The 54,668-nt window shown below is 67.3% G+C and carries 40 protein-coding genes; 17 read left to right on the forward strand and 23 right to left on the reverse strand.

Annotated elements, in window-relative coordinates; genetic code table 11:
- Window positions 1-535: 535 nt before the first annotated feature.
- From AC5RWT_RS15335 to AC5RWT_RS15345, 3 genes are all read right to left on the reverse strand, one after another.
- Window positions 536-1,636 carry an alkaline phosphatase family protein gene (locus AC5RWT_RS15335; RefSeq protein ID WP_494080941.1) on the reverse strand — a complete coding sequence of 367 codons (1,101 nt, stop codon included), beginning with the start codon at window positions 1,634-1,636 and terminating at the stop codon, window positions 536-538.
- Window positions 1,637-1,721: 85 nt separating this feature from the next.
- A complete protein-coding gene (locus AC5RWT_RS15340; RefSeq protein WP_494044071.1) occupies window positions 1,722-2,387 on the reverse strand; it encodes a DUF5998 family protein in 666 nt (221 codons plus the stop codon).
- 45 nt (window positions 2,388-2,432) lie between these two features.
- Window positions 2,433-5,159: a bifunctional acetate--CoA ligase family protein/GNAT family N-acetyltransferase gene (locus AC5RWT_RS15345; protein WP_494080915.1), complete on the reverse strand. Its 2,727-nt coding sequence runs from the start codon at window positions 5,157-5,159 to the stop codon at window positions 2,433-2,435.
- Window positions 5,160-5,206: 47 nt separating this feature from the next.
- Between AC5RWT_RS15345 and AC5RWT_RS15350 the strand changes: the two genes are divergently transcribed.
- Complete coding sequence (locus tag AC5RWT_RS15350; protein WP_494080916.1) at window positions 5,207-7,738, forward strand: DNA gyrase/topoisomerase IV subunit A; 2,532 nt, start codon at window positions 5,207-5,209, stop codon at window positions 7,736-7,738.
- Between the two features lie 9 nt (window positions 7,739-7,747).
- On the forward strand, window positions 7,748-8,266 hold the full coding sequence (locus AC5RWT_RS15355) for a DinB family protein (protein WP_494080917.1): 519 nt from the start codon (window positions 7,748-7,750) through the stop codon (window positions 8,264-8,266).
- Between the two features lie 63 nt (window positions 8,267-8,329).
- Here the strand turns inward: AC5RWT_RS15355 and AC5RWT_RS15360 are convergent, their stop codons facing one another.
- The 4 genes from AC5RWT_RS15360 to AC5RWT_RS15375 are packed head-to-tail and all read right to left on the reverse strand — an operon-like array spanning window position 8,330 to window position 15,415.
- Complete coding sequence (locus tag AC5RWT_RS15360) at window positions 8,330-9,313, reverse strand: GNAT family N-acetyltransferase (RefSeq protein WP_494080918.1); 984 nt, start codon at window positions 9,311-9,313, stop codon at window positions 8,330-8,332.
- Between the two features lie 4 nt (window positions 9,314-9,317).
- Window positions 9,318-12,701, reverse strand: a complete 3,384-nt coding sequence (cydD, locus tag AC5RWT_RS15365) for a thiol reductant ABC exporter subunit CydD (protein WP_494080942.1) — start codon at window positions 12,699-12,701, stop codon at window positions 9,318-9,320.
- A gap of 33 nt (window positions 12,702-12,734) precedes the next feature.
- A complete protein-coding gene (cydB, locus tag AC5RWT_RS15370; RefSeq protein ID WP_494080919.1) occupies window positions 12,735-13,754 on the reverse strand; it encodes a cytochrome d ubiquinol oxidase subunit II in 1,020 nt (339 codons plus the stop codon).
- A gap of 32 nt (window positions 13,755-13,786) precedes the next feature.
- Window positions 13,787-15,415: a cytochrome ubiquinol oxidase subunit I gene (locus AC5RWT_RS15375; protein ID WP_494080920.1), complete on the reverse strand. Its 1,629-nt coding sequence runs from the start codon at window positions 15,413-15,415 to the stop codon at window positions 13,787-13,789.
- 184 nt (window positions 15,416-15,599) lie between these two features.
- On the opposite strand from AC5RWT_RS15375, the gene AC5RWT_RS15380 reads away from it, so the two are divergent.
- Window positions 15,600-15,989 (forward strand): BlaI/MecI/CopY family transcriptional regulator, encoded by a 390-nt coding sequence (locus AC5RWT_RS15380; RefSeq protein WP_494044078.1) that lies wholly within the window; start codon window positions 15,600-15,602, stop codon window positions 15,987-15,989.
- A gap of 6 nt (window positions 15,990-15,995) precedes the next feature.
- Window positions 15,996-16,973, forward strand: a complete 978-nt coding sequence (locus AC5RWT_RS15385) for a M56 family metallopeptidase (RefSeq protein WP_494080921.1) — start codon at window positions 15,996-15,998, stop codon at window positions 16,971-16,973.
- Here the strand turns inward: AC5RWT_RS15385 and AC5RWT_RS15390 are convergent.
- A complete protein-coding gene (locus AC5RWT_RS15390; protein ID WP_494080922.1) occupies window positions 16,970-19,081 on the reverse strand; it encodes a DNA gyrase/topoisomerase IV subunit B in 2,112 nt (703 codons plus the stop codon). The two genes, AC5RWT_RS15385 and AC5RWT_RS15390, sit on opposite strands and share 4 nt — an antisense overlap.
- A gap of 251 nt (window positions 19,082-19,332) precedes the next feature.
- Between AC5RWT_RS15390 and AC5RWT_RS15395 the strand changes: the two genes are divergently transcribed.
- A complete protein-coding gene (locus tag AC5RWT_RS15395) occupies window positions 19,333-19,554 on the forward strand; it encodes a DUF7455 domain-containing protein (RefSeq protein WP_353917930.1) in 222 nt (73 codons plus the stop codon).
- Between the two features lie 235 nt (window positions 19,555-19,789).
- On the opposite strand, the gene AC5RWT_RS15400 is transcribed toward AC5RWT_RS15395, so the two are convergent.
- The 4 genes from AC5RWT_RS15400 to AC5RWT_RS15415 form a co-directional block, all read right to left on the reverse strand.
- The gene (locus AC5RWT_RS15400) at window positions 19,790-21,061 is read right to left on the reverse strand and encodes an RNA polymerase sigma factor (RefSeq protein WP_494044081.1); all 1,272 of its coding nucleotides are present in this window, start codon (window positions 21,059-21,061) and stop codon (window positions 19,790-19,792) included.
- Between the two features lie 250 nt (window positions 21,062-21,311).
- On the reverse strand, window positions 21,312-22,559 hold the full coding sequence (locus tag AC5RWT_RS15405) for a DUF4192 family protein (protein ID WP_494080923.1): 1,248 nt from the start codon (window positions 22,557-22,559) through the stop codon (window positions 21,312-21,314).
- Between the two features lie 96 nt (window positions 22,560-22,655).
- A complete protein-coding gene (locus AC5RWT_RS15410; RefSeq protein ID WP_494080924.1) occupies window positions 22,656-24,011 on the reverse strand; it encodes an MFS transporter in 1,356 nt (451 codons plus the stop codon).
- A 34-nt stretch (window positions 24,012-24,045) separates the two neighbouring features.
- A complete protein-coding gene (locus tag AC5RWT_RS15415; RefSeq protein WP_494080925.1) occupies window positions 24,046-24,984 on the reverse strand; it encodes a proteasome assembly chaperone family protein in 939 nt (312 codons plus the stop codon).
- A gap of 309 nt (window positions 24,985-25,293) precedes the next feature.
- On the opposite strand from AC5RWT_RS15415, the gene AC5RWT_RS15420 reads away from it, so the two are divergent.
- The 5 genes from AC5RWT_RS15420 to AC5RWT_RS15440 all read left to right on the forward strand — a co-directional run bounded on the left by AC5RWT_RS15420 (window position 25,294) and on the right by AC5RWT_RS15440 (window position 31,384).
- The gene (locus AC5RWT_RS15420) at window positions 25,294-26,817 is read left to right on the forward strand and encodes a leucyl aminopeptidase (protein WP_494080926.1); all 1,524 of its coding nucleotides are present in this window, start codon (window positions 25,294-25,296) and stop codon (window positions 26,815-26,817) included.
- 182 nt (window positions 26,818-26,999) lie between these two features.
- Entirely contained in the window at window positions 27,000-28,382 is a 1,383-nt protein-coding gene (gene lpdA / locus AC5RWT_RS15425) for a dihydrolipoyl dehydrogenase (protein WP_494080927.1), read from the forward strand.
- Window positions 28,383-28,493: 111 nt separating this feature from the next.
- A complete protein-coding gene (gene sucB, locus AC5RWT_RS15430) occupies window positions 28,494-30,251 on the forward strand; it encodes a 2-oxoglutarate dehydrogenase, E2 component, dihydrolipoamide succinyltransferase (RefSeq protein WP_494080928.1) in 1,758 nt (585 codons plus the stop codon).
- 169 nt (window positions 30,252-30,420) lie between these two features.
- Entirely contained in the window at window positions 30,421-30,771 is a 351-nt protein-coding gene (locus AC5RWT_RS15435) for a hypothetical protein (protein WP_494080929.1), read from the forward strand.
- Window positions 30,772-30,946: 175 nt separating this feature from the next.
- On the forward strand, window positions 30,947-31,384 hold the full coding sequence (locus tag AC5RWT_RS15440) for an OsmC family peroxiredoxin (protein WP_494044089.1): 438 nt from the start codon (window positions 30,947-30,949) through the stop codon (window positions 31,382-31,384).
- Window positions 31,385-31,471: 87 nt separating this feature from the next.
- Here AC5RWT_RS15440 and AC5RWT_RS15445 read toward each other — a convergent pair whose 3' ends face one another.
- Entirely contained in the window at window positions 31,472-34,966 is a 3,495-nt protein-coding gene (locus tag AC5RWT_RS15445) for a S41 family peptidase (protein WP_494080930.1), read from the reverse strand.
- Between the two features lie 37 nt (window positions 34,967-35,003).
- Window positions 35,004-36,803, reverse strand: coding sequence for a serine/threonine-protein kinase (locus tag AC5RWT_RS15450; RefSeq protein ID WP_494080931.1), 1,800 nt, complete (start codon window positions 36,801-36,803; stop codon window positions 35,004-35,006).
- 101 nt (window positions 36,804-36,904) lie between these two features.
- On the opposite strand from AC5RWT_RS15450, the gene lipB reads away from it, so the two are divergent.
- The 3 genes from lipB to AC5RWT_RS15465 all read left to right on the forward strand — a co-directional run bounded on the left by lipB (window position 36,905) and on the right by AC5RWT_RS15465 (window position 39,483).
- Entirely contained in the window at window positions 36,905-37,621 is a 717-nt protein-coding gene (lipB, locus tag AC5RWT_RS15455; protein ID WP_494080932.1) for a lipoyl(octanoyl) transferase LipB, read from the forward strand.
- On the forward strand, window positions 37,618-38,622 hold the full coding sequence (lipA, locus tag AC5RWT_RS15460) for a lipoyl synthase (RefSeq protein ID WP_452035965.1): 1,005 nt from the start codon (window positions 37,618-37,620) through the stop codon (window positions 38,620-38,622). The genes lipB and lipA overlap by 4 nt, the downstream gene beginning before the upstream one ends.
- A gap of 105 nt (window positions 38,623-38,727) precedes the next feature.
- Window positions 38,728-39,483, forward strand: coding sequence for a DUF4191 domain-containing protein (locus AC5RWT_RS15465; RefSeq protein WP_494044094.1), 756 nt, complete (start codon window positions 38,728-38,730; stop codon window positions 39,481-39,483).
- 113 nt (window positions 39,484-39,596) lie between these two features.
- Here the strand turns inward: AC5RWT_RS15465 and AC5RWT_RS15470 are convergent, their stop codons facing one another.
- Window positions 39,597-40,034 carry an RDD family protein gene (locus AC5RWT_RS15470; protein ID WP_494044095.1) on the reverse strand — a complete coding sequence of 146 codons (438 nt, stop codon included), beginning with the start codon at window positions 40,032-40,034 and terminating at the stop codon, window positions 39,597-39,599.
- A gap of 234 nt (window positions 40,035-40,268) precedes the next feature.
- Here AC5RWT_RS15470 and glnA point away from each other — a divergent pair, with 234 nt between their 5' ends.
- The gene (glnA, locus tag AC5RWT_RS15475; protein ID WP_494080933.1) at window positions 40,269-41,693 is read left to right on the forward strand and encodes a type I glutamate--ammonia ligase; all 1,425 of its coding nucleotides are present in this window, start codon (window positions 40,269-40,271) and stop codon (window positions 41,691-41,693) included.
- Window positions 41,694-41,809: 116 nt separating this feature from the next.
- Here the strand turns inward: glnA and AC5RWT_RS15480 are convergent, their stop codons facing one another.
- The 4 genes from AC5RWT_RS15480 to AC5RWT_RS15495 form a co-directional block, all read right to left on the reverse strand.
- A complete protein-coding gene (locus AC5RWT_RS15480; RefSeq protein WP_494080934.1) occupies window positions 41,810-42,007 on the reverse strand; it encodes a hypothetical protein in 198 nt (65 codons plus the stop codon).
- A 130-nt stretch (window positions 42,008-42,137) separates the two neighbouring features.
- Window positions 42,138-42,464: a cupin domain-containing protein gene (locus tag AC5RWT_RS15485; RefSeq protein ID WP_494044098.1), complete on the reverse strand. Its 327-nt coding sequence runs from the start codon at window positions 42,462-42,464 to the stop codon at window positions 42,138-42,140.
- Window positions 42,465-42,611: 147 nt separating this feature from the next.
- Window positions 42,612-45,629, reverse strand: a complete 3,018-nt coding sequence (locus AC5RWT_RS15490; protein WP_494080935.1) for a bifunctional [glutamine synthetase] adenylyltransferase/[glutamine synthetase]-adenylyl-L-tyrosine phosphorylase — start codon at window positions 45,627-45,629, stop codon at window positions 42,612-42,614.
- Window positions 45,630-45,640: 11 nt separating this feature from the next.
- Window positions 45,641-46,981, reverse strand: a complete 1,341-nt coding sequence (locus AC5RWT_RS15495; RefSeq protein WP_494044100.1) for a glutamine synthetase family protein — start codon at window positions 46,979-46,981, stop codon at window positions 45,641-45,643.
- A gap of 161 nt (window positions 46,982-47,142) precedes the next feature.
- Here AC5RWT_RS15495 and panB point away from each other — a divergent pair, with 161 nt between their 5' ends.
- Window positions 47,143-48,015 carry a 3-methyl-2-oxobutanoate hydroxymethyltransferase gene (gene panB / locus AC5RWT_RS15500; protein ID WP_494080936.1) on the forward strand — a complete coding sequence of 291 codons (873 nt, stop codon included), beginning with the start codon at window positions 47,143-47,145 and terminating at the stop codon, window positions 48,013-48,015.
- A 47-nt stretch (window positions 48,016-48,062) separates the two neighbouring features.
- Here the strand turns inward: panB and AC5RWT_RS15505 are convergent, their stop codons facing one another.
- Window positions 48,063-48,227 carry an SPOR domain-containing protein gene (locus AC5RWT_RS15505; protein WP_494044102.1) on the reverse strand — a complete coding sequence of 55 codons (165 nt, stop codon included), beginning with the start codon at window positions 48,225-48,227 and terminating at the stop codon, window positions 48,063-48,065.
- A 96-nt stretch (window positions 48,228-48,323) separates the two neighbouring features.
- Between AC5RWT_RS15505 and map the strand changes: the two genes are divergently transcribed.
- Both map and ppgK read left to right on the forward strand, forming a co-directional pair.
- Complete coding sequence (gene map, locus AC5RWT_RS15510) at window positions 48,324-49,202, forward strand: type I methionyl aminopeptidase (RefSeq protein ID WP_494080937.1); 879 nt, start codon at window positions 48,324-48,326, stop codon at window positions 49,200-49,202.
- 79 nt (window positions 49,203-49,281) lie between these two features.
- Window positions 49,282-50,109, forward strand: coding sequence for a polyphosphate--glucose phosphotransferase (ppgK, locus tag AC5RWT_RS15515; RefSeq protein WP_494080938.1), 828 nt, complete (start codon window positions 49,282-49,284; stop codon window positions 50,107-50,109).
- Window positions 50,110-50,172: 63 nt separating this feature from the next.
- Here ppgK and nrdR read toward each other — a convergent pair whose 3' ends face one another.
- From nrdR to dnaE, 3 genes are all read right to left on the reverse strand, one after another.
- Window positions 50,173-50,673 (reverse strand): transcriptional regulator NrdR, encoded by a 501-nt coding sequence (gene nrdR / locus AC5RWT_RS15520; RefSeq protein WP_494044105.1) that lies wholly within the window; start codon window positions 50,671-50,673, stop codon window positions 50,173-50,175.
- 98 nt (window positions 50,674-50,771) lie between these two features.
- Window positions 50,772-52,115, reverse strand: coding sequence for a histidinol dehydrogenase (gene hisD, locus AC5RWT_RS15525; RefSeq protein ID WP_494080939.1), 1,344 nt, complete (start codon window positions 52,113-52,115; stop codon window positions 50,772-50,774).
- Between the two features lie 34 nt (window positions 52,116-52,149).
- Window positions 52,150-54,668, reverse strand: a 2,519-nt coding sequence (gene dnaE / locus AC5RWT_RS15530; protein WP_494080940.1) for a DNA polymerase III subunit alpha, incomplete at its 5' end; no start/stop codon positions are given.

Raw genomic sequence — 54,668 nt, forward strand, 5'->3', positions numbered from 1 at the left:
CCTGCGTAGGCAACCGCCGGCCCTCCCCAGCGACCGGCTCCCGCTCCGCCATCCCATCCATAACCCCACTCAACCAGCCGGGTACGACAATTTGGGCACCGCCAATGCCGAAGTCAGAGTTTGGCGGTGATAGCAGTGTCGGGAGATGTGGAGGCGGTGGAGAGCCGAGACCGCGGTGGAAAAGCAGTGGTGGGAGATCCGGAAGATCCGGGCGGGAGTCGAAAGCAGGGGTGAGGTACCTGGAGGTCGGGGAGACGGGCGGAGGCCGAAAGCAGAGCTGAGGGGAACCTGAAGGGCAGGGGGTAGATCCAGGGTGACAGTCTAAAGCGTTGCTGGGACCGCTGACGCAGTGTCCTGAGCTATAGCGGCGGTGCGGTACGCCCGCAGTGGCGCGACAGGAAGCCCGCGGCGGCGCGGCGGGAAGCCGGCGGCGGCGCGGCGGGAAGCCGGCGCGACGGAAGCCCGCGGCGGCGCGACGGAAGCTGGCGCGACAGGAGGCCCGCCGTGACGCGCCGGAATTGCGCCGGGCGGGTTTTTAACGGCGTTTGGTCGGTGCGGCCAAGGTCAGCAGGGGTACTTCGCGCTCGGCCTTGGTGAGCGAGCCGTGCTGGCCGACCACCGACATCGCGGTTTCCGGAACCCGGCGGGTGTCGTAGAAGGCGACGGGTTCTCGGGCGGCCACCATCAGGTCGCCGATGCGCGGCAGCACTCGGGGATCGACTTGGCCGAAGAAGCCGCGGTTGATGGCTTCTTCGCGGGTGATGATCCAGGCCTGGTTCCCGTAGGTCGCCCGCCAGGCTGCGGCCGTCTGTTCGCGGTGCGCGGCAGTGGCATCCGGCTCAAAGTAGAGGTGTACCAGCCGGGGCTCCCCCGCCGTGTGCCGGACGCCGGCCACCAGCGCCGGATCTGCCGAGTAATCGAACCGGAACTCTTCGGCCACGTCCAACATGCCGTGGTCTGCGGTCAGCAGCAGCAGCGTATCAGCCGGTAGCTGACGGGCCAGCCGGCGCATGTCCGAATCCAGTTCTTCCAGTTCGCTGCCCCACTGGGCCGAGGCGGCGCCAAACCGGTGGCCGGCCTTGTCCAGTTCGTTGAAGTACAGGTACACCAGGGCGCGATCGGTGGCCGCCAGTGCTTCGGCCGCCGCGAGGGTGCGGGCATGGCTGGTTGCACCGGCCCTAAACGAACTGCCGCGCAGCGCCGCCCGGGTCATCCCGGAATCCGCGAACCGTGGCAGGCTGACCGTGGTGACCGGCAGGTGTTCCGCCACCTGTTCGAACACCGTGGGGTGCGGCTGCCACACGTGCGGATCAACTCCGGAGTCCCAGCCGCCGAGCTGGTTGACCACCTTGTCCTGTTCCGGGTCCAGCACGTCATAGCCGACCATGCCGTGCAGGCCGGGCGCCAAGCCGGTCCCCAGGCTGGCGAGGGACGCCGCCGTCGTCGATGGAAAGGCACTGCCGAGGGTGCGGGAGTTCTCCATGGCCTGGCGCAGGAACGGCGCGTGGCCGCCGCGCTGCTTCAGCAGCGCCTTGCCGAGCCCGTCCACCATGACCACGCAGACGCGCCTGGCCTGTGGAAGTTGCAGGACATTGTTGAAGCCGTTGGCGCCCACGGCCGCGGCGGCACTGGTCATCACCTCGGCGAGGGAGTTGCGGCCATAGCCCGGGGCGGCGGGAAGCGGTTCGTGTGTCAGGGTCACGCAGCGTCAGTCCCGCAGATCAGCGGCCGTGGTGGCCGCGGACCAAACGGTTGCCGATGCGCGGGCGCGGCTGCACCGGTCCCGGCACCGCAGCGGGCTCGGGGTGGCTGGTGCTGACCTTGCGCAGGGCCCGGGCAAAATCCTTGGCGTTCTGCACGGCCTGCAGCCCGTCCGCCTCCGCGCTGACGCGGAGCACGATGTCCTCCTGGACGATGTTGCCGGTGTAGCCGTGGTCGGCATCGCACTGCGGATCCCCGCAGCCGGCCGGGCCCATGTCCAGGCGCTGGCCGCCGGACCAGGCGATGGCCAGGGTCAGCTCGCGGGCCTGGTCGGCGGAGGTGTAGTTCTGCGGCTGGGCGTAGACGTAGCTGAGCACTACCGAACGGATCTGGCTGACCGGAACGGACTCGGTGGAAATCTGCGCCACCATCTGCTCGCCCTCGTCGTCCAGCTGCTGGTCGTCCACGTGGGTAATCACCAGCATGTCCTCGGTGAGGACCAGCACGGTGATGTGCCGGTGCACCTCGTTGCGGTCGAAGTGGGTCTCCAAGTGGACCAGATGGGACAGCGGTTCGCGCTGGTCCAGGGCGTCGTGGACCACGTCGGAAACCAGCAGCGGGTAAAAGCCTGCCCGGTTGAGGGCGTCGTCGAGACTGCGGCGTTCTGCCGTCGAAAGGTGGCTCATATCTTCCATATTCCCCTACCCTGCCGCCAGATGGCCAACCCGGGGTCAGTCGCGCATGGCGCGCCGCGCGCTATCCGTTCGGTGCGCGTGGTTGCCGAGCCTGACTTCGGCGTTCAGCACGGCCAGGCCGCGGTCGGAAAGCTGGACCGGATTGAGCTCCAGCAGCGCCACCTCAGGATGCTCGTCCTTCAGTTGCGCGACCCGGGCAATCAGGTCCTCCAGCGCCGGAACATCCACGGCCGGCAGGCCTTGGTAGCCGAAGAGCTTGCCTGCGGCGCGCGGCCCTCGGACCAGGTCCGCCACGTCCACCGTGGTCAGCGGCGGGATCCGGTGCGACCAGTCCCCCAGCAGGTTTACGGCGTCGCCGGCCAGCCCGAAAGACACCACCGGGCCAAGCAGCGGATCTTCGATCGCGCGGATGGTGCAGGCCTGGCCCGCGGGCACCATCGACTGGACCTCCAGCGGAATGTCGCCGAACTGGGCGAGGCTGGCCCGCATGTGCGCGATGTTGGCGCGCAGCGTGGATTCGTCGGTGATGTTCAGCCGGACGCCGCCCAAGTCCAGCCGCTGCCGCAGCCGTGCATCGGTGGTCTTCAACGCCACGGGCCAGCCGAGCCGTTCGGCAGCGGCCACCGCCTCGTCGTCGTTGGTGAATCCGGCGGACTCCTGCACGGTGATGCCGTAACAGCCCAGCAGCCGGGCGGTCTGCGCGCGGGTGGGTGTGAGCAGATCGGTGCCGGTCACCCCGGCGAGCAGGGCGTCGATCTGCTGCTGGGACGCGGCGGGGTCGGTGCCGGCCGCTTCGGTGTACTCGCCCTTGTCGCGGGCCTTCCATTCGGCGTAGCGGACCACGGCTGCAAGCGCGTTCACGGCGCTTCCGGGGCTGGCAAAACACGGCAGTGCCCGCTGAAGTCCGCCCGCCGCGGGTTCCGCACCGGCTACGGAGTCATCGCCCGTTGCCAGCAGGCCGTCGGTCCGTTCCGCCAGATCGAGCACACCGGTAAAGGAGGCAACCACCGGTTTGCCCGCTTCTTCCGCGCACTCACGCAGCACTTCCGCCAGCACTGAGGTCTCGATTCCCGTAGCAGGCAGGAGGGTGACGACGGCGGCGTGCACCTCGGGTGCCGACAGCGCCTGCCGCACCCGCTGGCGCAGCACCGGCAGCGCTTTGGACTGTCCGGTGTTCAGGTCCATCCCGGTTTCCAGCCGGACCACGTCCAACTGGTGGGCCATGGCGGCGTCGGCCACCACGTTGCCCAGTGCCAAGGAGTTGCTGAAGACGGCCAGATTGGCTCCGGCCGGGAGCGGCTGGCTGACCAGGATCTGCGCCACGTCCATCAGCTCTTCGTTGGTTTCCACGCGGATCACGCCGGACTGGCGGAACATCGCGTCCAGCGCGCCGCGCGGCGCCTGGGTGGTCCGCACCGCGTGGCCCGGCGGCAACTGCAGCCCCATCACGTCGGACTTGGCCACGATCACGGGCTTGCTGAGCGAGAGCCGGCGGGCGATCCGGGAAAATTTACGCGGGTTGCCGATGGATTCCAGGTACAGCCCCACCGCCTTGGTGGCCGCGTCATCTTCCCAGTACTGCATCACGTCGTTGCCGGAAACGTCGGCCCGGTTGCCGCCGGAGACCATGGAAGACAGGCCGAGCCCGCGCCGGCTGGCGGCGGTGTAGAGCAGCACCCCGATCGCCGCCGACTGGCTGAACAGCCCCAGCGGTCCACGGGGCGGCATCGCGGGCGCCATGGACGCGTTCAGAGACACCGCCGGATCGGTATTCAGGAGTCCCAGCGAACCGGGGCCGATCACGCGCATGCCGTGGGCGCGGGCATGGCGGACCAGCTCGCGCTGCCGCTGCAGTCCTTCGTTGCCGGCTTGGGAGAAACCATCGCTGGCCACCAAAATCCCCTTGACCCCGGCGGCAGCACATTCGCGTGCCACCTTGGTCACTTCTTCGTAGGGGACGGCAACGACGGCGAGTTCCACCGGCTCCGGGACCTCGGCGATGGTCCCGTAGGAGATCATGCCGTTGAGTTCAAAGGCCTGCGGGTTGATGGCATAGACAGGGCCGGTAAAGCCGGATTCGATGATGTTCTCCAGCAGCGAGTAGCCCACGCTGCCCCAGTCCCGGCTGGCGCCGATCACCGCCACGGATCCGGGCGCGAGCAAGGAAGCAACGCTCTTGGCCTCGGCCCGGTGCTCGCGGGAGGCCATGACGGCACGCGACCGTTCGGTCGGATCGAGGTCGAATTGCAAGGCGACCACACCGTCGTCGAAATGGCGCCGCACTTCATACCCCGCGTCGTTGAAGACGGTGATCATCTTCCGGTTCTCCGGCAGCACCTCGGCGGAAAACTTGCTGATGCCGTTTTCCCGGGCCGCCGCCGCCAGGTGCTCCAGCAGAATGGATCCCAGCCCGCGCCCCTGGTGGGCGTCCGAAATGTTGAAGGCAACCTCCGCCTCGGCCGGATCGTCGAGCCGGTCATAGCGGCCGATCCCGATAATCTCATCGCCGACGGTGGTCACAAAGGCCACGCGGTTGACATAGTCGACGTTGGTGAAGCGGGCCAGTTCGCGCGCGCTGAGCTTGGCCTTGAAGGTGAAAAAGCGCAGGTAGATGGAGCTCTCCGATTGCCCCACGTGGAAGGCCTGCAGCGCCTCGGCGTCGGCCGGGACTATGGGTCGCAGGTGCGCCGTCCCGCCGTCGCGCAGCACGACATCCGCTTCCCAATAATCCGGATAATCCGGGGAATCAGCCTCTTGCGCCATAAACTCACTGTATCCGCAACATTTAACTAAGGACCGAAGCACTACCCATGCCCCGTCGCCAGACTCCAGCCCCCGAAGAGGACTTCACGGAGAACATCGTCGATATTGACGTGACCTCCGAGATGGAAGGCTCCTTCCTCGAATACGCCTACTCGGTCATCTACTCGCGCGCCCTGCCCGATGCCCGCGACGGGTTGAAGCCGGTGCAGCGCCGCATTCTGTACATGATGTCCCAGATGGGGCTGCGGCCGGACCGGGGGCACGTGAAGTCCGCCCGCGTGGTCGGCGAAGTGATGGGCAAGCTCCACCCGCACGGCGACGCCGCCATTTACGACGCGATGGTGCGCATGGCGCAGTCGTTCTCGCTGCGGATGCCGCTGATCGACGGGCACGGCAACTTCGGATCGCTCGACGACGGTCCGGCGGCTCCGCGGTACACCGAGGCGCGGCTGGCGGCCCCGGCTCTGGCGCTGACGGACCACCTGGACGAAGACGTCGTGGACTTCGTTCCCAACTACGACAACCAGCTGATGCAGCCGGAGGTGCTCCCGGCCGCGTTCCCCAACCTCTTGGTCAACGGGTCCTCCGGCATCGCGGTGGGCATGGCCACCAACATGGCTCCACACAACCTGGGCGAAGTGATCGCCGCGGCCCAGCACCTGATCGCCAATCCGGAGGCCACGCTCGAGGACATCATCCGGTTCGTCCCGGGCCCGGACCTGCCTTCGGGCGGCAAGATCGTGGGGCTGGACGGCATCCGGGACGCGTACGCCACCGGCCGCGGCTCGTTCAAGACCCGCGCCAAGGTGGAGGTTGAAAAGCTCACCGCCCGCCGCACCGGCCTGGTGGTCACCGAGCTGCCCTACGGCGTCGGGCCGGAGAAGGTGATCGAGAAGATCAAGGACGCGGTCACGTCCAAGAAGCTGCAGGGCATCAGCGACATAGTTGACCTGACCGACCGGCAGCACGGCCTGCGCCTGGTCATTGAACTGAAAAACGGCTTCAACCCGAACGCCGTGCTCGCCCAGCTGTACCGCTATTCGCCGATGGAAGATTCCTTCGGCATCAACAACGTCACGCTGGTGGACGGGCAGCCGCGCACGCTGGGCCTGCTGGAACTGCTCCAGGTCTACGTGGACCACCGCATCGGCGTGGTCCGCCGGCGCACGGCGTTCCGGCTGGGCAAGAAGAAGGACCGGCTGCATCTGGTCGAAGGCCTGTTGATTGCCATCGTGGACATCGACGAGGTCATCCAGATCATCCGGTCCTCGGACGAACCCGCCGCCGCCCGCGAACGGCTGATGGCTATCTACGACCTGTCCGAGATCCAGGCCAACTACATCCTTGAACTGCGGCTCCGCCAGCTGACGAAGTACTCGCGGATCGAGCTGGAGAAGGAACAGGACGAACTGCGCCGCGAGATTGCGGAGTTGGAGGAGATCCTCGCCAACGAGTCAAGGCTGCGCCAGCTGGTCTCCACCGAACTGGGCGAAGTATCCGCGCTCTACGCCACGCCGCGGCGGACCGTGCTGCTCGAATCCGAGGCCGCCGCCCCACTTCGCGGCACCGCGCTCCCGGCCCCCGCCGCCGCGGGCAAGAACGCCAAGGCGGCCCTGCCGCTGCAGATTGCCGACGACCCGTGCTGGGTGCTGCTCTCCGCGTCCGGCCAGCTGGCCCGCACGGTGGACCAGGAGCCCTTGGCGGACGGCCAGCGGCTCCGGCACGACGCGCTGCTGTCCGTGGTGAAGACCACGGCGCGGGCGGAGATCGGAGCCGTCACCTCGCTGGGCCGGATGCTGCGGCTACCGGTGCTGGACATGCCGGTGCTCGCCGGGGCGGCCGGATCCCCGAACCTGGCCGGCGGCGTTCCGGTCAAGGAGTTCATCACGCTGGCGAAGGGCGAGTCCCTGGTGGCGTTGGCGCCGCTGGACAAGGTGCTGGCCATCGGCACCGCGCAGGGCGTGGCCAAACGCATCACCCCGGACTACCCGCTGAACCGGGAGGCCTGGGAGATCATCGCGCTGAAGCCCAAGGACTACATTGTGGGCCTGTGCGTGCCGGCCGACGACGACGAACTGGTCTTCATCACGCGCCAGGCACAGCTGCTGCACTTCCCGGCCTCCACGGTGCGCGCCCAGGGTCGTACCGCCGGCGGTGTGGCGGGGATCAAGCTCGCCCCCGAGGACTCGGTAGCGTTCTTCGGCTCGGTCGCCGCCGGCGATGAGGCCGCCGTCGTGGTTACCGTTGCTTCCACCCAGGATGCCCTGCCGGGCACCTCCCCCGGATCCGTCAAGGTCACCCCGTTCGCCGAGTACCCGGCGAAGGGCCGGGCCACCGGCGGCGTCCGCGCGCACCGCTTCCTCAAGGGCGAAGGCGTGCTCACGTTGGCGTGGGCCGGGCACGGTCCCGCGAAGGGCAGTTCGTCCAACGGGGCCTCGCGGGCATTGCCCACCGAACATGGCCGCCGCGATGGTTCCGGCATTCCGCTGTCCCAGTCCGTGGACGCCGTCGGCCCGTCCTTGTCAGGTCTGTTCCTGTCTGGACCGTCCTCGTCGCAGCAGGAACCGGAAGACTCGTAGGCTGGCAGCATGCCGATCACTCCCGACACCAAAGACTGGACCTGGGTCACCGAACGGCCCTGTCCCGAATGCGGCTTCGATCCGGCCGGCATCACGCCGGATCGGATCGGCCCGGCGGTGCTGGCCTCCGTGCCGCGCTGGCAGGCCGCCCTGGCGGAGCCCGAGGTGGGCATCCGCCCGGACAGCAGCACCTGGTCCGTCCTGGAGTACGCGGCCCACGTGCGCGACGTCTGCCGGGTGTTCGAATCCCGGCTCCAGCTGATGCTGGATCAGGACAATCCGGACTTCGCGGACTGGGACCAGGATGCCGCGGCGCTGGAGGGACAGTACGCCAGCCTGGACCCGCGCGCCGTGGCCGAGGAGTTGGCCGCGGCAGCAGCCGATGCGGCGGCCGCCTTCAACGCGGTGACCCCGGCCGAGTGGGACCGGGGCGGCACGCGCAGCAACGGCTCGGTTTTCACGGTCACCACCCTGGGCAGCTATTTCCTGCACGATGTCACGCACCACCTGCACGACGTCGGCGCGTAGCGGCCTCACGAAACCAACGCACCAACGCGCCACGCCCGACGTCGGCGCGTAGCCGCCTCCAGGTCAGGTCAGCGGCAGTTCGTAGTCCAGGTAGCGCTTGGTCGGCACGTAGCCCATCCGGGTGTAGAGGGCCAGCGCCCCGCTGGGGTTCTCGGTGTCCACGCCCAGCCCGGCATGTGCCATCCCGCCGGCCCGGAACCGGCGCATGGCTTCGGCCAGCAGCGACTGGGCGAGCCCGCGGCCGCGCCACGGCCTGCGGACGCCCAGCAGGTTGGTGAAGCCTTCGTCGTACCCTGACTGGATTTTGTACTCCGGATCAAAGCTGGCCACCTGATACGCCACCGTCTCGCCGGACGCGGCCTCCACCACCGACATGCTCCATTCCGGCTTGGTCTCCGGGTGCTGCACCAGGGTCTTCCACCGGCGCTCGTCCCTGGGCTCGCTGCCCCAGTGGTCCGCGAACGCCTCGTTGTGGGCCAGCCGCACGGCGTCGCTGTCGCCCGGGTTCAGGTCCACAAACACGAAGCCCGGCGGCAGCGGCGCGTCCGGAATCTCCTGAAGCGGCCGGGTCATTTCGGTGAAGTAGCGCACCACGTTGGCGCCCACCGCGGCCATCAGCGCGTTGTGCGCCGGATCGTGTTCCTCCGTGCTGCTCCGCAGGACGCCGCCGGTGATGCCGGCCGCTTGGAATCGGCGGCGCTGGCGGTCGGCCTGCCACGCGTAGAGCGCCTTGCCGACGCCGCGCCGGCGCCAGTCCGGATCCACCCCGCCCCAGGTGTGGGCCGCCGGTGAGCCGGCGTTCGCATAGACCCGGCCCACGGCGCGCACCGTCCCGTCGGCATCCAGCCCGATGGCGGTGCACTCCGCCGGGTCGTTGGCGGGGTCGTCGAAGGCCTCCGCCAAATCCGCCGTCGTCTCGATCCACACGGGCTTGTCCACCGCGGCCATCCGATGGATCAACCGGTGCCAGCCGTCGATGTCCGCTTCCGTCATGGCCCGCCACTGCAGGGCACCGCCGGGGTCGGCCGGGAGATCGGGATTCGTCATTGCCTCAGCCTAAGGCAGCAGCGTACCTGCCGGTAGACATCCGCAGCCGGTGCTCGCACCACTCCGCCTGACGCTCGTCGTGGGTCACCATCACCACCGCTTTCCCGGCGAGCGCCCGCCGCAGATCCAGCAGCAGGGCGTCCGCCGCCTCGCGGTCCAAATGGGCGGTCGGTTCATCCAGCAGCACCACGTCCGAGTCGGCCAGCAGTGCCCTGGCCACGGCCAACCGCTGCCGCTGGCCGCCGGAGAGGAAGTGCCCGCCCGGGCCGATCCGCGTGTCGAGTCCCTCCGGGAGCTCGGCCAGGAATCCGCCGAGTCCCACGGCGGCCAGCGCCGAGCGCATCTGCTCCTCGCTGGGAGCCTCTTCGGGCCGCCGGGCCAGCAGCAGGTTGGCCCGCACCGTCGAGTTGAACAGATGCGCATCCTGCGGCATCCAGGCGATGGCCGAGCGCGGCGCGTCGCCGGGCGCGCCGTTGACCAGATACTGGCCGGACGCCGGCGGCAGGAATCCCAGCAGCACGCCCAGCAGGGTGGACTTTCCGCTGCCCGAGGGTCCCGTCACGGCCAGCCATTGCCCGCGTTCCACCCCCAGATCTACTCCGGCGAAGGCGTCCTGCGCCGCGTCGGGATACCGATAGGACGCGTCCCGCAGCTCCAGCGTTTCGACGGCGGCCCCGGCGGCCGCGTCCTCGGCCGGGATCGCCGTGCTGCCCAGATCCGGTATCACCCGCGCGCCGGCAGCGCGCCAGGCACCCCATTGCTGCACCGCGGTGTTGACAGCCATGAGCGGTTCCACCAGCGCCAACTGCATGAGGACGACGACGGCGGCCACCCCCGGCGCGGTGCCGCCGGCTGCTCCAATCATCACCACCGCGGCCAGCGAACAGGCCAGCGCGGTCAGTCCGTGGCCTAGTCCTTGCGCCCAGGCGCTGCGCTGCACTGCCGCCGTCGCCTGCCGGTCCAACCGGCGGGCCCGCTGCAGCAGCGGCCGGGCGGCCGTGTTGGCGGCCAGGTCCGGGGCGGCCGCGAGCAGCCGCGTCACGGCGTTCAGCGACCTGCCCTTGAGCTGTACGTTGGTGGCCTGCGCGTGGCGGTCCGCCCACCGCGTCACGGCCGGCGCCAGCACCACGCAGACCACCGAAAGCAGCAGCTGCCAGCCGAGGGCCGCGGGCATCAGCAACGCCGTGGCCACACAGGAGGCTGCAGCCACCAGGAGGCCCACCAGCGGCGCGAAGACGGCCCGCGGCGCCACGTCGCGCAGTTCGTCAACATCGCCGACCAGCCGTTCCAGGGCACCGCCGCCGCGGGCCAGCCGCCGCCAGGCTACCGGCCGCTGCAGCAGTCCGTTCCACAGCCGGATCCGCAGCCGGTCGGTGCTTTCGAAGACCGCGTCGTGCAGCTTCAGCCGTTCCTGGTACCGCAGCACCGAGCGTCCGATGCCGAAGAACCGGACCCCCACAATGGAAGTCATCAGGTGCAGGATCGGGGGCTGCTCGCTGGCGTAGACAATCAGCCAGCCGGACAGACCGGCCAGCGAGACGGCGAAGAGCGCCGCGCCGAGGCCAAAGCACAGCGCGGCCAGGAACCGCGGGCTCCACGGCCGCAGCAGGGCCGCTTGCCGCCACAGGCCGGGTCCAGCTGCGGCGACGCCCGCGCCCGGTGCGTCCGCGCGGACGTCCAGTACCTCGGCCGCAGGGTCGATGTCCGGCTCCGCTGCCGCGCTGTGCGCAACATGGTTGGGCGACGCCGCGGCGGTGGCTGCTTCCGTGAAGGACTGACCTACCGGCACCACGTGGTCGGCGAGCGCCATCGTGTCCGGGTCATGGGCCACCAGCACGGTGGTCACGCGTCCGCGCAGCCCGGCCAGCGCGGCCTCAATGGCGCGCGCACTCTCCGCGTCCACATGGGCCGTGGGTTCATCGGCGAGCAGCACATCCACGCCGGGGACGTGATCGATCCGGGCCAGCGCCCGCGCCACGGCCACCCGGCGCAGTTCGCCGGGGCTGAGGTCGCCGGTGTCGGCGTCCGCCAGACCGGCGGCGTTCACGCGTGACAGCGCTTCCGCTGCTGCTGCCCGCCCGGCAGGTCCGGCCAGCCCCGCATACAGGGCCACCTCTTCGGCCGCCGTCGCCTCCGAGGGAACCGGGTGTTGCGGAATCCAGGCGATCCGGCCGCGGTGGATGCCGGACACTTTCCCGGCCAGCCGGATGCCCGCGCCGTCGCGGCGTAGGCCGGCCAGCACTTCCAGCACGGTGCTCTTGCCGCCGCCGCTCGGTCCGGACAGGGCGGTGATGCGGCCCGCCGGCGCGGTGAAGTCCAAATCCTCCAGCACTTGCCCCCGCCCGGGGTACCCGGCGGACAGCCCGGACACTCGCACTTCCGGTGCTCCCCCGTCGGCTGGCGCGGGACCGGCTGCCGGCGCAGGACCGGCAGTCGGCACCAGTGGCCGGCCGGCCGGTGCGTCCAGCACGGCTTTGCTGCGCTGGAGTGATTCCACTCCGTCTTCGCTCGCATGGTGCGCGGAGCCGAGGTCGCGCAGCGGCTGGAAACAGTCCGGGGCCAGAATCAGCGCCAGCAACCCGGCTTCCAGTTCCATCCCGCCATAGACCAGCCGGATGCCCACGAACACGGCCACCACGGCCACGGAAATGGTGGCGATCAGTTCCAGCGCCAGTGAGGAGAGGAAGGCGACCCGCAAGGTGGCCATGGTCCGTTCGCGGTAGGCGTCGGCGACATCGCGCAGCGCCTTGGTCTGTGCCGCGGCCCGGCCCAGGCCGACCAGGACCGGAAGCCCGCGGGCAAGTTCCAGCAGGTGGTCGGACAGCCGGTCCAAGGCCGCGGCCGCCTGTTCCGTCCGGTCTTCGGTGTGCTTGCCGATCAGGATCATAAAGACCGGCACCAGCGGCAGCGTGAGCACCACGATCAGCGCACTGACCCAGTCCGCGGTCAGGATTCGCAGCCCCACCAGCAGGGGCACCACGGCACAGGTCACCAGCGCCGGCAGGTACTTGGTGTAGTAGTCGTCCAGGTTGTCCAGGCCCCTGGTGGCCAGCACGCTCAGGGCCCCGTCACCGGTGGAGTTCGCCCCGGAAGAGGTGGCACCTCCGTCGTCCAGGATCCGCGCGGAGAGGCGGGCCCGCAGGTCCTCCTTGACTCCGGCCGCGGCCCGCTGGGCCGCCACATCCTGGCCCCAGGCCGCCGCCGAGCGCAGCAGGGCGCCGATGACACCTGGCAGCAGCACCCCGTCCCAGCTAAAGGTCCCGGCCGCCAGGCCGGCCACCCCGGCGGCCACCGCCGACGCGAGCAGCACCAGCCCGGCGGCTTTGACCGCCGCGGCCAGCCCCAGCAGGTACAGCGCGCGCTTGCCGGCCGCGCCCACCGGCGGCATGGGCTTCACTGTGCTTCCTTCACTGTGCTGACTTCACTGTGCGACGACGGCGTGCGCGGCGGGGATGGCGGACGAACTCACCCGTTTGCGGAACACCCAATAGGTGTAGCCCTGGTAGACCAACACGGCCGGGATGCCAAACAGCGCCACCACACTCATCACGCCCAGCGTGTAATCGGAGGACGAGGCCGATTCCACCGTCAGGCTAAAGGCCTCATCGAGGGTGGAGGGCAGCACCGTGGGGAACACCGCGGTGAAGATCGTCACCGTCCCGGCCACCAGGAAGATGCCGAGCCCGGCGAAGGAGAGCCCGTCCCGGCCGGCCTTGGCCAGCAGCCACGCGGCCACCGCGCCGGCAGCGGCAACCACCAGGGTCACTGCCGTGACCGTCTTGCCGTTGCGCAGCACCAGCGCCGCGGCCCAGACGGCCATCGGCAGCAGCGCCACCGGCAGCCAGCGCATCACCAGTGCCTTGGCCCGCAGCCGGATGTCGCCGTCGGTCTTCAGCGCCAGGAACGCTGCCGCATGCACCAAGCTAAAGCCCACCACGGCGAGGCCGCCGAGCACGGCGTAACCGTTGAACCAGGCGAATGCTCCGCCCACCCGGTCGCCGTTGGCGTTCAGGGGCAGCCCGGTGGTAGTCAGGGCAAGCATGGCGCCGACGCCGAAAGCTGCCACCAGCGAGCCCAGCGCGATCGCCCAGTCCCAGCGGGACCGCCAGCGGTCGGAGTCCACCTTGCCGCGGTATTCGATGCCGACGGCGCGGAAAATCAGGGCCAGCAGCACCAACACCAGGGGGAGGTAGAGGCCGGAGAACAGGGCGGCGTACCACTGCGGGAAGGCCGCAAACGTGGCCGCCCCCGCGGTGATCAGCCAGACTTCGTTGCCGTCCCAGACCGGGCCGATGGTGTTCAGCAGCACGCGGCGCTCGGTGTTGTTCCGCGCGAAGCCGCGCATCATCATGCCGACGCCGAGGTCGAATCCTTCCAGGAACAGGTAGCCGGTCCAGAAGAAGGCGATGACGATGAACCAGACGGTGGGCAGGTTTTCCATGTAGTCCTCTTATCGTTCCGTGGGAGATAAGTTCAGTAGGCGAAGGCGAGCACATCATCGGCGCTGCCGTCCTTGCCGCGGCCGCCGGTGCCGTCGCCGCCGCCGTCCCGGCCGCCGTCGTCGTCCTTCTTCGCGCCTTCCGCGGACGATCCGTGCAGCAGTTCAGGCATCGCCGAGGGCACACCGCCGCGGCAGTAGGTCGCGAGCAGCTTCACTTCCACCACCAGCAGCGTGCCGTAGACCAGCGTGAAGGCGCTCAGCGAGAAGATCAGCTCCCCCAGCGAGACGCCCGGCGAGACCGCGGCGGCCGTGAACATGAAGACGTTATCGATGCCGTCGGGATCCGGGTTGGGAGCAACCACGAACGGCTGGCGGCCCATTTCCGTGAAGATCCAACCGGCCGAGTTCGCGCCAAACGGAGCCAGGATGCCGAACACGGCCAGCCGCATCAGCCACTTCGATTCGGGCACGGTGCCCTTGCGCACCACCCACAGGGCGACGACGGCGGCGGCCGCCGCCAGCATGCCGAAGGTGATCATGATGCGGAAACCCCAGTAGGTGACCTCCATGACCGGCACGTAGTCGATTTCCGTGCCGGCGCGCTCGCCGTAGATCGGGTTGTCCGGCAGGTGCGTGCCAAACCGTTCCTGGTACTCCGGCAGCAGGGTGTTGATGCCGCGGATGTCGGTGTCGAAGTCGCCGTTGGCCAGGAAGGAGAGCATCCCGGGCAGTTCCACCACGGCCACCATGTCGCTGCAGTCGTTGGACCCGAGGTCACCAACCGACAGGATGGAGAAGCCGGTGCCGTCGTGGCAGGCCGCCTCGGCGGCAGCCATCTTCATGGGCTGCTGGTCAAACATGAGCTTGGCCTGCAGGTCACCCGTGAGGGAGACGCCGGCAAAGGAGAAAACCGCGACGACGGCGCCGATCCGCAGCGAGCGGAGCCAGACCTTGTGGTCCGCCGCGTCCCGGCCCCGGGCCGGATCCGAACCGACGACCACGCGGCCGTCGGCACCGACGGTATCGATGCCGTCCCGGCGGCGCTTCCACAGGTGGTACCAGCTGATGCCCAGCAGGAAACCGCCGGCAACCGAGAGCGCGCCGAAAATCGTGTGCGGGAAGGCCACCAGCAGGGTGTTGTTCGTCAGCACGGCCCACACGTCCACCATGACCGGCCGCCCGTCGATCATTTCGACGCCGACCGGGTGCTGCATCCAGGAGTTGGCGGCCAGGATGAAGTAGGCCGACGCGATGGTGGCCAGCGAGGCACACCAGATGCTGAGCAGGTGCACGGCCTTGGGCAGCCGGCCCCAGCCGAAAATCCACAGGCCCAGGAAGATGGACTCGACGAAGAACGCCAGCAGCGCTTCCATGGCCAGTGGGGCGCCGAAGACGTCCCCGACGAAGCGGCTGTACTCGCTCCAGGCCATGCCGAACTGGAACTCCTGGACCAGGCCGGTGGCCACGCCCATGATGAAGTTGATCAGGAACAACTTGCCCCAGAACTTGGTCATCCGCAGGTACTGGTCCTTGCCGGTGCGGTACCAAGCCGTGTGCATGATCGCGACCAGCAGCCCCAGACCAATGGTCAAGGGCACCATCAGGAAGTGGTAGACGGTGGTGATGCCGAACTGCCACCGCGCGATTTCCAGTGCTTCCAACCCGTGCCTCCCGGACTGACGTGGATCCCGGACGGTTCCGGGAGCTTTTCTACAAGCCGTAGAACTTAATCTTCTACGTACTGTAGAACATTTGCCCGAAAGACGGTAAATTAGAGACCAAGAGCACGGTCGCGGGAAGGTTCCGCTGGCCGAAATGCGACGTTAAGAGACGAAAAGGAACCAAATGGCTACTCTCGGAGATCTGGAACGGGCAGTCATGGACGTGCTGTGGTCCCAGAACGCCGCCGAACCTGAAGAAACCGGGCTGACGGCCAACGAACTGCGCGACCTGCTGGCACAGACCACCGCCGACGGAGCGGACGGCAAGGAACTGGCCGTCACCACGGTTCTGACAGTGCTGTCCCGGCTGGAGAAAAAGGGACTGGTGCAGCGCGGCCGGGATATCCGCCCGCACCGCTACCGGGCCGTCACCAGCCGCGAAGAGCACACCGTGGAGCTGATGCACGAAGTCTTGGGCTCGGCGCCGGACCGCGAGGCCGTCCTGGCCCGGTTCATCGGCACGGTCAGCGAGCAAGAGGCCGAAGCGCTGCGCAAGATCCTCTCCTCCGACTAAAACCGAATGTTCCTGGCCTCCTACCTGCTGGCCGCCTTGGCGGTAATTCTGGCGTGGCCGGCTCCCATCATGCTCTCGCGGGCACGCTGGACGGCCCGCAGCCCGGAGACGGCATTGGTGCTGTGGCAGGCCATCGCCTTGGCCGGCGGATTGTCCATGATCGGCGCCATGCTGACGTGGGGACTGGAACCGCTGGGGGAAAACCTGCTGCAGGGCCTCCGTGGCCTGACCGGCCTGCTGCTGGACGACAGCCCAGCTGCCGGGCTGGACCTGATCCATGTGTTCGCCCTCAGCGCGGCCCTGCTGTTGACCGTGCACCTGGTCTTCACCTTGCTGCTGACCTATTACAAAATCCGCAAGCAGCGCGCCCGGCACCGCGACCTGCTGAACTTGCTCAGCTCCCCGTCCGAGGACTCACCGCGGACGCTGGTGATCAACCATCCGGCACCGGTCGCCTACTGCCTGCCGGGCGGCGGCGGCTCCGTCACGGTGCTCTCGGACGGACTGCTCGAGTTACTCTCCCCCGACGAACTGCAGGCCGTGATGACGCACGAAAAGGCGCATCTGGATCAGCGCCACGACCTGTTGTTGTGGGCCTTCGCCGCCTGGCGGGCAGCGCTGCCGTGGCTGCCCACGTCGAAGCTGGCCAGGACGGCCGTGAACGAACTGACCGAGATGCTCGCAGACGACCACGCCTTGAAGACCTCGGACCGCGAGACGCTGGTGCGGGCGATCGCCGTCGTCGCGGCGGGCGAGCGGCCGCAGCCGGGGGCAGGCACCTTGACCACCGGCGTGGGCGACCCTGCCAAGGCGTTGCTCGGCGCGGCCGAGACGGAAACCTTTGTCACGGCGCACCGGCTGCGGCGGCTGCTCTCCCCCGTTCCCGGCCTCGGCCGGCCCGCGCAATCGGCGGTGCTGCTGGGGTCGGTCTTGCTGCTGGCGGTGCCAACCGTGTTGCTGGTGGCACCCGGGCTGGCGTCTTAGGCGTCGATCCGTTCGCGGTCCAGCATCGAGGCTCCGGCAACGATGAACTCCTTGCGCGGCGCCACATCCGAACCCATCAACAGGTCGAAGGACCGTTCGGCCGCTTCGGCGTCCTCGATCCGCACCCTGCGCAACGTGCGATGCCTTGGTTCCATGGTGGTTTCGGCCAATTGGTCGGCGTCCATCTCGCCCAGCCCCTTGTAGCGCTGGATCGGTTCCTTGTACTTCCTGCCGTCCTGCTCCAGGGTGGCGAGCAGCTTGTGCAGCTCGTTTTCCGAATAGGTGTACACCACTTCGTTGGCTTTGGAACCGGCGTTGATGATCTCCACCCGGTGCAGCGGCGGCACCGCGGCGTAGACCCGGCCGGCATCCACCAGCGGCCGCATGTAGCGGAAGAATAGCGTCAACAGCAGCGTGCGGATGTGCGCGCCGTCGACGTCGGCGTCGGTCATCAGGACGACCTTGCCGTAGCGGGCGGCATCCAGCTGGAAGCTGCGGCCGGATCCGGCCCCCACCACCTGGATGATGGCGGCACATTCGGCGTTGTTCAGCATGTCTCCCACGGAGGCTTTCTGAACGTTGAGGATCTTGCCGCGGATCGGCAGCAGCGCCTGATGGTCCGAGGAGCGAGCCAGCCGGGCGGTGCCCAGGGCGCTGTCGCCCTCGACGATGAACAGCTCGGACCGTTCGACCTCGTTGGTGCGGCAGTCGATCAGCTTTGCGGGCATGGTGGATGTCTCCAGCGCATTCTTCCGCCGCTGGGTCTCCTTGTGGACCCGGGCCGAGATGCGGGATTTCATCTCGCTGACGACCTTCTCCAGCAGCAGCGCGGATTGCGCCTTGTCCCCTCGGTTCGAGGAAGCGAGCTTTGCCGACAGCTCCTTCTCCACCACGCGCGACACGATGGCGCGCACGGCTGAGGTGCCGAGGATCTCCTTGGTCTGGCCCTCGAACTGCGGCTCGGCCAGGCGGACGGTGAGCACCGCGGTCAGGCCCGCGAAGACGTCGTCCTTCTCGATCTTGTCGTTGCCCGCCTTGAGCTTGCGGGCGTTGGCCTCAATCACCTTGCGGAAGGTTTTCAACAGCGCCTGTTCGAAGCCGCTCTGGTGCGTGCCGCCCTTGGGCGTGGCGATGATGTTCACGAACGAACGCACCGTGGTGTCGTAGCCGATGCCCCAGCGCAGGGCCACGTCCACCTCACAGTCGCGGTCGACCTCGGTTATTTTGCTGTGGCCGTTCTCGTCGAGCACCGGAACGGTTTCCTTGAACTTGCCCGAACCGTGGAAGCGCCAGACATCGGTGACGGCGCTGTCGTTGGCCAGGTAATCGACGAACTCGGCGATGCCGCCGTCGTGGTGGAACACCTCGTCGAACGGGCCGTCTTCGCCGGGGGTGCCGGGCATCCTGCGCTCGTCGCGCAGCGTGATCTTCAGCCCGGGCACCAAGAAGGAGGTCTGCCGGGCCCTATTCTGCAGCTCTTCGTAGGAAAACTTGGCGTCGGGGGTGAAGATCTGCCGGTCTCCCCAATACCGGATACGTGTGCCGGTCACGCCGCGCTTGGCGGTACCAACCACTTCCAGCTTCGAGCCGGTGACGAACGGCTCGAAGGCGGATTCCGGGCCCGGCCCCTTGGCCGGGTCGATGAATTTGCCGGGTTCGCCGCGCCGGAAGGACATTCCGTACGTCTTGCCGCCGCGGTCCACCTGGACATCCAGCCGGGAGGACAGGGCGTTGACGACGCTGGCGCCCACGCCGTGCAGGCCACCTGAGGCGGTGTAGGAGCCGCCGCCGAACTTGCCGCCGGCATGCAGCTTGGTGAACACCACTTCCACGCCGCTCAAACCGGTCTTCGGCTCGACATCGACTGGGATACCGCGGCCGTCGTCGTGAATCTCCACGGCCCCGTCCGGGTGCAGGGTGATCTTAATGCTCTGTCCGTAGCCTGCCAGGGCCTCGTCCACCGAGTTGTCGATGATTTCCCAGAGGCAGTGCATCAACCCGCGCGAATCGGTTGAACCGATGTACATGCCCGGCCGTTTGCGGACGGCTTCCAACCCTTCCAAGACGGAAAGATGGCGTGCTGTGTACTCAGACTTCGTTGGCGCCACGTGTAAAGGTGCTCCTTGGCAAGACAGAACTGCGGTTCCTGGCCGCGGCCCGCCGCGAATAACGGACCGTTACTAGGCTAATCCCCTTTGCCTGCGCGCCGGTGCACCGCGCCGAACCGAGCTGCCGCATGTGACGCAGCTCCCTGCTGTTACCCACATGTGATACGCGGTGAGCGAAAGTGACCTAAAGATGCGAAGTTTTGCGAGGTCCGGATGGTTGTATGGATAGACGCACTCGTAAGGAGGTCATCATGACAACAGCAGTAGCCCCCCGTGAACTGACCGCAATGGACCGTTGCGACCGTTGTGGCGCTCAGGCCTATGTACGGGTGGTCCTGGCCTCCTCTGGCGGCGAACTCCTCTTCTGCGGGCACCATGCCCGGCAGCACGAGCCGCAGCTTCGCTCGAAAGCCTCGGAGTGGCAGGACGAAACCGGCCGGCTGACCGAAAAGGCCGGCGCCAACGCCGAATAAGCCCTGCCGGAAAAGCTGCCGGCGCAGCCTCACCGCGCGCGGCATGGCCTGACAGGTACCCACGTTGAAGGGCGCCGTTCCCCGCAGAGGGAACGGCGCCCTTCGCTTGTCCGGCGGACCGGCGGGTCCCGACGGCGGCACCGCGGCTTGTTCTGCTGCTTCACCACCGGCGGGTTAACGGCAGCAGGGCCGGTCCCCCCTCTCGGGGAGCCGGCCCTGCTGCTGCGTTGTGGGATCAGTCCAGGTAGTCGCGCAGTACCTGCGACCGCGACGGGTGCCGCAGCTTGGACATGGTCTTCGATTCGATCTGGCGGATGCGCTCACGCGTGACGCCGTAGACCTTGCCGATTTCGTCTAAAGTCTTCGGCTGACCGTCTGTCAGGCCGAAGCGCATGGCCACCACGCCGGCTTCGCGCTCGGACAGCGTGTCAAGCACCGAGTGCAACTGTTCCTGCAGCAAGGTGAAGCTGACCGCGTCGGCGGGAACCACAGCTTCGGAGTCTTCGATCAAGTCGCCGAACTCCGAGTCGCCGTCTTCGCCCAGCGGTGTGTGCAGGGAGATCGGCTCGCGGCCGTACTTCTGGACCTCGACGACCTTTTCGGGGGTCATGTCCAGTTCCTTCGCCAGCTCTTCGGGCGTAGGCTCGCGGCCCAGGTCCTGGAGCATTTGGCGCTGCACGCGGGCCAGCTTGTTGATGACTTCCACCATGTGCACCGGGATGCGGATGGTGCGGGCCTGGTCCGCCATGGCGCGGGTGATGGCCTGACGGATCCACCAGGTTGCATAGGTGGAGAACTTGAAGCCCTTGGTGTAGTCGAACTTCTCGACCGCGCGGATGAGGCCCAGGTTGCCTTCCTGGATCAGGTCCAGGAAGAGCATGCCGCGGCCGGTGTAGCGCTTGGCCAGCGAGACCACCAGGCGGAGGTTGGCTTCGAGCAAGTGGTTTTTGGCTCGCTTGCCGTCGTGGACGATCTGCTCCAGGTCACGGCGCAGCCGCGTTTCCATGGTGCCGTCGTCCTTGGCCAGCTTCTCTTCGGCGAAGAGGCCGGCCTCGATCCGCAGCGCTAGATCGACTTCCTGCTCAGCGTTGAGCAGGGCGACCTTGCCGATCTGCTTCAGGTAGTCCTTGACGGGGTCCGCGGTAGCGCCGGCGGAGACTACTTGCTGGGCGGGGGCGTCGTCGTCGTCAGCATCGGAGTAGACGAAGCCGGAACCGGTTTCGCCTTCCTTGCCCTTCTTGGCACCGGCTTCCTCGGTGGCTTCGACATCTTCGTCCGCGGGATCCGTCTCTACATCCGGATCTTCGTCGACTTCTTCCGTGGCCGGTTCGGCGGTGCCCGCTTCCTTTTTGGCGGCAGCACCCGGCTTCCGGCCGCGCCGCTTGGGAGCGGCTTCTGCCGCTGCCGCTGACTGGGCGCCGGTGCGCTTGGCAGTCGCGGACTTCTTCGGAGCGGAGGCAGCAGTCTCCTCATCGGGAGCTGCAACAGTCTTCTTGTCCGGTGACACAGAGAACCTTTCGTACGGCGGTCTGTGACGCTACCTGCGGGCAACACCACTATGACCCTGTCAAGTCCGTGTTTGATTTCAAACCAAAGTCACGGACGCAGGGTCTGCATGGCATAACCTGATCCGCGGCTGCGGTATTCCCGAAGAAAGTACCGCTGTTTGAAACACGAACCCAACCGGGTCTCGGTTCCCATTGTCTCACGATTCAGTCCGCCGGAAGAACCGGATTTGGGGCCGCCTGCGTCCCCGGCTAAGCGGCCAAATGCCTCAGGCCGGGCCAAGCCGTCTCCCGCCGGCGTGCCCACAGCGGTAGCATCCCGCTGCCCGCCAGTTCCCGGACCAACTCGGCAAGCCGGTACCCGGGGCGTTCGCGCAGGCATGCTTCGGCGCGCTGGTGGGCATGCGAACCGCGGCCCCGTGCCCATTCGATCCACGCGTGCAGCGTACCGGCGGCGGCACGCGAGTGGCCGGCGCCCACTGCGTGTAGCTGTCCGAGTAATCTCGCTGTGGCGTCCACGCGCTCCCAGTCCGGAGCCTGGGGCGAATCACCGACCAGGATCTTCGACCAGTCCCGGGCCGCCGCAGGATCATCGGTCTCCGGCAACGGCCCGAATTCCGTCGCGGCATCTGTCCGCGGACCAGTGCCATTGAGGAGGCCTGCCGCGCTCGCCCAGAGGAAAGCGGTCTCCAGGCCGCTGCAGGCGAAGATGGCGATGGCGTCCCGCACCGCGTTCTCGGTCAGGCTCGCAAGCAGGAAGGCTTGCGCTTGGGCTGTCATGCTCCCCGCATGGTTCGCGGTCAAGGCATCCTCCCACCGGCGGAGGGTATGGAAGTAGATAGACGGAGCAGTCCAGCTCCCGGCAAGTCCGTCGGCCAACTGGTCTGCCTCCCGCTGTATGGCCGTCGGCGCAAGGGCGGCCGGGAATGCGGCACCGGGTGGCATTTCTCCTGCAGAGTGTTCGCCGCGGGAGGTTGTCGGCGCTGCACCGGCTGCTGCCTCCGCCGCCGACGCTGCATAGGTGCTGCCGTTGTAGACGAGTTCGGCGTTCAAAGCACTGTCCCGGATCTGCGACACCGGACGCCCGGGCAACGGGCAGCACGTGGTGTCGTGACAATACAGCTCGCGCCAATGCTTGATGCCGACCGTCCAGCCGCTGCGGACCGGCAGCCCAACGGTCTCCAGGGACCGGCCGAGGGCGGCAACGAGTTCGGCATGTGGCGGCCGGTCCGGCGTGCGCCACGCGTGGTCGGTGTAGAGGATCAACAACGAGGAGTCCGCGTCCTCATCGGAGCGCAGATAGTCAGCCGCGGTGTCGGCGAACAGATCCAGGTGGCAGTTGTCCCCGTTTCCGGGCAGGTCCAGGCGCAGAGTCGCGCCGAGACTGCCGCCGGAGAGGGACAAGAGCACCACGCTGTCGGAGGGCAGGAATCCCAGCGTGTGCGGCACGAAGCTCAGGACGTCGACGGACTGGCGGGCCGTGAATCTCTTCTTCTCCATGGCAGGAGCTTGCCGCCCCAGCGGCCTCGGCGGCCAGGCAATGAATGGAACCTGTGGACAGAGTGTGCCGTAGCGGGCGGTGTGGAGGGAAGCTTGTCAGCCGCGCCGGCTGCCGCCGTTTTCCCGGCGTTCCCGGATCCGCTCCCGACGCCTGCGCCGCTCCCTAGCCAGCGCATCGCGCAACGGCGGCACAATGACTCCGCCGTGGGACATCCGCGTCCGCACGCGTTTGCGGACGGTCAAAATGGCCAGCGTGCCGCCGATCAGGAAGACGAATTGAAGGCTGAACGCCAGCTTGAAGGAGTCCAGCGCATACAGCTCGCCCTGCGAGAAACCGCTGGCCAGCAGCGCATCCAGCACAACGCCCATGCCGAACATCACCAGCAGCGCGGAAATGAACCCGCCGACGTTAACGATGCCGGTGGCGGTGCCTGCACGGCTGAGCGGATTGAACGTCCGCGCGAAATCGAAGCCGATCATGGATCCCGGGCCTCCGACGGACACCGCCATCACCAGCAGCAGAAGCAGCCAGAACGGTGCAGGGCCGGGGTAGAGCAGCACGCACAGCCATGCCGCGGACATTATCCCAATGATCAGCAGGACCATGGTGGAGCGTCGCAGCGGATGCCGGCCCACCCAGCCGCCCAACAACGGACCCGCGACGAAGGATGTCAGCACCGCTACCGTCATCAGCACCGAGGCTGCCGCCGGGGTGAGACCCTGGGCGGAGACGAGGAAGGGGTAGCCCCACATGAGCATGAAGACATTGGCGGGGAACTGCACCGTGAAATGGGTCCACAGCCCCAGTCTGGTGCCCGGTTCCCGCCATGCATCGGCCAGGGATGCCCCGGTCTGGCGCAGGGTCGGCGGCAACGGCTTCTTCTGTTGCGCCGGCTCGTTGCGGACCACGGCGAGCGCCAGCACGAAGGCCAGCGCGGACAGCGCGGCCACGGAGAGGAACGCCGGCGTCCAACCCGCAAGGTTCAGGATCGCCACGAAGGGGATGACGCTAATCAGCTGGCCAATTTGGCCCAGCTGGCCGGTGAGCTGGGTCAGCAGCGGAATGCGCTTGGCACTAAACCAGCTGGGCAACAGCCTCAGCACCGACACAAAGGTCATGGCGTCGCCGGCTCCCACGAGGATGCGGCCGACCAGCCCTTCCGGAACGGACGACGCAAAGGCGAGGGCGGTCTGTCCGGCCAACATCAGCAAGGCTCCACCGGCCACCATCACCCGCGGCCCGTACTTGTCCACCATCAGGCCGACGGGGATCTGCAACCCTGCGTACACCACCAGTTGGACCACGGTGAAGGTGGACAGCGCGGCGGCAGTGGCGTCGAAGCGTTCGGTGGCCTGCAGGCCGGCTACACCGAAAGACGTGCGCTGGGTGATCGCGACCAGATAGGCGAAGATTCCGCTTCCCCACACCCACCATGCCCGCCGCGAATCCATTGCTCCATTATTGCCCGCTACCCGCGGCGCAGGACTAATCGGAGGTTCCGGGCTCGGCGGAAGAGCCCTTGCCTCCGTCGTCGCCGGTGGCGGGCTGCGTGGCGAGGAACGCTTCTACCGCGGCGCCGAGCTCGTCGGCATCGGGAATCTCTTCGTTGTCCTTGACCAGCAGGGAACGGCGCTCTTCGTGCCCGGCATATTCGTCGTAGCGCTCTTCGAGGCGGACGACGACGCGCTGGACATCGGCGGAGTCCTGTACCTGCCGGTCAATCTGTCCTTCGACGTCGCGCCCGTTCTCGCGCAGCCGGTCGGTCGGGAGCATCAGCGAGGTGGCGGCGCCAATGTACTCCAAGGCGGCGACGGCGGCGGGCGGGTACTGGGCGTCGGCCAGATAGTGCGGCACATGAATGGAATAGCCCACCACGTCCCGGCCGGCCTCGGCCAGCCGCATTTCCAGCAGCGGCCCGATGCCCGCCTGCAACTCCGCTTGGGGCTTCCAGGTGGTGAAGCCATTGATCAGATCCTGCCGGGAGCCGTGCACGGTGACACCGATCGGCCGAGTATGCGGCACCGGCATCGGCAACGACTGGACCCAAGCCACCAGGCGCGTCTGGAGCCGGTTTGCCAGCCAAACGACCGCGCCGGAGAAACGGTCCCATTGGTAGTCGGGTTCGGGTCCGGTCAAGAGCAGGAACGGCGTGCCGAGCCCGTCAACCAGCCGGTAGAGCTCGATGGCGGGTGCTTCGTAGTCAGTGAAGTGATCCCCCGCGAAGGTGATTTTGGGACGCCTACTGCGGTAGTCCACCAACTGGTCGGCGTCGAAGGCGGCAACCAGTTGGGCATCGAGCTCGTCGAGCAATTCGTCGCCGATCTGCTCCACCACGTGACCTGCTTCGGCTGCCCCGGTGAACCCCATAATGAGGTCAAGCCCGCGCAGCGCGGGTGAATCGAACAACTCAGCGTTAGTCGACATCAGCGACCGTGGATCCAACAATTTTCCCTCCGTCCCGGCATCATCTTCCCTGCCGTGCATTGCCCTTTGTCATTCCAGCGCCCGGGCTGGCCGAAAAATTCCGCGGCTGCAAACCGCATACGAGGCGCCCGAAACAGCGCATCCGTGCGGGAGAGACTACGATCGACAGGTGCAGGCCCCCGTTCCGGCGAACGCCTGATGGGGTTTTCCTGCTGGAACTAACTGTAAACACAACGGTATGCAACCGGTGAGCGACGGCCCCACCCGTTCCGCGCTGGCCGGCTGAAGGAGAAGTTAGGACAGATCTGCGTGATCCCCACGACCGAGCTTAAGCTCAGCGCCATTGCCAAGGATGTCAGAAAAGCCAAGTCCGATGCCCTCGTCATCGCGGTCGGGCAGGGCGGCAACGGCCCGGTCCTGCTGGAGAATCCGTTGTCAGCCAAGTCCGCCCAAGCCTTGGCTGATGCACTGCCGTTGCTCGGCGTCACCGGCGCGGCCGACGAAGTCCACCGGCTGCCGGGGCTGCCGGAATCCGGCACGGACGTGCTGGTGTTGGCCGGCGTCGGAAAGCTGCTGCCCGGCAATGCCGTGACCATCGAGACGCTGCGCCGTGCCGCCGGCTCGGCGGTGCGCCAACTGGCCGGGGTCCAGTCGGTGGCCTTGGGCTTGCCGGCAGCCACCGTGGCCGAAGCCACGGCCGTGGCCGAAGGAGCCGCGCTCGGCGCCTATGCCTTTAATGAACACCGCAGTCGCGAAAACGATGGCCGCCGCCCGGTCGCTGAAGCCACGGTGCTCACGCCGGTTGCCGGCGACAAGCAGTTGGCCAGGGCGCTCAAGCGGGCCTCCGTGCTGGGCCGTGCAGTCAATGCGACGCGCTCCCTGGTCAATCAGCCGCCGAGCCACCTCTACCCTGAGTCGTTCGCCGAGGCAGCGGCGCAAATGGCCAAGGGCCTGCCTGTCAAGGTCACCGTCTTGGACGAGGACAAACTGGAGAAGGACGGCTACGGCGGCTTGACCGGCGTCGGCAAGGGATCGACGCGTCCCCCGCGATTGGTCAAGGTTGAATATGCCCCGGTCCGGGCCAAGGCGAAGCTCGCCTTCGTCGGCAAGGGCATCACCTTCGACTCCGGCGGCCTGTCGCTCAAGCCCGCTGCCGGCATGATGACCATGAAGTGCGATATGGCGGGTGCCGCCGTCGTACTCAATGCTGTTCTGGCGATCGCCGAGTTGGGCCTGCCGGTGAAGGCCACCGCGTGGCTCTGCCTGGCGGAGAACATGCCCTCGGGCACCGCGTCCCGTCCCTCCGATGTCCTGACCATGTACGGCGGCAAGACGGTGGAAGTACTCAACACCGACGCCGAGGGCCGCCTGGTGATGGCCGACGGGCTGGCTGCGGCCAGCGAGGAACATCCCGACGTGTTGCTGGACGTGGCCACCTTGACCGGCGCACAGATGGTTGCGCTGGGAAGCCGGGTGGGCGCGGTCATGGGCGAAGAACCCGTGCGGGATGCCGTGAAGGCTGCCGCGGACCGGGCGGGGGAACTGTTCTGGCCGATGCCGCTACCGGAGGAACTGCGCTCCGGCCTGGATTCCCAGGTGGCAGACCTGTCCAATATGGGCGACAAGTACGGCGGCATGCTGACGGCCGCGATCTTCCTGCGTGAGTTCGTGGGCGAAACCGCCGGCGTGCGCATCCCTTGGGCGCACCTGGATATTGCCGGCCCGGCCTTCAACGAAGGCTCGCCGCATGGCTACACCCCGAAGGAGGGCACCGGCGTCGCAGTCCGCACCCTGGTGGCCTACGCCGAGGATGTGGTCGCCCGGAGCGCCTGAGGCCTGCGCCCCGTTCACCTTCCGGCGTGAATCCGCCCACAATCGGGCCCTATGGTGCTGTCACCAAGTAGATGATGGTATGCGGTACCGCTAAGGTGAAACCCAAATCAACTTCGATCTTCAACCCCAATCAACTCATCGACGTGTCACCACACGTTACGAACACGCGAGGGAGCGTTCACGTGGCCGATTCGGCAACAGCGCAAGAATTCGACATCCTGATCCTCGGCGCCGGCAGCGGCGGATATGCCGCGGCCCTGCGCGCCGTGCAGCTGGGCTTCAGCGTCGGCCTGGTGGAGAAGGCCAAGCTCGGCGGCACCTGCCTGCACAACGGCTGCATCCCCACCAAGGCCCTGCTGCACTCGGCCGAGCTGGCCGACCACGCCAAGGACGCCTCGAAATACGGCGTGAACCTCAGCATGGACTCGATCGACATGGCCGCCGTCAACGCTTACAAAGATGGCATCATCGCGGGCAAGTTCAAGGGCCTCACCGGCCTGATCAAGTCCAAGGGCATCACCGTCATCGAGGGTGAAGGCAAGCTCGTCGGCACGGACACCGTCGAGGTCGACGGCACCGCCTACAAGGGCAAGAACATCGTCCTGGCCACCGGCTCCTACTCGAAGACGCTCCCCGGCCTCGAAATCGGCGGCAAGGTCATCACCTCCGACCACGCCCTGCAGATGGATACCCTGCCCAAGAGCGCGGTCATCCTCGGCGGCGGCGTGATCGGCGTCGAGTTCGCCTCCGTATGGAAGTCCTTCGGCGTGGACGTCACCATCGTCGAGGGCCTGCCCTCGCTGGTCCCGAACGAGGACCCGGCCATCATCAAGCAGCTGGAGCGCGCGTTCAAGAAGCGCGGCATCAAGTTCAACACCGGCGTGTTCTTCGACAAGGTGGAGCAGAACGACGACGGCGTGGTGGTCACGCTGGCCGACGGCAAGACGTTCCAGGCCGACCTGTTGCTGGTTGCCGTGGGCCGCGGCCCGAGCACCGCCGGGCTGGGCTTCGAGGAAGCCGGCGTCACGGTCGACCGTGGCTTCGTGATCACCAACGAGCGCCTGCACACCGGCGTTGGCAACATCTACGCTGTCGGCGACATTGTCCCGGGCGTCCAGCTGGCACACCGCGGATTCCAGCAGGGCATCTTCGTGGCCGAGGAAATTGCCGGCAACAAGCCTGCCGTGATCGAGGACATCAACGTTCCGAAGGTCACCTACTGCGATCCGGAGATCGCCTCCGTCGGCCTGAACCAGCCTCAGGCCGAGGAGAAGTACGGCAAGGACAACGTGGAGACGGTCGAGTACAACCTGGCCGGCAACGGCAAGAGCTCCATCCTGGGCACCAGCGGCATCATCAAGATGGTCCGCGAGAAGGACGGCCCCATCGTGGGCATGCACATGATCGGCGGCCGCATCGGCGAGCAGATCGGCGAAGCGCAGCTGATCGTCAGCTGGGAAGCCTACCCGGAGGATGTTGCGGCCCTCATCCACGCGCACCCGACCCAGAACGAGGCGCTCGGCGAAGCCGCCATGGCCCTGGCCGGCCGTCCGCTGCACGGATAACCAGCTTCCCCTAGTGCACCCGTCCTCACCGGACGGGTGCACTAGGCTCAAGAGTAAGACTCGATGTACCGGCCACGCCGGAAAATAGACTCAAAGGAGAACGGGGACGACATGTCTGAAACCGTGAACTTGCCCGCCCTCGGTGAAAGCGTCACCGAAGGCACTGTGACCCGCTGGCTGAAGCAAGTCGGCGACCGCGTCGAGGTCGACGAACCGCTGCTCGAGGTTTCCACCGACAAGGTCGACACCGAAATCCCCTCTCCCGTAGCCGGCGTGATTGAAGAGATCCTCGTGGCCGAGGACGAGACCGCCGACGTCGGAGCCCCGCTGGTCCGCATCGGCGACGGTTCCGGTTCCGGCCAGGCCGCTGAAGAGGCCCCCGCCGAGGAAGCCCCGGCAGAAGAGCCGCAGCAGGAGGCGCCCGCGCAGGAAGCACCGAAGCAGGAGGAGCCCCAGCAGGAAGCCCCCGCCGAGGAAGCTCCGGCCGCCGGTTCCGGCGAAGGCACCGAAGTCACCCTCCCCGCCTTGGGCGAGAGCGTCACCGAAGGTACGGTCACCCGCTGGCTGAAGCAGGTGGGCGACACGGTCGAGGTCGATGAGCCGCTGCTCGAGGTCTCCACCGACAAGGTCGACACCGAGATCCCGTCCCCCGTGGCCGGCACGATCCAAGAGATCAAGGTCGCCGAGGACGAGACCGCCGAGGTCGGTTCCGTGTTGGCCATCATCGGCACCGGTGCCGGTCCCGCGAAGGCGGAGCCGAAGGAAGCCGAGCCGGTGGCCGCCGCGCCGGCACAGGACCGCGAGGCCCCGGTAGAGGAGCCCGCCCAGGCCGAACAGCCCGCCGCCGAGGCACCCAAGGCCGAAGCGCCTCAGGCCGAAGCAGCCCAGGCGGAGGCGCCTGCTGCAGAAGCCCCGAAGGCAGCGCCGGCCCCGTCCGAGGCCGCAGCCTCCGACGCCGGCTACGTCACCCCGCTGGTCCGCAAACTGGCCAACCAGCACAAGGTGGACCTCTCCACCGTCAAGGGCACCGGCGTGGGCGGACGCATCCGCAAGCAGGACGTGCTGGAAGCAGCCGAATCCGCCGCCAAGCCGGCGGCTCCCGCAGCAGCCTCCGCAGGCGCTCCGGCGCCGGCAGCAGCCTCGTCCAAGCGCGGCAAGGTGGAGAAGGCTCCGCGGATCCGCCAGGTCATTGCCCGCCGGATGCGTGAATCGCTGGACGCCTCGACACAGCTCACCCAGGTCCACGAGATCGACATGACCAAGGTGGTCAAGCTCCGCGAACGCGCCAAGAAGTCCTTCCAGGACCAGAACGGTGTCAAGCTGACCTACCTGCCCTTCATCGCCAAGGCCGTTGCGGAGGCGCTCAAGCAGCACCCGAAGCTGAACGCAGAGTACGACGAGGACAAGCAGGAGATCACCTACCACGACGCCGAGCATCTGGCGATTGCGGTGGATACCGACAAGGGCCTGCTGGTACCGGTCATCAACGACGCCGGCAGCCTCAACCTTGCCGGGCTGGCGGGCAAGATTGCCGACGTCGCGTCCCGCACCCGGAACAACAAGATCGGGCCGGACGAGCTCTCCGGCGGCACGTTCTCCATCACCAACATCGGCAGCGTCGGGGCCCTGTTCGATACCCCGATCATCAACCAGCCGCAGGTGGGTATCCTCGGGACCGGCAGCATCGTGAAGCGCGCCATGGTGGTCCAGGATGAGAACGGCGACGATTCGATCGCCATCCGCTCGATGATGTACCTCTCGCTGACCTACGACCACCGGTTGGTCGACGGCGCGGATGCCGGCCGTTTCCTGCAGACGCTGCGGGCACGCTTGGAAGCCGGGCAGTTCGAGGCAGACCTGGGCCTCTAGCCCGGTCGTCCCGCACGACGCACGAATCGGCGGCGGGCTGCGTTCACTCTTGAACGCAGCCCGCCGCTGTTTCGTCCCCACTCCCGTTGCTACTACACCAAGTAGAAATATTCGGTTTCCCGCGGCAAGCCGCGGATTGGCGCCCGCTACCGGCCGGTAAGCTGGGCCTATGGACATCCTCTACAGCATTCTCGTCTTCCTGCACGTCGTCGGTGCGGCCATGATCGTCGGCATCTGGATCGGCAACATGAAGAAGCCCACCGTTCACCCGCGCCAGTTCGACGGCGCCGCGCTGCAGGTCATCACCGGCGTCATTATGATGGGCCTGATTCCGGCCATGGACATGGATGCAAACTATGTGAAGCTGACCATCAAGCTTGTCATCGGGCTCGTTGTGGCCGTCCTCGCGTTCATCGGCCGCCGCAAGTACAAGGCCGGCCAACCGATTTCCGCCGGCCTGGCCCATTCCGTCGGCGGCTTGGCGCTCCTGAACGTCGCCATCGCGACCTTGTGGAACTGACCCTCTCAAGCTCCTCACGCAGCGGCCGGCCCCGGACTACGGGCCGGCCGCAGTTGCTTATCCCGGTGCCATCGGACAGGCCGTGGTAAGTCCCCTAGTATGAAAAGGACGGCACCGGCCGCATTCGGCCGGACCGGCATGGAACGCAACAGAGAACTTCAACCAAGGAGGACACATGGCTGCAACACGTTCTGCCAGCACCGAATGGAAGGGCGATCTCTTCACCGGCGGTGGCCAGACGACTTTCGAAACGTCCGGAATCGGCACCTACGATGTCACTTGGAAGGCACGTACGGAACAGGCTGAAGGCAAGACGAGCCCCGAAGAGCTGATCGCCGCAGCCCATGCCTCCTGCTACTCGATGGCTTTCAGCAACATTCTCAAGCAAGCCGGCCACACCGCGGAAAGCATCAAGACGACTGCCGAGGTGGACTTCGACACTTCCGACGGCGCGCAGATCAGCGAGATCCGCCTGACGGTCCGTGCCACGGTGCCCGGGATCAGCGAAGAAGACTTCCAGTCCAGTGCGCAGGCAGCCAAGGAAGGTTGCCCGGTTTCCAAGGCCCTGGCCTCGGTGCCCAGCATCACGCTCGACGCCACTCTGGCCAGCTAGCCGCGAGCCTGACAGACGGAAGAACCCCGGCGTATCGTGGATGCGCCGGGGTTCTTCACGTTCAGGGCCGGTTCGCGCTAGCGGAGGTCAGCGCACATCCTGCGGCCGCGGCGGCAGCGGTCCGGGGCGCAGCACGGGGTAGCCGGCGCGCGACGGTGGCTGGTCGGTGGGCAGTTCGCCCAGCATCTCCTTGAGAATCCCCACGCCGTGCTCCAACTGCGGGTCCTCCCCCGCACCGTAGGCGTGCGGCGGGAACGGCACCTCGATGTCCGGTTCCACGCCGTAGTTCTCCACCCCCCAGCCCACGCCCTGCGTGAACCAGAACGCATACCGCGGCTGCGTCACTCCGGTGCCGTCGGCCAGCGCAAACTTCGCGTCGATGCCGACCACGCCACCCCAGGTCCGCGTCCCGATCACGGGGCCGATGCCGCGCAGCTTGCTCACCTGCGTGATGATGTCGCCGTCGGAACCGGCATATTCATCCGTGAGGACGACGACCGGGCCCCGCGGAGCGTGTGCGGGATAGGTGCCCGGCTGCTCGCCGCGCGCAAGGCTCCAAGCGTTGACTTTGCGGCCAATCAGTTCCGCCACCAGCTGCGAGGTATGACCGCCCCGGTTGCGCCGGACATCGATGATGAGGGCGTCCTTGGCCGTCTCCACGTCCAAATCACGGTGCAGTTGCGCCCAGCCGCGGGCCACCATGTCCGGAATATGGAGGTAGCCGAAGCGACCGTTCGATGCGTCGCGGACGTTTCGGCGGTTGCCGGATACCCAGTTCTGGTACCGCAGCCGCTCCTCGTCACGAATCGGGATCACCGCAATCCGCCGCTGCAGGCCGGCTTCCGGGCTGCCATCGCCGTTGACAATGGTCAGTTCAACCGTCTTGCCGGCGGCGCCCACCAGCAGCGGCGCCGGACCTGCGAGCGGATCCACCGGGATCCCGTCCACGGCCGCAATCACGTCACCCGGCTGGACGGCGGCACCCGGGGCGGTCAGCGGAGACAGCGCCAGCGGATCCGACGATTCCCCGGCCAGGATCTTGTGCACCGTCCAACCGGCGTCGGTCCGCACCAGATCGGCGCCCAGCAGCCCCTGCTTGCCGGCCCCGGGCTCAGTGACCGGCGCCGGCGTGACGTAGGCGTGCGAGGTGCCCAGTTCGCCGTGCAGCTCCCAGAGCACATCGACCAAGTCGTCGTGGGAACCGAGGCGTTCCACCAACGGGCGGTAGCGGTCGTAGACGCCCTGCCAGTCCAGGCCCGCCATGTCCTCGGCCCAGTAGAAGTCGCGCTGCAGCCGCCAAGCCTCCTCGAAGGCCTGGCCCCAGACCTTGACCGGTTCCAGCATGAGCCGGATCCGGCTCAGGTCCACCTGCACACTCTCCGGCGAATCGTCGTCGACTTTGCCGGTGGCGGGCACGGCCCTGACCTGCGACTTGTGCACGTACACCAGCCGCTTGCGGTCCTGCGACACTTCGTAAGCATCCAGGGCCGGGACCAGCACGGAAACCTCGCGGCGGGAGAGGTCGAACCGCTCCAGCCGCTGGGACTGCTCCGCATCCTCGGCTGAAGCGCGTCCTTCACCGGTCACACCGGCGGGATCACTGGCCAGCCACAGCAACGCACCGTCCACCGCGGCCAGGCGTGTGTAGCGGCCTTGCTGGACCGGGACCGGGATGATCCGCTCGGCCAGCCGTTCCGCGTCCACGGCGATCTCCGGGACGGCGGGCATGGTCCCGCCCCCGTCCGGCGAGCCGTCTTGGTCCTTCTCCCCTGCCGGCGGCGCATCCGGCAACGTGCCGTGTACCGACGGGCCGAACGGCGAGGGGGTGGCGGCGGCCAGCGCCACCAGGAACGGCTTGGTAGATGCCGGGAAACCCAGATCGAAGCTGTGGGTGGAATAGACCGGGTCGAAGCTCCGCTCGGAGAGGAAGGCGGCGAACTTGCCGTCAGGGGTGAAGGCCGGCCCGTGGTCGCGGAAGCGTCCATCGGTTACCTCAATGATGCTGCCCGTGCCGTCCGCACGGACCAGCCGGAGCCGGGTTCGTGTGCCCTCCGCCGTCACCGGCTCGGCCCACAGGATCCAGCGTGAATCGGGTGAGAAGGCCAGTTCGTTGACCGCCCCGTGGTCGGTGCCCGCGAGCCGGCGCAGCTCCCCGCTCTCCGCGTCCAGGACCAGCAACTGTCCGTACTCGGTGGCCACGGCCGCCGACTTCCCGTCCGGGCTGGCGGCGAGCGCGCTCACCCGGTCCGGTCCGGGCAGTTCCACCCGGCGCAACTGTTGGGGAGCCAATGCCGCGGCCGAACGCGCCTCCGCTTCCTGGACGTCAGCTCCGCCGCCGCTCTGCTTTCCGCCGGAGCGCACTTCCACAATGGGTTGGGATTGGGTCGGATTGACGACGGCGGAGGCCGAGACCGGGCGCGGCAAGCCTACCGGCTCCGGTTCAGCCGGTGCCGCACGGGTTTCGGCAGGGGCAGGCGCGTCCAGCTGGGGAAGTTGTTCGAAAACCTGGCGGATGTAGAGGGCTTCTTCACCCCCGTGGTCGGCAACGTAGACCACCCGCGTGTCACCCAGCGGCCGCGCCAGCCGGGCCCGGACGCCGGGCGTGGACTCCACGACGCGGGAAGGACCGTCCCGATGGGTCAGCCAATGCACTGTTCCGTGCGCTTCGATGACGGACGCGGTTCCCTTCGGATTCGGCACTGCCGACGCCAAGTGCTGCGCCACATTAAGTGGGCGGCTGCGGCGGCCGGTCGAGGCCGATCCCAACGTGAGGTCAAGCCGACGCGGTTCCGCCTCCAGGGAATCGAGCAGCCAGAGCGCTCCGGCGGACTCGAAGACCACCCGGGCGCCGTCCGTTGAGGCGTGGCGGACGTAAAACCCGTCATGGTCGGTGTGCCGGCGCAGGTCCGCTCCGTCCGGCCGGACCGAATACAGGTTGCCGTGGCCTTCGTGGTCGCTGAGAAACGCTATCCGGTCCCCGACCCACATCGGATCGGCCAGGTTCCCGTCCAGCCCCGCGGCGAGGCGTTCGAATTCGCCGCCTCCATCGCGGTCAATCCACAGCTTTCCGGCAGTGCCGCCGCGGTAACGCTTCCACCAGGCCGGTTCGCGCGAGAGCACGCTGCCGACCACCACGGGGCGCTCGTCGCCAAGCTCCGACCCAAACGCGACGGAGTCAACCGGGCCAAACGGCAGCACGCGGGTGCCGGAGCCGTCCAGCGGCACGGCATAGGCCCAAGTGTGGCGCGATTCTTCACGCTGGAACGAGCTGGTCACCAAGGCTTCCCCTTGGGGCGTGAATCCTTTGACCTTGGTCGAGGCGTGCCCCCAGTAGGTCAGCTGGCGGAAGCCGCCGCCGTCGACCGTGGCAGTCACCGCCTCCGGTGCGCTGGCTTGCACCACGCCCCAGACCAGACTCTGCCCGTCGGGCGAAAACCTGGGGTTCCTGGCCGGCAATTGAAGCGACGAAACCCGCCACGCCCTGCCCCCGGAAAGCGGGCCCACCCACACATCGTCCTCGGCGACGAACGTGACGAGATCGGCGTGCACGTGCGGGTAGCGGAAGTAGCTGGATAAAGTCATGCCTCGATCTTAGTCACGGCCAGCAGCAGCCCTCGGGTCATCGGGGCGGCGGCGTTTCATGGACCGCTTGGATGAGCCAACCGCCGTCCTGCCGCACCAATTCCAACTGAATGCGCTGCACGCTGGGCTCGGCATGGTCCTGCACCACGCTGCCATCGGCCCTTAACTGGCGGAACGGCGACGTGATGACCGTCGCAGCCACCACGGTCGGCTCGCCCGAGGCTTCCGCCGCCGGGTCGACCGTGAGATCCTCCACCCTGGTCTCGAAGCCCTCCAACCAACCGCCGGCGTCGGTCAGCGCCGCGATGATGTCCTGGTCGGTGTCCATCACGGCGGTTCCAGGAACATTGACCCGCTTGAGCAGCGTGTCAGCCCGGGTTCGCAAGGCTTCGGTGCGCAACCATGCCAAAGCCGGCACGGCCGCGGCCGCGTCGTCCCCCTGCAGCGCTTGCTCAAGGTCCGCTGGCATGGTCCGTAGTTCCGGAGGTGCCGGAGTCCGTCCGTCACGCTGCGCCGCGGCAACCTGCTGCACGGACTGCCCGCGTCCGGTTACCTGAACGGCCTCACGGGCACTTGGCGGAGCAGAGGTGCTCACTGCTACGAGTGTCAGTCCCGCTGCCGCGGCCACGGCCGTCAGCACAAGCACTGCCCTGCCCCACCGGCCGGCTGGGGTCCGGGCGGCGACGCCGGCGGGTTGACGCCGTTCACGGCCGCCTGTGCCGCGCTCCCGCAGCCGCGGCGGCAGCGGGAACCGTGTCCGGAGCCGGGCGGCCCTGGACCGAGACCCGGGCGCCGGCGCCGGCGGACTTCCGTCCAGCAGGCCTGCCCGCCTTCCAACCCTCTCGCGCCGGGTCAACAGCTGGCTGGCCACCGAAGGATGTGCCGACGCCGTCAGGTCCAGCGCCTCGGGGCGCGCGGTCCTGATCACGCGCCGGGCGAACTCTGCCGCCGACGGGCGCTCCTCCGCGCGCTCCGCCAGTCCTTCTTCCAGGAGGGCGACCAGCTCGTCCGGCACGTCGGGGACCAACGCGCCCATCGGCGGGCGGTGCGCGGTGGCAGCGGGCACCCGTCCGGTGAGCGAGAACCAGCCGATGGCTGCCAGTGCATAAACGTCCGCTTCGGGGTCCAGCCCGCCCTCGGCCGTCGCCCGGTGCGGTGCCCTGAATCCCGGCGTGCCTGCCGAGGGCGGACGTTCGCTGCCCAACGCGCGGGAAACCCCCAGATCGGCCAGCAGCGGCTTGCCCACCGCCGTAAACAGCACGTTGCCGGGCGACACATCGCCGTGGACCACTCCGATCCCGTGCAGGTAGTCGAGGGCACTGGCCACCGGCGTCAGTATGGTGACCGCTTCGCCCACCGCCAAGGGTCCCCGGGCAGCGACGAGCGCCGCCAGCGAACCACCGGCGGCATATTCCAGCAGCAGCCCCGGGCCCCGGTCGGTTGCCACCTGACCATACGTTTGCAAGAGATGCTCATGCTGCCCGCCCGCCAACAAGGCCGATTCGTGATCCGCTGCCGCAACCGCTGCCTCCCCCTGCGGCCTGATATTGACCACCGCCCAGGGCGCCGGCCTGCCGGCCTCGGCACCCGACCCGTGCAGTGCCGCGCGCCTGGTCAACGGCGGTGCACCGGCGTCGTCGCGGTTGGCAGCAGAGCCGCGCGGTTCCGAGAGCACCTTCAAGGCAAACTCGGTGCCTGTCGCCGCTTCCCGGACCAGCCACACCGCTGCCGATCCGCCGCTGCCGAGCCACCGCTGCACAGTGAAACCCGGTGCCGCCGGACGCGGCGGTTCCTGCCCGGCGGGGGCCGCCCCGTCTGTCCGCTCGTTGTCGCCCATGGACTACTTCTACTCCGTTCGGCAAACCTCCGCTGGCGTTATCCACAGCCCGCTCCGTTACACAAATAGAACTGCCGGACGCCGAAGCGTAGGCTTGCGGAATGGCACTTGAGTTTTCGCGGGTAGGATTCGCCCCTGACTACGTCGACTATGAAGAAGGTTGGGCGCTGCAACGCCGGCTGCACGCTGAAGTGGTGGCCGGTTCCGCCCCCAGCACGGTGCTGTTGCTCGAACACAGCCCGGTGTACACCGCCGGAAAGCGGACCGAGGAACACGAACGACCGCTGGACGGCACCCCCGTGGTCAGCGTGGACCGCGGCGGCAAGCTGACGTGGCACGGCCCCGGCCAGTTGGTGGGTTATCCGATCGTGGCCCTGCCCGATCCCACCAAGGTGGCCGACTACGTCGACATCCTGGAGCAGGTCCTGATCAACGTGCTCGCCGATTACGGTGTGGCCGGCACCCGGATCGAGGGCCGGTCCGGTGTGTGGATCGACGCCGACGAACGCGGCCCGGCCCGAAAGATCGCCGCCATCGGCATCCGGGTCAACCACCGGGTGACCATGCACGGCTTCGCCCTTAACTGCCGAAACGATCTGGCCCCGTATAGCCAGATCATTGCCTGCGGCATCACCGATGCCGGCACCACCACCATCCAGGCCGAAACCGGGCTGGATGTCGCTCCGGCCCACATCGCCGACCGGGTGGAGGCGGAACTCCGCTTGTTCGAAACCTCCCTGGTCAAGGCCGGCACCACCGGCCCCGCGGCCACCGACACCGACCCTGGCCACCGCCAGACCGAAGGAGCACTGCTGTGACGCTCGCCCCCGAAGGACGCCGTTTGCTGCGCGTCGAGGCCCGCAATGCCGCAACCCCCGTGGAGCGCAAGCCGGACTGGATTAAGGCCAAGGTCAGCATGGGCCCCGAGTACGTGGGCATGAAGAACCTGGTCAAGAAGGAAGGGCTGCACACGGTCTGCGAAGAGGCCGGCTGCCCCAACATCTTCGAGTGCTGGGAAGACCGCGAGGCGACGTTCCTGATCGGCGGCTCCGAGTGCACCCGGCGTTGCGATTTCTGCCAGATCGACACCGGCAAGCCCTCGCCGCTTGATGTCCTGGAGCCGACCAAGGTGGCCCAGTCGGTCCAGCAGATGAACCTGCGGTACGCCACCGTCACCGGCGTGGCCCGCGACGATCTCGCCGACGAGGGTGTGTGGCTCTACGCCGAAACCATCCGGAAGATCCACGAACTCAACCCGGGCACCGGCGTCGAAATCCTGATCCCGGACTTTTCCGGCAAGCCCGAGCACATCACCGCGATCTGCGAGGCCAAGCCGGAGGTGTTCGCGCACAATCTGGAGACCGTGCCGCGAATCTTCAAGCGCATCCGCCCGGCGTTCCGCTACGACCGCTCGCTGGACGTCCTTACCCAAGGCCGCGACCAGGGCATGGTGACCAAGTCCAACCTGATGCTGGGAATGGGCGAGACCCGGGAAGAGATTTCCGAAGCGCTGCGCGACCTGCACGCTGCCGGCTGCGACCTGATCACCATCAACCAGTACCTGCGCCCGACCGAGCGCCACCACCCGGTGGAGCGCTGGGTCAAGCCCGAGGAATTCGTCGAACTGAGCCAGGAGGCCGAGGAGATCGGCTTCCTGGGCGTGATGAGCGGGCCGCTGGTGCGCTCGTCCTACCGGGCGAGCCGCCTGTGGGCCACCGCCATGCGGAAGAAGGGCTTGGAACTTCCGCCCGAGCTGGCCCACATCGGCGAATCCGGCAGCACCCGCCAGGAAGCCGCCACGCTGGTTGCTTCCCGCTAACTGAACCGGCCGGAACCACGGTCCGGGAGCCGCAAGGCTGCCGGACCTTGCCGTGTCCGCAGGCCGCGCGCGAGCGACCCGTCCGTCACGATAGAATTGATCATTATGGCCTATCGCACCGATTCCGATGCCCCGAAGCGGGGTCTCTTCTCACGCAAGCCCAAGGCTGAGAAGCCGTCCAAAGCTAGCAAGCAGCCCGGCCGGCTGAAGCAGATCGGCCAGGTCTTCCAAATGACCCGGCGCAATGACCCGAACGTTGTCTGGTTCATGCTGCTGGCCTTCCTCGGCATCGTCGCCGTGGGCCTGGCCGTCGGCCTGCTGATCAACAACTGGATCACGCTGCTGATCATCTCCATCCCGTTGGGCGTGCTGGCTGCTACCTTCATCCTGTCGCGCCGCGCCGAACGTGCGGCGTTCTCGCAGATTGAAGGCCAGCCGGGTGCTTCCGGTGCGGCGCTGAGTGTCCTGCGCCGCGGCTGGATCCTGCAGGACCAGCCGGTGGCCGTGAACCCCCGGACCCAGGACGCGGTGTTCCGCGCCGTGGGCCGGCCCGGCATTGTGCTGGTGACCGAGGGCCCCTCGCACCGCGTGCGCCAGTTGGTTGAGTCGGAGCGGCGCAGGCTGCGCCGCATCCTTCCCAACGTCAAGATCCATGTGATCGAGACCGGCCGTGGCGAGGGCCAGGTGGAGCTGAGCAAGGTGGCCAAGACCGTGCAGAAGCTCAAGAAGGAACTGACCAAGCAAGAGGTCAGCGCCGTGGACAAGCGGCTGCAGGCCCTGGGCAGCAGCAAGCTGCCGATCCCGAAGGGTGTGGACCCGTTCAAGGCCCGACCGGACCGCAAGGCCATGCGCGGACGCTGATCCTTTCCCAAGACATACGCGAGGGGCTGCCGGTTGAACCGGCAGCCCCTCGCGTATGTCAGGAGTCTGGAGTTGTGTGCGTCAGCCTGGAGTTGCCCGCGTCGCTTCCGACGTCAGCGGCGGACCAGGATGGTGCCCATGGCGCGGTCGTGCAGGCCGCGCTGGTCGGCGTCGAAAATGGCCGCCGGAATCACCAGACACAACAGGAGGGTGCGGACCACCGCGGGCAGCAAGCCCGGAACGGCCCCGTTGAGTTTGCGCACTTGGATGCCGAGCAGCCGGTGGCCGATGCTGTAGCCCAGGGTTCCCACCAGCAGCAACTGCTCGACGGCGAACACGCCCAGGATGGCCAGCTGGCCCCCGCCCAGGAACGCGTTGGCGATCGCGTAACAGAGCAGCCAGTCGATCAGCAGCGCCACGATCCGGCGACCTGGCCGGGCTATCGAGCCGCTGCCGGATTGGGGTAGCCCAAGCCGCTGGCCGGGCCATTGCTGCATGTTGGACTGCGGAGGGCCTTCAAGCCAGGAACCAATATCGCGTCTGCTTACCACCCCTCAAGTTTACCGGTGATCGATGACGCCGCTTCCCGGGACCCGACCGCTCCCGCCGCTGCTGGCAAAGCGCCAAGGCAGCTGACGCTAAACTTGCAGTGCACATCGATTTAAGTAACCTGCCCGAAACAATTGCGACACTGACGGGAAATTCCCCGCTTCTACTGTTGTAACTGTTGCCGGCCCCGTACAGCGGAGGCAGGTTCCCCCAGAATGCGTAAGGAGCATGACCCGATGTTCAAGAATGCGGACGAGGTCCTCACATACATCGCCGACGAAGACGTCAAGTTCGTCGATATCCGTTTCACCGACCTGCCCGGCGTCCAGCAGCACTTCAATGTGCCGGCGAAAACCGTAGACGCCGACTTCTTCGTGAACGGGCAGCTCTTCGACGGCTCCTCGATCCGCGGTTTCCAGGGCATCGCCGAATCCGACATGCAGCTGATCCCGGATGTCACCACGGCATTCATCGATCCGTTCCGGGTGGAAAAGACGCTGGCACTGAACTTCTCCATCGTGAACCCGCGCACCGGTGACCCCTACCACCGCGACCCGCGCGGCGTATCCGAGCGTGCCGAGGCATACCTCGCTTCCACCGGCATCGCCGACACCGCGTTCTTCGCCCCGGAAGCTGAATTCTTCATCTTCGACGACGTCCGTTACCAGTCCAGCCCGGAGCACTCCTTCTACACGGTGGACTCGGTCGAGGCCCACTGGAACTCCGGCAAGAAGGAAGACGGCGGCAACCAGGGCTACAAGACCCCGGTCAAGGGCGGCTACTTCCCGGTTGCGCCCACCGACAAGCAGGCCGACCTGCGCGACGCGATCTGCGTGGAACTGGACGCCGTCGGCCTCGAGGTGGAACGGTCCCACCACGAAGTCGGCTCCGCCGGCCAGGCCGAGATCAACTACAAGTTCAGCAGCATGACGCACGCCGCCGACGACCTGCTGAAGTTCAAGTACATCGTCAAGAACGTGGCCGATGCCTGGGGCAAGTCCGCCACCTTCATGCCCAAGCCCGTCTTCGGCGACAACGGCTCCGGCATGCACTGCCACCAGTCGCTGTGGACCGGCGGAGAGCCCCTGTTCTACGACGAAAAGGGCTACGCCGGCCTGTCCGACACCGCCCGCTGGTACATCGGCGGCCTGCTCAAGCATGCTTCCGCCGTGCTCGCGTTCACCAACCCCACCGTGAACTCCTACCGCCGGCTGGTCAAGGGCTTCGAGGCCCCGGTGAACATGGTTTACTCGCAGGGCAACCGATCGGCCGGCATCCGCATCCCGATCACCGGCTCCAACCCCAAGGCCAAGCGCATCGAGTTCCGTGCTCCGGACCCCAGCTCCAACCCCTACCTGGCCTTCGCCGCCCAGCTGATGGCGGGCCTCGACGGCATCAAGAACCGCATCGAGCCGGCCGACCCGATCGATAAGGACCTGTACGAGCTGCCCGCCGAGGAAGCCAAGGACATCCAGAAGGCACCGGGTTCGCTGGAGGAGGCACTCGAAGCGCTGGAGGCGGACAACGAGTTCCTGCAGGCCGGCGGTGTCTTCACCCAGGACCTGATCGACACCTGGATCACCTACAAGCGCGAAGAGGAAATCGCGCCGCTGGCCGCCCGCCCGAACCCCTACGAGTTCGAGCTCTACTACGGCTGCTAGCTCAAGCACGCGCTAGACGCGCGGCCGCTCCTACGTCCGCACGATCGTGAGTCCCTCGAAGCGGCCCGCTTTTGCCCACCGGCAAATAGCGGGCCGCTTTCGTGCGTCCGCGCCCGCTAGCGGCCGAGGGCCTTGCGGAATATCGCCACCACACCAACGAACAGCAGCGCTGTGACGGTGAGCACGAAAGAATAGGCGAAGCCGATGCGCAGTATCACCAGGAGCACCAGGAACAGGGCGAGCGCTATGATGAGCGCGCTCGTCACCGGTCGCGGGGTACGGCCGCTGAGTGTGGATCCTCCGTTTCCACCCATAAGCCACATTTTGCCACGCCCGCGCCCCTCACGTCCCGCCCTGGCCGGGGCTGCCGCGTCCGATGTGCTGCCCCTGGATGCCACTGGCGCGGGGAAGGCCGGCCGATGCGTACGCAGGGACCAGCAGGGACTAAAGGTGCGTTTCGGTGACGGCCGTCAGCAGGAACACCGAGTCCTCGGAGGCCAACACCGAGTGCCGCTCCTGCGGGATCACCGCCAGCTGGTTCTGGTTGACCGCCATGCGTCCGGAGGCGGAGACCACGGTCACCGACCCTTCAAGGACCAACAGGGTGCCGGCGAGCGGAGCGTTGTGCTCCCCCAGTTCGGCGCCGGCCTTCAGAGCGAGCACGGTTTGGCGCAGCGGACCGTCCTGCACCACCAAGGCGGCGCTACGTCCGTGCGGCGATCCAACCGCCACCGCCAGGTGTTCGCGTCCAACCGCATCGATGTCGGTCATCTGGGAGTCTCCTTCGCTTGGCTTCCGGCATCAGCCTAACCCGGTCCCCCGCCGGCAGCCATCAGAGCACAGGAGGGCCCGACGGCGGTGCCTCCCGAGGTGGGCGGGTCGCCGCCGTCGGCCGCTCAGAGCGCCTCGGCTGGGCGGTCAGGTGCCGTAGCCATAGAAGTAGCGCTCGAAAATGGCCCGCGCACGGCGGGTCAAGCGCAGATAGTCTTCCTCGATGACCGCCGCATTCCCCTCCTCGTACCCGCACCAGCGCGCCACCGCTTCCAAATCCCGCCGCGAAGCGGGCAGCAGGTCGGAATTTTTGCCGGCCCAGATCACATTGGCCGAACGGATCCGGGTGGCCAGGCTCCAACTACGGCCGAGCGTGGCGGCGTCGTCCTCGGGCAGCAGCCCGGCGGCGGCGATGGCGGAGAGCGCCTCCAAGGTGTTGGTGGTGCGCAGCTCCGGACGCTCGTGGGCGTGCTGCAGTTGCAGCAGCTGGACCAGCCACTCCACGTCGCTGAGGCCGCCGCGGCCCAGCTTCAGATGGCGGGCCGGATCGGCGCCGCGCGGCAATCGCTCGGATTCCACTCGGGCCTTGATCCGGCGGATCTCGCGGACTTGGTCGCTGCTGAGGTCCGAAGGGTAGCGGATCGGATCCACCAGCGCGATGAAGTCTTCGGCGAGGGCGTCGTCCCCGGCCATCGGGCGGGCCCGCAGCAAGGCCTGCGCCTCCCAGACCAGCGACCAGCGCTGGTAATACTCGCGGTACGAACCCAGCGACCGCACCAGCGGCCCGTTCTTTCCTTCCGGGCGAAGTGCGGCATCCACCTCCAGCACCCGCTCGGCCAGCACCGGCGGAGTACAAGGCTGCTTCAGCAGCGAAGAAATCCGGGCCACGATGCGCTCCGCCTGCTGCTGGGCCTGACCGGGATCGGCGCCCGGCAACGGCCGGTGCACGTACATCACGTCGGCATCCGAGCCGTAGCTGATTTCGCGTCCGCCTTGGCGGCCCATGGCGACCACCAGCAGCGCCGTCAACCGCCCCTCCGACTCCAGCACGGAGGTTTCCGCCACATGCAGTCCGCCGAGCACGGCGGCACGGTCGGCGTCGGCCAATGCTGCACCGACCTGGCTCTGCTCCAGCAGCCCGGACGAGTCGGCGAGCGCGATGCGCAGCGTTTCCCGGCGGCGGATGAGCCGGATCAGCCGGATCGCCTCTTCGGGCACCGGATGGCGGGACATCTTGGACTGGATCTCCTGCCACTGGGCGTCGAAGCCCAGCGGCACCAGGTCCTTGTCCGTGCCCAACCACGCCGTCGATTCCGGCGAGACCTCCAGCAGGTCCGTGATGAAGCGGCTGCTGGAGAGGACGTGGCACAGCCGTTCGGCGGCCGAGCTGGAGTCGCGCAGCATGCCCAGGTACCAGTGCGAGTCCCCCAGCCGTTCGCTCAACCGCCGGAAGCCCAGCAGCCCGGCATCGGGGTCCACCCCGGACGCGATCCATTCCAGCAGCACCGGCAGCAGCTGGCGCTGCAGCGCTGCCTTCCGGCTGACACCGGCGGTCAGCGCCTCGATATGGCGCATGGCGCCGCGCGGATCCTGGTAGCCCAGGGCGGCCAGCCGTCCCTGCGCCGCCTCGGGGCTGAGCCGCACTTCGTCCAGGCTCAGGTTGGACGCGGCGGCCAGCAGCGGCCGGTAGAAGATCTGTTCGTGCAGCGCCCGCACCCGGCGCTTGGTCTGTTGCCATTTATCCAGCAGTTCCGCCGGTGCCGGGCGCCGGTCCAGCAGCGCGCCCTGCGCCGCCTTGGCCAGCACGCGCTGGGCCTGCTCGGCCTCGGGCATCAGGTGGGTCCGGCGCAGATGCACCAGTTGGATCCGGTGTTCCAGGACGCGCAGGAACCGGTACGCCTCATCGAATTCGCGGGCGTCGGCCCGGGAGATGTAGCCGGCCGTGCTCAGGGCGCCGATGGCGGAGGTGGTGTCGCGCTGGCGGATGGATTCGTCTACGCGGGCATGGACCAGCTGGAGCAATTGGACCGTGAACTCGACATCGCGGAGTCCGCCGCGCCCCAGCTTGATCTGCCGGCCGCGCTCATGGGCCGGGACGTTCTCCGTGACCCGGCGGCGCATGGATTGCACGGACTCGACAAAGCCCTCGCGCTCCGAGGAGGACCAGACCAGCGGTGCGACCGCTTCCTCATACCGCTGGCCCAGACCGGGGTCTCCGGCCACGGCCCGGGCCTTCAGCAGCGCCTGGAACTCCCAGCTCTGGGCCCACCGCCGGTAGTAGGTTAGATGCGACTCCAGGGTCCGCACCAGCGGGCCGTCTTTGCCCTCCGGCCGCAGATTGGCATCGACTTCCCAGAGGCCGGGCTCCGGCCCCGGCGAGGTAATCGCGCGGGCGGTTCCGCTGGCCAGGGCCGCACCAATGGCAGCGGCGTCGCCGTCGTCGAGTCCCTCGGCCTCGACCACGTACACCACGTCGACGTCGGAAATATAATTCAGCTCACCGGCGCCGCACTTGCCCATGCCGATGATGGCCAGTTTCACTGCCGCAACGTCATCGGCGGCGTAGCGTTCCGCCGCCTCGGCCCGGGCCACCGCCAGCCCGGCCTCCAGCGCTGCCGCCGCCAGGTCGGCCAGCTCCCGGCCGACCGCCGGCATGAAGTCGACCGGTGAGGCCGCGCAGAGATCGCGGATGGCGAGTTCCGCCAGATGCCGGCGGTACATGCTCCGCAACTCGACGTAGGCGTCCTTGCCGGTAAGGTTGGCGACCGGTTGTTCGGACAACGGATCCGCCCTGACAGCCTGCAGCATCGAACTGCGCAGCCGGGACGCCGGCACGCTGCCGGGTTCCGGGCCAATATCCGTTTCCAGAATGTCCAGGTGCTCCGGCCGGCGGAGCAGGAATTCGCCCAGTGCATCAGAGGCCCCGAGCAGCCGGAACAGGGCCTCGCTGCCGTCCCCACCCGTATTGATCACGTCAGCCAGGGCAGGGTTCTTCTCCAGCAGCCGGACCAGGGAGACCAGTGCCTGGTCCGGGTCCGCGCTGACGGCGAAACCCGCGTCCAGCCGCTCCTGACTGACGCCAAACAATTCCTTGGCCTGCAGGAAACGGGTACTGCGCTCCAGGTCGTGGAAGCCTCGGGCGATCAAACGCCGGGTGGTGAGCACTTTCTTTCGTCCTAGAGGATTCCGATGTTGCGCTTCAACTCGTGCGGGGTCACCTGCAGCCGGTAGTCGTGCCATTCGGCCCGCTTGTTCCGCAGGAAGATCTCGTAGACCTGCTCGCCCAGGATGCCGGCGACCAGCTCGGACTCTTCCATCGCCCGGATGGCGTCGTGCAGGCTGGACGGCAGCGGATCCAGGCCCAGGGCCCGCCGCTCGGCGGTGCTCAGGCTCCAGACGTCGTCCTCGGCCGCCGGCGGCAGCTCGTAGCCCTCCTCGATCCCCTTCAGGCCTGCCCCGAGCAGCACCGCGTAGGACAGGTACGGGTTGGCCGCCGAGTCAATGCCGCGGTATTCGACGCGGGCCGACTGGCCCTTGTTCGGCTTGTACAGCGGAACCCGCAGCAGCGCGGAACGGTTGTTGTGGCCCCAGGAGATGTAGCTGGGGGCCTCTCCCCCGCCCCAGAGCCGCTTGTAGGAGTTGACGAACTGGTTGGTGACGGCGGTGAATTCCGGGGCGTGGTGCAGGATCCCGGCCATGAACTGGCGGGCCGTTTTGGATAGCTGGAATTCGGCGCCTGCTTCAAAGAACGCGTTGGAGTCGCCCTCGAACAATGAGAAGTGGGTGTGCATGCCGGAGCCGGGGTGCTCGGAGAAAGGCTTCGGCATGAAGGTGGCATAGATGCCCTCCATCAACGCCACTTCCTTGACCACCGTGCGGAAGGTCATGATGTTGTCCGCGGTCTGCAGGGCATCGGCGTAGCGGAGGTCGATTTCGTTCTGCCCGGGACCGTCCTCATGATGGCTGAACTCCACCGAGATGCCTACGTTTTCCAGCATGGTCACGGCCGTGCGGCGGAAGTCCTGCGCCACGCCGCCCGGCACATGGTCGAAGTAGCCTGCCCGGTCCACGGGCACCGGAATCCCGTCCGGGCCCAGTTCGTCGGACTTGAGCAGATAGAACTCGATTTCCGGATGCGTGTAGCAGGTGAAGCCCATCTCCGCCGCCTTGCTCAGCGTCCGTTTCAGCACGTTGCGCGGATCGGCGCTGGAGGGCTCGCCGTCGGGCGTGAGCACATCGCAGAACATCCGCGAGGTCTGCTCCGCTTCACCCCGCCACGGCAGGATCTGGAACGTGGTGGGATCCGGCTGGACCAGCATGTCCGACTCAAAGACCCGGGCCAGGCCCTCGATTGAGGAACCGTCGAAGCCGAGCCCTTCCTCGAAGGCGCCTTCCACCTCAGCAGGAGCCAGCGCCACGGACTTCAGCGACCCGACGATGTCCGTGAACCAGAGCCGGACAAACCGTACGTCGCGCTCTTCGATGGTACGGAGGACGAATTCCTGCTGACGGTCCATGGGCTGCCTTTCACTATGTCCGCGCCCGGCCTCTGAAGCCGCTTGCCAGAGCCTGCCTTGTACTTCCCCTTAGCCTACTGGCAGCACCGCCGAAGTATCCGCCCGGTAACGCGGCGGGCACAAGTGGAGCAAGCAGACGTCTGAGGATTAGGCTCTACCACATGCCCACTTCACAGCCTTCCGGCGCAGAGCAGCCGGCTCCCTACGGCACGTCCGCGGCGGCTTCGGCGTCGCGCCCGGCCCGCCGCACCCGCGTCCACCACCTCCAGCAGGCCAAGGACGAGGGCCGCCGCTTCGCCATGCTGACGGCCTACGACCAGTACACCGCAGAGATTTTCGATGCGGCCGGGATCGAGGTGCTGTTGATCGGTGACTCGGCGTCCAACAACGTGCTGGGCAACGAGACGTCGCTGCCGATCACGGTGGACGAAATGCTGCCGCTCTGCCGGGCGGTCGCCCGTTCGGCCCGGAGTGCCTTCGTCGTTGCCGACCTGCCCTTCGGCAGCTATGAGGTCTCGCCGGAGCAGGCGGTGGAGACCGGCGTGCGCTTCCTGAAGGAAACGGGCGTGCACGCGGTGAAGATGGAGGGCGGCGCGTACTATGCGGACACCGTCCGGGCCCTGGTACAGGCCGGCGTTCCGGTAATGGCACACATCGGCTTCACGCCGCAGAGCGAGCATGCACTGGGCGGCTACCGGGTGCAGGGCCGCGGCGACGACGCCGGGCGTCTGATCGACGATGCGCTGGCGCTGGAAGCGGCCGGGGCGTTTGCGGTGCTGATGGAGATGGTCCCGGCCGAGGCTGCTGCCAAGGTGGACCAGGCCCTGCACGTACCCACGATCGGGATCGGTGCCGGTCCGTCAACCACCGGGCAGGTGCTTGTCTGGCAGGACATGGTTGGCCTGCGCGGCGGCAAGATGGCCAGGTTCGTGAAGCAGTATGCGGACGTGCGCAGCATTATTTCCGACGCCGCTGCCGCCTTCCGCTCCGACGTCCAGGACGGCGCGTTCCCCGGCCCGGAGCACTCCTTCTAGCCCGGGGGTGCTCACCCGCTAGCCCCGGGTGGGAACGCCCGGTGCGGTCAGTCGTCGTCCTCGGCGTCCCACGCCTCGTTGCGCTGCTGCACCTTTTCCAACGCGTGCTCGGCTTCTTCGCGGGTCGCGTACGGGCCGATCAGTTGGGTCCAGTCCGACTGGGCGCCCACTTCCACCTGATGGGTGACGACGTTGTACCAAAAATCCGCCATGCCGGCCTCCTTAAGTTGACGGCGCCGTTGCAGGGTAGCCGTCTGCCGGCGTCTGAACCGCCCGGGCACCGCTGCAGCACCTATATGATCGATACTATGCCCCACAACGCAGCAACAGCACCCGTCGGAGCCCTCGTTCAAGGCACCGTTAGCCCCACTTTGCCGGTCCCCGCTTCGATCCAACGGCCCGAGTACGCGTGGAAACCGGCCCCGGCCAAGTTCACCGGTTCCGAGGTCAAGGCACCGGAGACCATCGAGAAAATCCGCACCGCCGGACGGATCGCTGCACAGGCCATCGTGGAGGTCGGCAAGCACATCGAACCGGGTGTCACCACCGACCACTTGGACCGGATCGGGCATGAGTTCTTGCTGGACCACCGGGCGTATCCGTCCTGCCTGGGCTACCGCGGTTTCCCGAAGTCGATCTGCTCCTCCATCAATGAGGTGATTTGCCACGGGATCCCGGATACCACCGTGGTGCAGGACGGCGACATCATCAACATCGACATCACCGCCTACGTGGACGGCGTCCACGGGGATACCAACCACACCTTCCTGGTCGGCGACGTCGACGAGGAGTCGCGGCTGCTGGTCGAGCGCACGCAGGAGTCACTGCGCCGCGGCATCAAGGCGGTTGCGCCGGGCCGCGAAATCAACGTCATCGGGCGGACCATCGAGTCCTACGCCAAGCGTTTCGGCTACGGCGTGGTCCGCGATTTCACCGGCCACGGCGTCGGCGAAGCGTTCCACACCGGGCTGATCATCCCGCATTACGACGCCGCACCTGCCTACAGCAGGGTGATCGAGCCGGGCATGGTCTTCACCATCGAGCCGATGCTGACGTTGGGCACCATCGAATGGGAGATGTGGGACGACAACTGGACGGTTGTCACCAAGGACCGCAAACGGACCGCCCAGTTCGAGCACACCCTGGTGGTCACCGACTCCGGCGCGGAGATCCTGACCCTGCCCTAGTCCGACACCGTCGGGTGCAGCGGGTAGGCTACCGATAGTCTGGCGCCACACGCCGGATACAAGCGCACACGGAGGTGGCATGGCGACCAAGGACGGCAAGGACGGCAAGGACGGCAAGGCAGCCAAACGGGCAGCCCGCTCGGCGATCGGGATCGATATCGGCGGAACCGGTATCAAGGGCGGCATCGTTGACCTCAAAAAGGGAAACCTGGTCGGCGATCGCATCCGTTACGACACCCCCCGCCCGTCCACACCGGACGCCGTGGCCGACGTCGTCGCGCGCATCGTCACCGAACTCTGCGCGCGCCCGGAGGGCCCGGGGCCCGACCGCCCGGTGGGCGTCACCTTCCCGGCCATCATCCGCCACGGCGTCGCCCGGTCGGCAGCCAACGTTGACCCCAGTTGGATCGGCACCGACGTCGACTCGCTGCTTACCGCCAAGATGTCCCGTCCCGTCCAGGTCATCAACGACGCGGACGCGGCCGGACTGGCCGAGGCCCGTTACGGTGCCGGGTCCGGTGTGAAGGGCACCCTGCTGGTCATCACGTTGGGCACCGGAATCGGGTCCGCGTTCATCTTCAACGGCACGCTGGTGCCTAACGCCGAATTGGGGCATCTGGAGCTGGACGGGCATGACGCCGAGTCCAAGGCCTCCGCCGCGGCACGCGAACGCGACGGTCTGGCCTGGGAGGCGTATGCGAAGCGCCTGCAGCGCTACTTTTCACACGTGGAGTTCTTGTTCTCGCCGGAGCTGTTCATCATCGGCGGCGGCATTTCGAAACGGAGCGAGGACTTTCTGCCCCTGCTTCAGCTGGCCACGCCGATCATCCCGGCCCAGCTGCGCAACAACGCGGGCATCGTCGGGGCAGCGCTGCAGTCGGCCATACACTTCGGTTTCGCCAAGTAAAACAGTTGGTGCCGGTGGCGGCCTCGGCTTCCCCTCCGCAGCCGCCACCGGGGTCTGTGTGCGCTATTTCGCGGTGAGCGGCCGTTGCCGGCCTTCCGGCCCCTGCTGGCCGTTTTTTTGCGCATCGCGGCGCAGCTGGTCGATGGCGGATTCGAAATCCTCCAGCGACTCGTAGCCCTGGTACACGCTGGCGAACCGCAGGAAGGCGATCAGGTCCAGCTTCTTCAGCGGACCGAGAATCGCCAGCCCCACTTCATGAGCATCGATTTCCGCCGCGCCGCTGGCACGGACCGATTCTTCGACTTCCTGCGCCAGCATGGCCAGGTCGTCTTCCGTCACCGGCCGGCCTTGGCAGGCCTTACGCACGCCGTTGACCACCTTGGTGCGGCTAAACGGCTCGCTGACGCCGGAGCGCTTGATCACACTGAGGCTGGTGGTCTCCACCGTGGTGAACCTGCGCCCGCAGGCCGGACACTGCCGGCGCCGACGGATCGCCGAGCCGTCATCGGTCAGTCGGCTGTCCACCACGCGGGAATCGGAGTTGCGGCAGAACGGACAATACACGCAACACTCCTTCCAGAGGGAACACCAACAAATTCATCCTAGAACTATATCTAGGTGAATTACAAGATTGTTATTACTACATGTTGGGGTTTGCCCGCTCAGGCGAACCGGACGGCTACGGCGTCGCCATGCGCCGGGAGGTCTTCGGCCCGGGACAGCGCGTCGATGTGGCCGCTGACCTCCCGCAGCGCGCTGCTTCCGTAGTTGATCACCTGGACCGCACGCAGGAAGGTGGTCACATTAAGGCCGCTGGCGAAGGTGGCGGTGCCGCTGGTGGGCAGCACATGGTTGGAGCCGGCGCAGTAGTCGCCCAGGCTCACCGGGCTGTAGTCCCCCACGAAGATCGCGCCGGCGTTGCGGATCCGGGCGGCTACCGCGGCTGCGTCGGCGGTCTGGATCTCCAGGTGCTCGGCGGCGTAGGCGTCGCAGACGGCAATGCCGTGTTCCAGCCCGTCCACCAGGATGGTGCCCGACTGCGGCCCGGACAGCGCTTGGCGAACACGCTCGGAATGCTTCGTCCCGGCGATCTGCCGGCCGAGCTCCGCACGCACGGCCTGCGCCAGCTCCTCGGACGCGGTGATCAGGACGGAGGCGGCATGCGGGTCGTGCTCGGCCTGGCTGATCAGGTCGGCGGCCACGAAGGCCGGATTGGCGGTCTCGTCGGCCAGGATGGCTATCTCGGTGGTGCCCGCTTCCGCGTCGATGCCCACCACGCTCTTGACCAGCCGCTTGGCGGTGGCGACGAAAACATTGCCGGGCCCGGTGACAACGTCCACGGGTTCCAATGCCGGGCCGTGCCCGTTCGCGGGCACACCGTAGGCGAATGCGGCAACCGCCTGCGCGCCGCCGATGGCGTAGACCTCATCGATCCCCAGCAGCTTGGCGGCGGCAAGGATGGTGGGGTGCGGCAGCGAACCGAAGTCCTTTTGCGGCGGCGAGGCCAGCGCGATGGAAGCCACGCCCGCTGCCTGTGCCGGCACCACGTTCATGACCACGGAGGAGGGATACACGGCCAGTCCGCCCGGAACGTACAGCCCCACGCGGTTCACCGGGATCCATTTGTGCGTCACCACTGCCCCGTCACCGATTTCGACGTCGGTGTCCCCCGGCTTCTGCGCCTCGGCGAACCGCCGGGCACGCGCGATGGACTCCTCGAGGGCGGCACGGACCTGCGGGTCCAGCTGGTCCAGGGCCTCGTCCAGCGCCGCTGCCGGCACGCGCGGATGGAGCTGCTCCACGCCGTCGAACCTGCGTGCGAGCTCGGCCAAGGCGGCGAACCCGTGCGTACGCACCTTGCCGATGATCTCCTCGACGGCGCCGGTGGCGGCGTCGAACGTGGAGTCCGCGCGTGGCATGGCGGCTTTCAGTTCGGCGGTGCCGAGGCTGCGGCCGCGCAGGTCCAGGGTGGGGAAATCGCTAAAGGTGTTGGCTGCAGAAGTCACCCACCCATTCTACTGACCCCTCGCCCCCGCCTGGTCAGGCGTCGAGGCAGGCCGGCCCCAACAGCACCTTGAGGTCGCCGAACAGCGAGGGGTTCGGATTGACCCGCAAGTCCACCCCCAGCTTCATCACCTCGACCTTGCGGGAGCTGTTCAGCCGCACCTGCACCTCGGTGGTGCCGGGATGCGTGCGCAGCACGTCCCCCAGTGCGGTGACCACCGACTCGGTCGCCTTGAAGCTCGCCATCGAAATCACCACCGGACCGGAGTGCCCGTCGCTGAGGTCTGGCACGGTCAGCTCCTGCGCGTTCAGGGTGACTGCCCCGTCGTCGCGGCGCTGCAGCCGGCCCCGGACCACCACGATCAGGTCTTCGGCCAGCACGGTCGCGATCGGCGCGTAGGCCTGGCCGAAGAACATGACCTCCATGGAGCCGCCGAGGTCCTCGACTTCGGCGCGGGCATAGGCGTTGCCGCTGTTCTTGGCGATCCGGCGCTGCAGCGACGTGATCATGCCCGCAATGGTGATGATCTGTCCGTCCGGCGGGCCGTCCTCGCCGATCAGCGAGGTGATCGACATGTCTGCATGCTGGCTCAGGATCCCGTCCAGGCCCTGCAGCGGGTGGTCGGAGACATACAGGCCCAGCATGTCGCGCTCGAACGCGAGCTTGTCCTTCTTGTCCCACTCGGGCAGGTCCGGCACATCAACCGCGAGTCCCCCGGCGGTTTCGCCGCCGTCGTCGAACGCGCTGAACAGATCGAACTGGTTGGCGGCCTCGTTGCGCTTGAGCACGATGACCGAATCCACCGCTTCTTCGTGGATCATTGCCAGCGCGCGCCGCGGATGGCCCAGCGAGTCAAAGGCGCCGGCCTTGACCAGCGACTCGATGGTGCGCTTGTTGCAGACCACCGCCGGCACCTTCTGCAGGAAGTCGCTGAAGCTGGCGAAGTTGCCTTTCTCGTCACGTGAGCCCACCATGGCGTGCACCACGTTGGCACCGACGTTTCGGATGGCGCCCATGCCGAAGCGGATGTCCTTGCCCACCGGAGTGAAGTTCAGCGCCGATTCGTTCACATCCGGCGGCAGGACGGTGATGCCCATGTGGCGGCATTCGTTCAGGTACAGCGCCAGTTTGTCCTTGTCGTCCCCCACCGAGGTGAGCAGCGCGGCCATGTATTCGGCCGGATAGTGCGCCTTCAGGTAGGCGGTCCAGTAGGAGACCAGGCCGTAGGCGGCCGAGTGCGCCTTGTTGAACGCGTAGTCGGAGAACGGCAGCAGGATGTCCCACAGCGCCTTGATGGCAGCCTCGGAGTAGCCGCGGTCCACCATGCCCTGGTGGAAGCCGGCATACTGCTTGTCCAGCTCGGACTTCTTCTTCTTGCCCATCGCGCGGCGCAGAATGTCCGCTTGGCCCAGCGAGAAGCCGGCCACCTTCTGCGCGATCGCCATCACCTGCTCCTGATACACGATCAGGCCGTAGGTGGTGTCCAGAATGTCCCGCAGCGGTTCTTCCAGCTCCGGGTGGATCGGGGTGATCTCCTGGAGCCCGGTCTTGCGCAGGGCGTAGTTGGTGTGCGAGTTGGCGCCCATCGGACCCGGCCGGTACAGGGCGATCACGGCGGAGATGTCTTCGAAGTTGTCCGGCCGCATCATCTTCAGCAACGACCGCATCGGGCCGCCGTCAAGCTGAAAGACGCCCAGGGTGTCGCCGCGGGCGAGCAGCTCGTAGGAACCGCGGTCGTCCAGGTCCAGCGTTTCAAGATCCAGGTCCACGTCCTGGTTCATCTTGATGTTCTCGATGGCGTCCGTGATGATCGTCAGGTTGCGCAGACCGAGGAAGTCCATCTTGATCAGGCCCAGGCCTTCACAGGTGGGATAGTCGAACTGCGTAATGACCTGGCCGTCCTGCTCCCGGCGCATGATCGGGATGATGTCGATCAGCGGATCCGAGGACATGATCACGCCGGCGGCGTGCACACCCCACTGGCGCTTCAGCCCTTCCAGACCCAGCGCGGTTTCGAAGACCTTAGCGGAATCCGGGTCGGACTTGAGCAGTTCGCGCATCTCCTCGGCCTCGCCGTAGCGCTTGGCAGTGGGATCGTGCACTTCCTTCAGCGTCAGGCCCTTGCCCATGACATCCGGCGGCATGGCCTTGGTCAGCCGCTCGCCGGTGGAGAACGGATAGCCCATCACGCGGGAGGAGTCCTTCAACGCCTGCTTGGCCTTGATGGTGCCGTAGGTGACGATCATGGCCACGCGGTCGTCACCATACTTCTCGGTGACGTACTTGATCACTTCCGGGCGGCGCCGGTCATCGAAGTCCACGTCGAAGTCAGGCATGGAGACGCGGTCCGGGTTCAGGAAGCGTTCGAAGATCAGACCGTGCTTGAGCGGGTTCAGGTCGGTGATGCGCATTGCGTAGGCCACCATCGAGCCGGCACCGGAACCGCGGCCCGGCCCAACCCGGATGCCGTGGTCCTTGGACCAGTTGATGAAGTCGGCCACCACCAGGAAGTAGCCGGGGAAGCCCATCTGGAGAATGATGCCGATCTCATATT

The organism is Arthrobacter sp. Dra40 (genome assembly GCF_059091905.1).

Excerpts from the sequence above, each read along its gene's own strand:
- map (WP_494080937.1), top strand. The coding sequence starts at position 48,324 with ATGCCCCACAACGCAGCAACAGCACCCGTCGGAGCCCTCGTTCAAGGC.
- AC5RWT_RS15335 (WP_494080941.1), bottom strand. The coding sequence starts at position 1,636 with ATGACCAGTGCCGCCGCGGCCGTGGGCGCCAACGGCTTCAACAATGTC.
- AC5RWT_RS15485 (WP_494044098.1), bottom strand. The coding sequence starts at position 42,464 with ATGACCGACATCGATGCGGTTGGACGCGAACACCTGGCGGTGGCGGTT.
- AC5RWT_RS15345 (WP_494080915.1), bottom strand. The coding sequence starts at position 5,159 with ATGGCGCAAGAGGCTGATTCCCCGGATTATCCGGATTATTGGGAAGCG.
- AC5RWT_RS15410 (WP_494080924.1), bottom strand. The coding sequence starts at position 24,011 with ATGGATTCGCGGCGGGCATGGTGGGTGTGGGGAAGCGGAATCTTCGCC.
- panB (WP_494080936.1), top strand. The coding sequence starts at position 47,143 with ATGCCCACTTCACAGCCTTCCGGCGCAGAGCAGCCGGCTCCCTACGGC.
- sucB (WP_494080928.1), top strand. The coding sequence starts at position 28,494 with ATGTCTGAAACCGTGAACTTGCCCGCCCTCGGTGAAAGCGTCACCGAA.
- AC5RWT_RS15480 (WP_494080934.1), bottom strand. The coding sequence starts at position 42,007 with ATGGGTGGAAACGGAGGATCCACACTCAGCGGCCGTACCCCGCGACCG.
- ppgK (WP_494080938.1), top strand. The coding sequence starts at position 49,282 with ATGGCGACCAAGGACGGCAAGGACGGCAAGGACGGCAAGGCAGCCAAA.
- glnA (WP_494080933.1), top strand. The coding sequence starts at position 40,269 with ATGTTCAAGAATGCGGACGAGGTCCTCACATACATCGCCGACGAAGAC.
- AC5RWT_RS15350 (WP_494080916.1), top strand. The coding sequence starts at position 5,207 with ATGCCCCGTCGCCAGACTCCAGCCCCCGAAGAGGACTTCACGGAGAAC.
- AC5RWT_RS15450 (WP_494080931.1), bottom strand. The coding sequence starts at position 36,803 with ATGGGCGACAACGAGCGGACAGACGGGGCGGCCCCCGCCGGGCAGGAA.
- AC5RWT_RS15360 (WP_494080918.1), bottom strand. The coding sequence starts at position 9,313 with ATGACGAATCCCGATCTCCCGGCCGACCCCGGCGGTGCCCTGCAGTGG.
- AC5RWT_RS15395 (WP_353917930.1), top strand. The coding sequence starts at position 19,333 with ATGACAACAGCAGTAGCCCCCCGTGAACTGACCGCAATGGACCGTTGC.
- cydB (WP_494080919.1), bottom strand. The coding sequence starts at position 13,754 with ATGGAAAACCTGCCCACCGTCTGGTTCATCGTCATCGCCTTCTTCTGG.
- AC5RWT_RS15495 (WP_494044100.1), bottom strand. The coding sequence starts at position 46,981 with ATGGACCGTCAGCAGGAATTCGTCCTCCGTACCATCGAAGAGCGCGAC.
- cydD (WP_494080942.1), bottom strand. The coding sequence starts at position 12,701 with ATGCCGCCGGTGGGCGCGGCCGGCAAGCGCGCGCTGTACCTGCTGGGG.
- AC5RWT_RS15505 (WP_494044102.1), bottom strand. The coding sequence starts at position 48,227 with ATGGCGGATTTTTGGTACAACGTCGTCACCCATCAGGTGGAAGTGGGC.
- lipB (WP_494080932.1), top strand. The coding sequence starts at position 36,905 with ATGGCACTTGAGTTTTCGCGGGTAGGATTCGCCCCTGACTACGTCGAC.
- AC5RWT_RS15405 (WP_494080923.1), bottom strand. The coding sequence starts at position 22,559 with ATGGAGAAGAAGAGATTCACGGCCCGCCAGTCCGTCGACGTCCTGAGC.
- AC5RWT_RS15340 (WP_494044071.1), bottom strand. The coding sequence starts at position 2,387 with ATGAGCCACCTTTCGACGGCAGAACGCCGCAGTCTCGACGACGCCCTC.
- AC5RWT_RS15465 (WP_494044094.1), top strand. The coding sequence starts at position 38,728 with ATGGCCTATCGCACCGATTCCGATGCCCCGAAGCGGGGTCTCTTCTCA.
- AC5RWT_RS15440 (WP_494044089.1), top strand. The coding sequence starts at position 30,947 with ATGGCTGCAACACGTTCTGCCAGCACCGAATGGAAGGGCGATCTCTTC.
- AC5RWT_RS15415 (WP_494080925.1), bottom strand. The coding sequence starts at position 24,984 with ATGTCGACTAACGCTGAGTTGTTCGATTCACCCGCGCTGCGCGGGCTT.
- AC5RWT_RS15435 (WP_494080929.1), top strand. The coding sequence starts at position 30,421 with ATGGACATCCTCTACAGCATTCTCGTCTTCCTGCACGTCGTCGGTGCG.
- AC5RWT_RS15445 (WP_494080930.1), bottom strand. The coding sequence starts at position 34,966 with ATGACTTTATCCAGCTACTTCCGCTACCCGCACGTGCACGCCGATCTC.
- AC5RWT_RS15380 (WP_494044078.1), top strand. The coding sequence starts at position 15,600 with ATGGCTACTCTCGGAGATCTGGAACGGGCAGTCATGGACGTGCTGTGG.
- AC5RWT_RS15355 (WP_494080917.1), top strand. The coding sequence starts at position 7,748 with ATGCCGATCACTCCCGACACCAAAGACTGGACCTGGGTCACCGAACGG.
- AC5RWT_RS15385 (WP_494080921.1), top strand. The coding sequence starts at position 15,996 with ATGTTCCTGGCCTCCTACCTGCTGGCCGCCTTGGCGGTAATTCTGGCG.